Source organism: Rhizobium sp. BR 314 (assembly GCF_047445805.1).
In the GTDB taxonomy this organism is placed as follows: Bacteria; Pseudomonadota; Alphaproteobacteria; order Rhizobiales; family Rhizobiaceae; genus Rhizobium; species Rhizobium lusitanum_B.
On record NZ_JARWLA010000016.1, the window covers coordinates 1 to 57,671 of the forward strand.

Consider the following 57,671-nt stretch of genomic DNA (forward strand, 5'->3'; position numbering starts at 1 on the left):
CATGAGGTCGAAGCCCTTGTTGATGTCTTCGAGCGGCATGGTGTGGGTGATCATCGGATCGATCTGGATCTTGCCTTCCATGTACCAGTCGACGATCTTTGGAACATCGGTGCGGCCACGGGCGCCGCCRAAGGCCGTGCCCATCCACGAGCGGCCCGTCACCARCTGGAACGGACGCGTCGARATCTCCTGGCCGGCGCCGGCAACGCCGATGACSACMGACTTGCCCCAGCCGCGATGGCTGGCTTCCAGCGCCTGGCGCATCACCTTGGTGTTGCCGGTGCAGTCGAAAGTGTAGTCGGCGCCGCCGATCTGGTCGGCKCCGCGCTTGGTCATGTTGACGAGGTAGGGCACGATGTCGTCGCCGACWTCCTTCGGATTGACGAAATGCGTCATGCCGAAGCGYTCRCCCCAGGCCTTCTTGTCATTGTTGAGGTCGACACCGATGATCATGTCGGCGCCGGCAAGCTTGAGGCCCTGGATGACATTGAGGCCGATACCGCCGAGACCGAAGACGATCGCGGTTGCGCCCATCTCCACCTTGGCGGTGTTGATGACCGCACCGATGCCGGTGGTCACGCCGCAGCCGATATAGCAGATCTTGTCGAAGGGAGCRTCGGGATTGACCTTGGCRACGGCAATCTCCGGCAGCACGGTATAATTGGCGAAGGTCGAGCAGCCCATATAGTGATGGATCTTGTCCTTGCCGATCGAGAAGCGCGAGGTGCCATCCGGCATCAGGCCCTGGCCCTGGGTCGAGCGGATTGCCGTGCAGAGGTTGGTCTTGCGGGAAAGGCATGAGGGGCATTCGCGGCATTCGGGCGTATAGAGCGGAATGACGTGGTCGCCCTTCCTGACCGAGGTCACGCCCGGACCGACATCGACGACGATGCCTGCACCTTCATGACCGAGGATGGCGGGAAACAGACCTTCCGGATCGGCACCCGATAGGGTGAAATCATCGGTGTGGCAGATACCGGTCGCCTTGACCTCGATCAGCACTTCGCCGGCGCGCGGTCCCTCAAGCTGAACCGTCATCACCTCAAGCGGCTTACCGGCCTGCACCGCGACTGCTGCTCTTACGTCCATGGAAACTCCTCCAGAATCAATAGTCTATCCGTGATATCTCGTTTGATTTGTTAGCTGGCAGTTCTTGCCCACAAATCAAGTATTTCCTGCCTCATGAGGAGGGACTCCTCCCAACGGTCGGTGCTGTCTTCACCGTCCCTTCCGGTGATGGCATAGGGCTTCGGTCCCAGCTCACAGGTGAAGGCAAGCGTTGCGTCCCTATCGGCCCGCTTGCGCCAGCTCCTGAAACCATAGTCCCACCAGCCAAGGAAAAGATCGAGCCAGGGTCTGTGATGCGGGAAAGAGATTTCGATCTGAACCTGTTCGCGTGAGGCAACGCGGCCATGAAAGGCCCAGGAACTATCCAGGATCCGATGAATAAGCGCATGGTTCTCCTCGGATACAGGCCAGGAAAACTCCCGCCCGACGAGGAAATGCGAGATATCGCCGAGTAGCCGCAGGTTCGGCAGCCGGTCGAGCAGATCGAGCGTGAAGAACAGGTCGGTCGTCATCCGGTCGCGGTGGGTCTCGATCCAGACATCGATGCCGGCCTCTTCCGCCAGCCGCTGCCATCCGTCCAGCAGGGGGATGCAATCTTCCAGCCGACGCAGTCGCACGTCAGGCTGCAGGCAGATGTGATGAACATTGAATTCAGCAGCGACTTCCAGCGCCGGCTTCAGATCGTCAACGGTCTTGGGGAAACACTGCCCCTCCGCCTGCAAACCGTGCTGTTTCAGCAGGCCTGCAATACGGGCAACGACATCGCGGTCATACCAATGGGTGCTGATCCCATCGAATCCGGCAGTAGCAATCTTTTCGATACTCTCCTCCAGAGAGAGCTCTGGATAACGCGCGCTGCGTCGCTCCATGGACCAAAGCGACTGGAATATGAGCAAATTCTGCATAATTCCTCCCGTAGCAGTAGGCTGCTCAGATCACGAATTCCAAGTGTTTGCCAGCCGATGCGGTGATGGGTTTTGATCATCGGTGCGTTTCATTGCAAAGCGGATGTATTCGCCCGATCACGGGCCGCCGGCATGATGGTTTTTCATCAAAATACTCTCGGACGCCGACCAGCTCCATCGGTAACTCTTTCCTAGCGGTCACTCGGGCCGTCGTTTCCTGGGAGGAGAACATGTTGAAGTTTTTGAGCGCCAGCGCGCTCGCGCTCGTGCTGTCATCGCAAGCCCAAGCCGCCGATCGGATCGGTGTCTCGATGGGCTACCTGACAACCAATTTCCAAACCTTGATCGCCAATGGGATGCAGGACTACGGCAAGACCAAGGGCCTCGACCTGCAGGTGGTCGACGCCGCCAACGACGTCAACAAGCAGCTAGATCAGGTGCGCAATTTCGCGGCCGGCGGTGTGTCGGCCATCATTGTCGATCCGGTGGATTCTGACGGAACGCTGGCGATGAGCAAGATTGCGGCGGATGCCGGAATTCCGCTGATCTACGTCAACATCCAACCGACGGACCTGACGACGCTTGCACAGAAGCAGGCCTTCGTCGGATCGAATGAAACCGAATCCGGCACTCTGCAGACGAAGGAAGTCTGTCGCATGCTCGGCGGCAAGGGTGACGTCGTCGTCATGGTCGGCGATCTCAGCAGTCAGGCGGCACGCCAGCGGACGCAGGACGTTCATGACGTCCTGAAATCGAGCGACTGCAGCGGCATCAAGGTCGTGCGCGAGCAGGTGGGCAATTGGAGCCGGGTCGATGGCGCAGATCTGGTCTCGAACTGGCTGACGTCAGGGCTGACCTTCGATGCGGTTATAGCCAACAATGAGGAAATGGCGCTCGGCGCGATCTCCGCGATCAAGAATGCAGGTGGCTCCACCGACAAGACCATCGTTGCAGGCATCGACGCGACGCCCGACGCGCTACAGGCGATGAAATCAGGCGACCTCAAAGTCACGGTGTTCCAGGACGCGAAGGCACAGGGCCGCGGTGCCGTCGATACCGCACTCAAGGCGATCAAGGGCGAGCAGATCGACCGGGAAGTGTGGATCCCCTTCAACCTGGTCACAAAGGAAAACATGGTTCAATTCGAGAGCCTGAACTGACGAGACGAGCATCGGCAACGAGGAGCGCAGCTGCCGGTGCCAGGGAAGGAGGAGCCATGGGGTTCCCCTTCCCATCCCCATTGAGGCGCTTCGAACTTCTCATCGCCGTGAGCAAATTTCATCAAATCAATGCTGTCGTTTCCAGTCGACACCGCTGACACTGACTGCATCGTTTCATTCACCGGGAGGCACATTATGGACGACACGCTCTACGGCACGCGCGACAAACGCGGTGACTGGAAGCCAAAGAAGCTTTTGCAATACCCGCCCGTCTTCATCTGGCCAGCCAAACCGATCGCATTCCTGAAATGGTTCTTCGGATACCCCGGTTATCTGATGCCATGGAATGTCATCTATGCCGTCGTCGCAACGCTACTGTGGCTTTATGCGACCCCCTCCATGGAAACCATGAGGTCGCTGGCGCCGGGCTGGATCGCCTATCTGCTCGCGCGCAATGCCGCTCTGGTCTTCGTGTTTTTCGGCGCCTTCCACCTGCGTCTCTACATGCAGAAGAAGCAAGGCACGAGCTTCAAATACAATAGCAAATGGCCATCGAAGGATAATTCGGCGTTTCTGTTCGGCAACCAGACCACCGACAATGTGATCTGGACCTTTGCAAGCGCCGTGCCTTTCTGGACGACCTTCGAGGTGCTGACCCTCTGGACCTTTGCCAATGGCATCATTCCCTATGTGGATTTTGCCGAACACCCGATCTATTGCGCGATCATCATGCTGCTGATCCCGGCCTTCCGCGATCTGCACTTCTACCTCGTGCATCGTCTGATCCACTGGCCGCCGCTCTACCATGCGGTCCACAAGCTGCATCATAACAACGTCAATCCAGGTCCATGGTCAGGTCTGGCCATGCACCCGGTCGAGCATCTCCTGTATTTCTCGGGCGTTCTCATTCATTGGATCGTGCCGTCCAATCCGATCCATGCGCTGTTCCATCTGACCCATGCCGCGCTGGCGCCGGCGCCGGGCCATGCCGGCTTCGATAAGATCGTCATCGGTGAAGAAGCCGGGATCGATACCTATGCGTATGACCACTATCTCCATCACAAGTTCTTCGAATGCAACTATGCAGACGGTGTCATTCCGCTCGACCAGTGGTTCGGCACCTTTCACGATGGTTCGAAGGAAGCGGAGGATCGGATGAACAAGCGCTTCATGGAGCGCGCCAAGAAATATGCCGAGAAACAAGCGCGCCGCTCCGGCACGGCGGGCTAGAGCAGAGCAAGATCAGAGCCGGCCGGATCACGCCGCCGGCATAATGATCTCACGCGCTTGCCGAAGTCATATTGCGCTCCATATGCGCCATTTTAGCTCTCCCCCGCAACCGGCCTCACCGGCCGTCGATGGCGGGAAATGCCGGGGCCTGCGGCCCTCCTTCGCAGGCTCCGGCCTTGTCATTTCCGCTTTATCACCGAAGGGTGACAATCTACGTTCCTATATTCTCCGCCGTATATGTCAGGAACGGCACCGGATCCTGGCTGACCGGCACATCAATGATCCCCATTCGCGACAGAATAGTATCCAGCGCCCGCCTTGCCTGTGTCTCGGGTGCTTGATCGAGCACGAGCGTCATGAGCCCCGACGATATGAAGCGGCGGGTTTCATCATTGAGCTCATGCCCTATCCACACGCATTCACCCCTTCTCTGCTCGTGAAAGCGTTGAAGTACCGAGCCGACACCGAGATTGGCCCCGCCGGCGTTGTAGACGCCGACAATATCGGGGCAACGTCGCAGCGCCTGTGCCAGCAACTCGGCGGATTGCACGTCATCATCACGACCGAACACCACCTCTGAAAACATCAATTTTGAGCGGCCCTCGGCGCCGAGATAATCGGAAAAGCCGCGGATACGCTCCCTGTGGATCTGATAGGCCCAACTATGGCAGACGGCGATGATGCTACCGGTAACGTGTTGGAGCATGCGCGAGATATAGAATCCAGCGGTTCGGCCCGCGGCATAATTGTCTATACCGACGAACACGTCGTCCCTGCCGGTGAGATAGGACACGATCTGCACCACTTCGACACCGGCTGCCCGAGCCTTGCGCAGGCTCTCGCGAATTGCCGGGTGATCGACGGCGGCAACAATCAGACCATGCCGGCGAATGCTGCTGTTGGCCACATGCGCCGCAAACTTCTCGGGATCGTTCTCTTCCACGAAGGTCCGGTTGACGGTGATCGAGCTGTCCAGCGAGGCGGCAATCCGCTCGAAGGCCCGATTGAGCCTGCTGAAGAATGGCGACTCCGGCCTGACCAGGATGACCTCAATGCGGATCGTGCCGCGATAGAGACTTGGAATGTTCCCCTTGTAGCCCAGCCGCTTGGCGGCCAGCACCACTTTCTCCGCCGTCTGCGGCTTCACGCTGCCGCGTTCATTCAGAACGCGTTCCACGGTCGCAAGGCCGACACCTGCGGCTGCAGCAATGTCAACGAGACGTGCCTTCTTCATTCCGCTCCTCCTTGAGGAAAAATGATCATAATCAGCGTGGAATGTGAAGGGCAATCTCGCGCATGCTTGAAAACCAGTCGGGGAGAGAAAACGAAGCGCGATCAAGGCGCAACGTCGATTTTTTCAACATCTGACAATGGCTTTGACGGCTTTGGCCAAATGTAGTGGGAGGAAGAAATGACCAACTGGGTTGACGCGTGCAGTGCCGATGAAATCGATCAGGAAGATGTCGTCCGCTTCGACCACGCCGGGCGAACTTTTGCGATTTATCGTAGCCCTGACGACGAGTATTTCGCCACCGATGGCCTTTGCACCCACGAAAAGATCCATTTAGCCGATGGGCTCGTCATGGATGACACCATCGAATGTCCAAAGCACAATGGTCGCTTCAGCTACAAGACGGGCGAGGCGCGGGGCGCGCCGGTCTGCATCAATCTGAAAACTTATCCGGTCAAGGTGGAGGGCGATCGCGTCATGATCGGGATCGGAGCATGAGTAGCGAGCCCGGGATCATCATCGTCGGCGCCGGCGAGTGCGGCGCACGCGCGGCTTTAAGCCTGCGCGAAGGAAGCTACCTGCATCCCGTCACCATCATCGGCGAGGAGGTTCACCTGCCCTATGAGCGACCGCCACTTTCCAAAAAGATCCTGCTTGATGAAGCAGAACCTCAATCTCCAGCCGTGCTCGACGAGCTCGCGCTCCAGGAGCGGAATATCCGACATATTAGCGGAGCAACGGCGACGGCTGTCGACACTTCTGCAAAGCAACTGATCCTTTCGGATGGCCGGGCATTGCTTTACAGCAAATTGCTGCTGACGACGGGCGCAACGCCAAGGCGATTGCCGAACGTTCCAACCAGCAGCCGGATCGTTTACCTGCGGACGATCGACGACGCGCTTGCGCTGCGTCCCTGGATCCGCGCCGATATGCATGTCGCCGTGCTCGGCGGCGGCTTCATCGGGCTGGAGGTCGCCGCTTCGGCGCGCAGTCGCGGTGCCAAGGCAACGATCATCGAGGCGCAGGAGCGCATTCTCAAACGCGGTGTACCCGAGCCGATCGCCGAAACAATGGCGTCTCTGCATCGCCGCAACGGCGTCACGATCCAATGCGGCGTGAGCGTCCTCGATATTGAAGCGGACGAGCAACGCGTCGCCATTTCTCTGTCCGACAGAGAAATGATCACGGCAGATGTACTGGTCGTGGGGATCGGCGCGCAGCCCCGCATCGAGCTCGCCGTTCAGGCAGGGATTGCCGTCGATAATGGCATTACCGTCAACGAACGCCTGGAGACGTCGGTTGCAGATATCTATGCCGCCGGCGACTGCTGCTCCTTTCCACATCCCCTTTATGGCGGCCGTCGGCTGCGTCTGGAGGCGTGGCGCAACGCGCAGGATCAAGGCATTCTTGCCGCCGCCAATCTCTTAGGCGCCAACCGCACCCACGAGGCCGTCCCCTATTTCTGGTCGGATCAGTTCGATCATACGCTCCAGATCGCCGGCCTAGCCGATGAGGGCAGCTCCGTTGTTCGTAGAGATCTTGGCGAGGGCGCCTTCATCCTGTTTCATCTCGACGGCGAGCAACGGCTGGTCGCAGCAAGTGGCGTCGGGCCTGGCAACAGGGTCGCCAAGGATATCAAGTTGAGCGAGATGCTGATTGCCAAGCGCCTCATTTTGCCTATCGAGGCGTTGGCTGGGGGCGCGAACCTCAAGTCCTTGCTGCCGCGAGCAGCATAGGGCATCCAGCGATAAGGTCAGCGCCCTACCCTTGCGTCATGCAGAACCGCTTCTTTTTCCGCGCTGCGACCGCTGATCGCCCACCCTATATAGAAGCGCTCTTCGACGATTACTCCGGCGGCAGAAACTGTCGCTGCGCCTACTGGTATCTTCCGATACGCCGACTACAAGGCGGGATCGGGCAAGGGAAATCACGACTGGTTCCGAAATCTACTCCATCAACCGCGCCCGCCGGGTGTTGTCGCCTATCAGGAGGGCGAACCGGCTGGATGGTGCGATGTCGCGTCACGTGCAGCATTCGAACGTCTGCGCCGTTCCAAGCCTTTTGCTCCCATCGATGACAGAGTGGTGTGGTCGATCAATTGCTTCATCGTGCGCAAATCATTCCGACGGCAGGGGCTCTCGCGCCTGCTGCTGAAACATGCCGTCGAGTTTGCAATAGCTCAGGGGGCCGAATGTTTCGAGACATAACCCGTCGATCCGTCCATTGCATCAAAATCAAGCGAACTTTATCAGGGGACGCTATAGATGTTCCCCGATGCCGGCTTCGTAGAAGTTGCAAGGCGGCTGCCTTCAAGGCCAGTTGTACGCTTAGAATACCGCTGAACACGTCGACTGGAGATCTGAGGCAGTAGCTCTGCGACGAAGCATTGTAAACCGGCGGCTGGGTTGGAGCCCGATAGGGCCGCATGCGTGAACGATCTGTCCGCAGACAATGTTGCATCGAGCACCAGATAAACCTGGCACTCGATGCCGTGGAAGCCGTTCAATTGGCAGGCGATTTGGTCAGTGACGACAGCTTTGCCACCATTCGCGAAGCGGCGCTCAGTTGGCCAGAAGCACTTCAGCTATCAAAAGTCCTCCCAGGCCGGGCTTGCTGCTGCCGAGGTTTTTCCGAAGGCAGAGCGAAGTCTCTCGCCTAATGCCCTTTGGCCGGAAAGCTCTGACCCCGGATGTGGGATCGCGGCTGGTCGAGCCGTGCCGGCGGTCATGTCGGCTGTTCTGCGTGGCGAACCGCTTATCGAAACCACTCTTCCCGCGTCCAGTTTGAATTGCCCAAGCCTTGCCGACAGCGAGGAAACTTCGCTGGCGAGCGTGTGCGTTGCCGCATTGGATTCCTCGACCATTGCAGCATTCTTCTGCGTCGCCTGATCCATCTGGTTGACCGCCGTATTGATCTCCTGAAGGCCCGTCGACTGTTCCCGGGCCGATTGCACGATCGCCTGAACGTTGCGATCGATCAGTTGAACCTCCTGAACCATAGCCCGCAGCGCCTCTCCGGTCTGGCCAACCAAGCTGACGCCTCTCTTGACCTGATCTCCGGACGAATGAATGAGAGCCTTGATTTCCTTGGCAGCGGTTGCGGAGCGCTGCGCCAACTCGCGGACCTCTTGGGCGACGACCGCAAAACCCTTGCCGGCCTCCCCCGCGCGGGCCGCTTCAACACCGGCATTGAGAGCGAGCAGGTTCGTCTGAAACGCGATATCGTCGATCACACCGATGATGTTGGAAATCGACTGGGAAGACTGTTCGATGCCGTTCATGGCTTCGACGGCACTGTGAACGATCTCGCCCGACTGCTCGGCATTGCCTTTCGTACGGCTGACCAACGCTGCCGCCTCTTCTGCGCGTGTCGTCGAATCCTTGATGGAGGTGGTGATCTGCTCAAGTGCTGCCGCCGTTTCCTCGACGGAGGCGGCCTGCTGCTCGGTACGTCTCGCAAGATCGTCCGCGCCGGTGCGGATTTCCTCCGAGCCGGATTGGATGACGGACGCATTCTCCGAGAAGGAGACCAAGGCAGCTTGAAGTTTTTCAACGGAGGTATTGAAATTACCGCGTATTTCGTCGAGAGCCGAAGTGAATGGTTGGTCGAGCCGCACCGTCATATTTCCATCTGAAAGCTGGACCAGCCCTGCAGCAAGCTCGCTGACGGCGAACTTCACTTCCGCTTCCTGAGCATTGTTGATGCGGGCACGCTCGGCACGCTCGGCTTCCTGCGTGGCACGGCTTGCTTCCGCCTCGGTCTCCAGGCGCACCTTGTCGCGGTTGCTTTCCAGCAGGATGTACAGCGAGCGCGACAAGTCGCCGATTTCGTCGCGTCTCTCTCGGTCCTTGAGTACAACGTCGAGATCCCCATTGGCGATACGATCTGTTTCGCCGATGACGTTCTCTATCCTGCGAACGAACCTGCGAGCGATCAGCCAGCCAGCAAGTCCCAGAAGAATGGCCGCGATCGAGGTAACTGCGATCGCATTCCTCACGACGCTATTGACCTGGGCGAAGACCGTGGCTTTAGGAACGACCACGATCGCGTACCACGAGGTGGTGTCGGTTAGTTTTACCGGTTCGGCGATGGCGAAATAAGTCCCGCCGTCAGCGCCGGTGATTTCGCGCTCAGTGCCGGGATTGGCAATCAGTTGATCCCAACCCGCGGTCTCTGCACCCCCATCCTTGATGTTCTTTCCGATAAGTGCCGCGTCAGGATGGCTGATCATCCCGCCTGCGCCGGTAACAAGGCTCATGAAGCCCGTTCCCATCGGTCGAATGGCGGAAATGGCTTTCTGGGCATCGTCCAGAGCCATATCCAGACCGGTGACCCCCACCGGCTTCCCATCGATCATGATCGGCTTGGCGATCGAGGTCATCAGCACTTGCTTACCGTCGATCGCATAGGAATAAGGCTCGATAATCACGGTCTTCCGCTGATTGAACGGAAGCTGGTAATAGTCGCCGGCGCCCGCGACGGTGTAGTCGACAAGCGGGACGTTGGTGACTTTGCCGCCGCTGCGGACCCAATAAGGAATGTAGCGGCCGGTGGCATCATTGCCGTCCTTGCCCGCGAAGTCCTTGTCCTTGCCATCGAAGGCATTCGGCTCCCAGCCCGTCCAGACGCCGAGAGCGCCCGGATTGCCGTCAAGCAAGCTCTTCAGGATTGCGTCCGCAGTCGTCCGGCTCGCATCATTGGAGATCCGCATGGTGGACAGCACCGTCTCAAGCGAATTGACGACGGCGATTGCGGCTCCAAGCGTCTTTTCCGATCCCGCTGCGGTCGTGCTGGCGATCTGCTGCATCTGGCTGAGGCTGGACTGGCGAATATTGGTGTAAGCGGAATCAATTAGGATCGCGGAAGCTGCCACCGTTGCGACCACGCCGCATGCAGCGACTGAAAAAATATTGCGGCTAGTTGCAGATTTCAAAATCATATCACCACCTTATCGGGTGGCGTTGCGATCACTCGGCGCGCCCCCACGTGCCTTTGAAAGTAACAATATTCCGCAAGCGGAAGACAACAACCAGAACCGCTCGCTCATGGGAAAACTAGATGTTCTTGATTAAAAATGCGTGTATCGAAATATCTCCCAAGCCGCGCGCCTCACCATAACTTCTGGTCCCCAAGAAATTCCGGCAATCATTTGCGGAGAATTCATGTTTTGAAGGGATAGAAGCTAAAACGGCATGTATTGCACCGCACAATTTGCGAAAAACATTGCAATTCAAGCGCCGGGGTCGAACCTGCCGGCGCACGTCGCATGGCGCCAACTATCAAGCCATCTGCAATGGAATGTCGCGCGACGGGATGATCATGCACGGGATCAGCAAGCCGCCGGCAAAAGACCTCCGGATCAAGCAAATTTGTCTTGAGTATCAAAGCGTCTCCATGGCAGTGAGCGGCGGCAAATTTCGGGAGTATCCATTTTATGAAACTGTTCTACAAAGCCGGCGCCTGCTCGCTCGCACCGCATATCGTCGCGCGGGAAGCCGCCATCGATCTTGACGTTATCCAAGTCGATCTCGCCACCAAGAAGACGGAGCAAGGCGAAGACTATCTCGCCACCAATCCGAACGGCTACGTGCCGGCTCTTGTGCTGGACGGAGGCGAGTTGCTGACTGAGTCGCAGATACTCGTGCAGTATCTGGCCGACCTGAAACCCGAGAGTGGCCTGATGCCGAAAGCCGGTGAGATGGACCGCTACCGGGCGCAGCGCTGGCTGGCTTTCATTTCGAGTGAACTCCACAAGACATACGGCCCGCTCTTCCGGCCCGATACGCCCGACGCGACCAAGGACACAAACCGCGCACATCTCGCAAAGCGCCTCGGCTATGTCGATGCCAGCCTCGAAGGAAAGCCCTACCTGCTCGGCGATCACTTCACCGCCCCCGACGCCTATTTGTGGACGGTGCTGGGCTGGTCCGGCCGCGTTGGCGTAGACCTGTCCGCCTACAAGAACATCAATCGCTTTATCGAAACGGTCGCAAGCCGTCCGGGAGTGCAGGCCGCCCTGAAAGCCGAGGGGCTGATCTGACGAACCGTGGAAGCTTGTTTGTCAGGCTTCCCTTCAGGCTCGGCACCTAACACACAAGGAAGCCCGCCTCCAAAGGCGGGCTTCACGTCAGCTCCTATCCCGCAGGCGTCCGGGTTTTCCCGCAGCAATCCGCGCTCAATATCTGCGCAGCGATCACTTCTATCGTCATTACAACTGCTTGCGAACTTTGCCCACGGTCAGCCGGCCGGCGCTGCCATCGGACAGCTTTACAATTCCCCAGGCAGACATCAGATCTGCTGCCCTTGTGACCTCGACCCGCCCGGTGCGGCCGTCTGAACATTTAACCGGAAGAGTGATCTTTGGGCGCCGGTCCCTTAGATCGTAGCTGCCGGAGCATTTCACTGAACGCCGCGACGACTGGACCGAAAAACGCCCGTCGCTGCCGGATGCGATGGTCGTTCCCTTGAATATCTCCCCTGAGTCCATTTTGGCGCTCGCGGGAAGAACGATGTCACCGCTTTTCTCGCTTTGTGGCCTCACTGGGCTAGAACCCACAGTTCGCAGCGCCCGCGCAATGCTCGGCGCCAACCCGCCCCCGCCCATGAACCTTGCATAGTCATCATAGGAAATGGCGCCTCGCGCATAGGCGGTCAGTATTCGGCGGCAAAATTCACGACGAACACTCGCCTCGGGCACGCGCAAAAGCTTCGCCAGCTTCTCCTGCACATCCGGCTTGATAGCCCCGTGACTGCATTCTTCTATGTTCCAGTTGAGGGCCGCCGGGTCGCTCAAACTGTTTCTGTCATAGTCGTAGGTGCTCTTGCTGGCGACTACCGATTGAGCTTTTACGGCCAAAGGAAGAGCCATCATTGCAATGGCCGCCGCGATTATAAGTCTCTTCATTCCACCCCCCCGCTTGTCATCCCGAGATGGTGAACTGCTCCGTGCGGATTGGGAAGCACGCTCGCCGAAAAGTTGAAAGAGAGACGGGGATATCCACCGCTTATGGAACTTAGCCTTTAACGTTGTCGCCCGGCCCGGCGACAGGAGCGCCTGCTCAGCCGTCCAACTAGACAGAGCTTCAAAATCCGAGCGTGCGGAACCAACCGCACTTTTTGACGTGCGCGCATGAAAAGTGCCGTATATCCAGACGGGCAATGGCTTACGCAATGCCGCCCTATACGCTTCGCCGAGGAGGTTATAAAAGTACCTCCGCGCAACGGCTGAAGCCGACAAGAGCCCCTGGAAAGGCCAAAAGATGATCGATCTCTTTGCTGTTCGGGCCGATACGCCCGGCGTCGAACATGGCATCCACCTGAATAACGCGGGCGCCGCGTTGATGCCGCGGCCCGTCCTGGACGCCATGACAGGCCATTTGCGGCGCGAAGCCGAAATCGGCGGATACGAGGCAGCGGGCGAAGCGCAGCAGGCCCTGGATGGCGTCTATGCGAGCGTTGCGAATTTGCTCGGCGCTCGACCGGAGGAGATCGCCCTGACGGAAAATGCCACGGTGGCATGGCAAATGGCGTTCTACTCCTTCACCTTCAAGCCGGGAGATCGGATCCTCACGGCGCGTGCGGAATATGCGGCCAACTATGTGGCATTCCTGCATGCAGCAAAAACGCACGGCGTGACGATCGACGTCGTGCCAAACGACCATAACGGCGTTCTTGATCCCGAAGCACTGGAAAGCATGATCGATGATCGTGTTCGTCTGATCGCGCTGACCTGGGTTCCGACGAATGGCGGCCTGATCAATCCAGCTGCGGAAGTCGGCGACATCGCACGCCGCCATGGTGTGCCCTATCTGCTCGACGCCTGCCAGGCGGTGGGGCAAATGCCGGTTAATGTCCAGCAACTCGGCTGTGACATGCTGACGGCTCCAGGTCGCAAATTTCTTCGCGGACCGCGCGGCACCGGATTCCTTTATGTCAGGCAATCATTGCTCGAGCACCTGCATCCGCCGGTGATCGACCACTTTGCCGCGCCCTGGGTCGAACCCGACCGGTACGAGCTACGCGCCGACGCAAGGCGTTTCGAGACCTGGGAGAACAACTATGCGGCGCGACTGGGCCTCGGCGTTGCGATCGACTATGCACTTTCCCTGGGGCTGGAACAGATAGAGGCGCGTTGCCAGTCGCTCGGCACGCTCTTGCGCGCAGAATTGAGTCGATTGCCGGGGGTTCACCTATATGACCTCGGGCCAACACCCGCGGCGATCATATCTCTTTCCATAGACGGCCATGAGGCCGAAACCGTCAGGAACATTCTTGCCGAGGCTGGAATTCATGTCAGCATATCAAAGGCTTCAAGCACATTGTTGGATGCGAGGGCTCGCGCCCTGCCGACGTTGATCCGGGCTTCACCCCACTATTACAACACCGAGGAGGAGATCCTCGCGCTTGTCGAACGTTGCCGCCGGCTAACCATTTAGACCAAGCATCAGCGTTTCAGTTGGCATGCAAAAACGGCAATTTGAGGTGGCTTCGGGCCTTCCGGATTTCACTTTCCGTCCGGCGAATTCAAAAACACAACCTTCACGCCATCAGTTGGCGATAAAAACACCGCCTAGCGTGTGAAAATGGGACAAATCGTAAGATTCTCCATCCATTTAAATCACTCACACTTCAACAATCATTGCTAAATGAACGTCTCGTAATATATTCGTTTAAAGCGGTTGCCACGTTCTGGTAATTTGCGACCGCGCCCGTACGCTGAATGAGGTTGCGTTGTCGACGCGTAAGCTCCTATGCGAGCGGGCCGGTTCAAACTGGACAGCGGCCAGATTTTGCTGGGCCGGCTTGGGAGGGCGAGGCCATATGCCGGAAAACCGAGTGGACCGGTCGCAGCGAATTCCACACGAATCTAAATCTGCCAACCGTTTCGAGGCGGCGGTTTCACTTTGGGATCTCGATCTCAGACTACTCGACTCCTCCAAGGGGTTTCACGATCATACCGCTCTCGCGTCAAAAAAAGACCTGACCTTGTGGGAAGCCTATCCCGAGCTTGCCAAGCCAGTTCTTGCCGCAATGATCAGGCAGGTGATCGACACCGGCGAACCCCACACGATCCAGATCGACACGCCGAAACAGGGGAAATGCAGCCTCCTTGTCTCCCTTATCCATACAGGGCTCCTTGTCATCCAAACCAAGGCGGCAGGCATCGGCCCACCATCCGAAGACAGTGAAAAAGCGCAACTCATCCATCAAGCAACGCATGACGTGCTGACAGGTTTGCCGAACCGTCGTCAGTTCAGCGCGGAACTCGCGCAATTGCTTCCGGCAAGCGGCAAGATCGGGCCTGCCCTCATGCAGCTCGATCTCGACGACTTCAAGCCCGTCAATGACACTCTCGGCCATGGAGCCGGCGATATCGTCCTGAAGCTCGCCGCCGAAAGGATCAAGGAAACGCTTGGCCAGGGCGGCACGGTATATCGCCTCGCCGGCGATGAGTTTGCCATCATTCAGGTCAGACCGCAGCAAGCCTTCGAAGCCGAGCAGTTGGCCGACGCGCTGGTCGCAGCCTTCAAGAAGCCGTTCATCGTCAACGGTATCTCCCTGTTCGTCGGCGTCAGCGTCGGGGTGGCGATCGCGCCGCGCGACGGCAATGAGGACGAGCAATTGATGAAAGCGGCTGACGTTGCCCTTTATGCCGCCAAGAAGGAGGGGCGCCGGCGGGCACGGACCTTCGACCCGACCATGCTGATCGTTGTCGAGCAAAGGGAGTTGCTGCGGCGCAGTCTTCGCGTGGCCCTTCAGCGCGATGAGTTTTTCATCGAGTATCAGCCTCTGGTCGAACCGCCATCCACTGTCGTGGGTTTCGAGGCATTGTTGCGCTGGCGGCATCCCACCTTGGGGATCATCCCACCGGCAGCATTCATTCCCATGGCGGAAGCCGATGGCCTCATGCGCGAGATCGGCCAGTGGATGTTAGAAGAAGCCTGCCGCGAGGCGCTTTCATGGCCGGAGCACTACACGCTTGCAGTCAACCTTTCGCCGGCTGAATTCTTGACTCCTGGACTTACCGATCGCGTATCGCAGACGCTCGACATCGTCGGCTTTCCCGCCGAGCGTCTGGAGTTGGAGATCACCGAAGGCGTGCTGCTGGAGCGAACCATCAACAATCTCGATACGCTGAACACGCTGAACGTGCTCGGCATACAGATTTCGCTCGACGACTTCGGTACCGAATATTCCTCTCTTAGCTACCTGAAGAATTTCCCCTTCGATACGATCAAGATCGATCGCTATTTCATCAAGGATCTTATGCAGGACACCAAAAGCCAAACGATCGTACGTTCCGTCATCAGCCTCGCGCACGGCCTGGATATGCGGGTCACGGCAGAAGGCGTTGAAACGCCGCAACAGGCTGGATGGCTGTTGCAGGAAGGCTGCGACCGCCTCCAAGGCTATTGCATCAGCCCACCGATGCGGGCCGAACGGCTCGAAGAATTCATAAGACAAGGCGGACGCTCTCAATCGACGGCGACAACCTTCGATGAGATTCACGTCAGGCCATAATCCTCGAAACGCTTTCCATCCAGGAGCCTCTCAAGTGGACACCGCGGAAATGCAAACGGATAACGCGTCTCAGCCATTGCTCGAGCTCGAAATGGACATGGCATCCTTTTCGGCGGACTGGCGGCATTGCGATCAATGCGCCGCCTATGTAGCGCGCATGGTCAGCCATGATCGCCACGATCCCACCCGCCATGCCAATTTGCTTTCTTCCGCGTTGAACGAACTCTTCGAAATGTCGTTCCATACGCGCGAGTGCAGGGGGGCGCTGACCTGCCGTTTCTATAGGAATGGCTCGTTCGAACGGATCGAGTTGACATTTCCCTGCTCGGACGAGCAACGCGGCTCCTACGAGACAATCATCGAACGCGCCAGGGTCGGCCAGGCACTCGCACATTATCTCGATGTCATTACCGATGATGCCGCACGCGCAGAGCATGCGATCCTTCTCGGTTTGCTGGTCAACTACGATGCCAGCGTCAGACTGCAGAAGCAAAATAGGGGCATGCTGACCCTCGTGGTGGACCTTGCGCTTGAAAGGCTCCTCAATTGAGCAACCATTTTCCCAACCGTTTCACCGCACAATTCGACGCCAACAATCAGGAGTTCTCTCTTTCCGGAGTGCTGAGACCACATTCGGTCGCCGAACTTGCCGATGATCTCGCTCTCCTGCGCACCGGCATCGAGACCGTAAACGGCATCTGCTACATCAATCTGAAGCGCGTTACGCATATGAACAACACGGCGTTTCGCGCGCTGACGCATGTCCTGCTCGATGCAACTCGCTCGAGGCCGGATCTCAAGTTGACGGTCGTTGCCTCGAGCGTCGTGACATGGGCGTCTCGGCTCTTCCGTCATTTGAGCGATCTCTCGCCGAATATCACAGTCGACATCTACGACTCCGCCTTCTATCCGGGCCAGACTTTCGTCGAAAACCAGAGCTTCATACCCATCCTCAGAACACAGACGAAGATGACATGGCGACACGAGCGCGAGATGCTGCCGCGCCACGGCCTTCGCGAGGGCATGAACATCGCCGATATCTGTTGCGGCATCGGTGATTTCGCGATGTTGCTGAGAAAGGACTTCAAACCGGCCCGGATTGTCGCCCTCGATCACTCCATCCCAAGCCTGGACTATGCCCGCAAGGTGGCGGAGGACTTCGACGTCCAGGATATCGAATACACCTATGGCGACGCTTCACAGATGCTGTTCGAGAGCGACCAGTTCGATTTCGTGACTTGCAGGCATTCGCTGCAGATCTTCGATCGCCCCGACGTCCTGCTTCGGGAGCTCTATCGCATATGCAAGCCTGGCGGCCGGGTCTACATCACCAACGAGAAGAACTCCCACTGCCTCGGCGAGCCGAGAGCCGAGAGTATCCAATGGACCTACACCGAAGTGGCCAAGCTATTCGCGCACTTCGATATGGATGTCGAGATGGGCCCGAAAGGCCGCCGCATGCTGCTGGATGCGGGCTTTACGGATGTAAGGATGGAAAGCTTCATGGTGACTAATCTCGATGGCGATCCGCAGGACTTCGCCGACATCATTACGGCATGGCAGAATGTCTACGCCGACGAGATGGCGATTCGACGTGGCGACGCACCCGAATTCATAGAGAAGTTCAAGCAGGGCTTTGCCGACCACATCTTCGCCGCTCTTCACCCCCGAGGCTATGCGGGCTGGCCGATCTGGGCCACATCGGGACAGAAACCGCTATGATGGAAACTTCCTTGGCCAAGAGAAAGCTGGGACTGCGCTCGTTTCGCGCCAAGTTTCTGATCGTTGTCGGCGGCGCCGTTCTCTTCGACTTGATGGTCAGTGGCGGCCTTGCGCTCTGGAACGTTCAGCGTCTCTCACGCAATGCGACAACCGAAGTTGGCCAAGGCCTCGAGAAGGCAAGCCAGGATTACATCCGCTCCTATGCGGATTCCACCGCCACGCAGGTCGGCCTCCTCGTCGATCAGGTCCACTCCGACGTAAAGGCGCTCGCAGGGGTATTGCAGGGCCAGATCGACAACCCCACGAGGAGCGGAGCGATCGGCTCCGCCATGGACAAGGCCTCTCCCGGCGCCGTAACGGTCACCTATGATCCGACTGGTCAGTGGGCTCAAAATGCTCCTGGGACACCATCGGTCATCAGCGTATGGGGCTATCTGCTGGACAAGGATCATCGCCCCCTGCCCCAGGTCCAGGCCGACATCGAATGGAGCGCCGTGCTCAATCTCGTTGCGCCTTCCCTGCTGCACAACGGCGCATCGAAGCTGCAAATGTACTACATCGGGCCGCGAGAGCGCCCAATCTTCCGAACGGCTCCTTACACGACCCAGGCGCAGACATTTGACCGGCTCTACCCAGGCCACAACACGTCGGACTTTTGGACTTTCTTTTTTCCGGGTCTTTATGAATCCTGGCAGCAATGGGCCGCAACTCCATCATCGCGACCAGTCGCTGACTATATTACCCAAACCGCTCCCTACACCGACGCGATTACGGGCAAGCTCATCGTCAGCTTCTTTCACCCGCTATGGACACCGGATCGGCATGGCATCGCCGGCGCTGCCGGGGCAGATATCACTCTCACCCAGTTGGCGGAGATCGTCGAGAATGTCAAAGTGGCCCAAAGTGGCTTTGGCTTCCTGACAATGTCGAACGGAAATGTCGTCGCGATCAACCCGGTTGGTGAAAAGATCATCGGCCTGCGCGCCTCGAACGATGCGGCCACCAAGGGTGTGACCGGCCTCGATCGATCATTGCGCAACAGCGTGCAAAAGGCGATCACGACGCTGCCGCTCGATGCAGACGGCGCAATACAGCATATTTCCCTCGACGAACAGGGTGAGAAGGTTCCCTATCTTGTCGTCGTCAAGCAACTGCATCCGACCAATCTCTGGGTGGAAGGGCCTGTGCAGCGTGAAGTCATGTCGCTTGGGATCGTAGTGCCCGAACGCGAAATCTACGCCTCGCTCATAGCAGCCAAAGAGGAGATATCGCGCGCCACCAATCGCATCCTACTCTACCAAATCATGGCGGTTCTGGTCTCTCTAATGATTGTCACGGCGGCGGTCTTTGCCGCTTCGAAACGTGTCACCGGCGGGATCAGCGCGCTGGCGAGCGCCGCAAAGCGCATACAGGCGAAGGATTACTCAGTCAGGGTCGACATCTCGACCAAGGATGAAGTGGGGGAGGCCGGTATCGCCTTCAACCGCATGGCCGAGGATATCAGCTTCCATACCGAAAATCTCGAGAAGCTCGTATCCGATCGAACCCAGGAAATAGAAGCGGCGAAGGAAGAGATTTCAACCCTGAACGGCCAGCTGAAAAGCGAAAACCTGAGGCTGGGCGCAGAGCTCAATGTTGCGCGACAAATACAGCTCATGGTGCTGCCGCGCGCCAAGGAACTCACCGCCAACAAGAACCTGGAAATCGCGGCTTACATGCGCCCGGCCGATGAAGTCGGTGGCGACTATTATGACGTTCTGCAGAGTGGAAACAATCTGAAGATCGGCATCGGCGACGTCACCGGTCACGGGCTTGAGAGCGGCGTACTCATGCTGATGGTGCAATCGATCGCGCGCGCCCTACAGGAGGCCGGTGAAATGGATCCGGCAAAATTCCTGACCGACCTCAACCGCGCAATTTTCAAGAATATCGAGCGGACCAATACGGACAAGCACCTGACCTTGTCGTTCCTCGACTATGATGGCAAGCGGCTGACAATCTCCGGCCAGCACGAAGACATGATCATCGTTCGTCAGAACGGCAAGGTTGAACGGATCGAGACCGGGGATCTCGGTCTTCCCGTCGGTCTCGAACCCGACATAGCCCCCTTTATCGATACACGCGAGATCCCCTTCGAAAGGGGCGATATGGTTGTCCTCCACACGGATGGCGTCACCGAAGCGGAGAATTCAAAAGGCGAATTGTTCGGCTTCGAGCGGCTTCTGGAGGATGCCCGTCGCCTGCATGGCGGCACGGCCGAAGAAGTGGTTAAGGGCATACTCGACGACCTCATGACCTATATCGGAACTCAGAAGATCCATGATGATATTACTCTTGTCGTGATGCGACATAGGTGAGAGATGACAACTGCAACCTTCGGCCAACAACATCTGGTTTCGTTCAATACGGCCAATGCCTTGCGAATCTGCCTGTTTGACGGGCCGCTGCATTTGGCCTGGCGCCACTCCGCCATGACTTCAGACTTCATCGCCGAAACCATGTCGCTCGGCTTCCGCTCCTCAGAGCGGCAATACAAGACGATCCGGCACGACATCGGCTATCTGACAAACGAGCTCATCGAAAACTCGATCAAGTTTCGCGCTGCAGGCGAGATCATGATTGAGGCGCTGACGGACGCTCATAGTTTCAGGATGCGCATCGCAAACCTAATCGACCGCGACGCAACGGACCGCTTCCAGGAATTGTTGCAGAAGGTTACGAATGGCGATCCCGGCGACCTCCTTATAGAACAGATCGAGGCTAGTGTTCTTGCGGGCGACAATGCGTCCGGGTTAGGACTGTTGACTTTGATGAGTGACTACCAGGTTCAACTGGCCTGGCGCTTCGACGAAGACGGTCCGCATAAGAGGACAAAACTTCAAACCTATGCCGCGATGGCAATATCATCATCGTGAACCCGCGAGAGGCCGTTTATGGAAATCAAAGAAGAAGCGTTCCGCGTCTGGTCCGAAGGCAACACTCTATATTTCGACGGGACCATGCGTTTGGCCGGTCCAGACGCCTATGCGCCGGTCTATGATCTCGCCAGGCGGGTTCTTCACGGGAACGGCGGCAAGGCAACCTTCGATTTGACCGGTTTGCAGTTCCTGAATTCATCAGGGATCAATTTGCTTGCCAAGCTGACGATCGAAGCCCGAAAGCACGCCGACGTCCATCTTACGATATGTGGATCGTCGCAAATCCCGTGGCAAATGAAGTCCCTGCCGAACCTGAAGAAGCTTCACCCACGACTTGACCTACGCTTGACCTAGGGTCGACTGTTTGAAAGCCAAGCGAGAAATCGGCTTGCGAACCCGAGCGTCTCACGCAGCGGAAAGCACTTAAAGGGCCATATCGTCTGGCGCCGACTGTGGCACAGCCAAAACTCTCCGGGGATCCCAGCCCGACTTTGCCATTTATCACAGCTTTGCGGCGCAGCCGTTGCTACGTCTGCGGGACTGAGCGTGCGCTCATTTTTCAACGTCACCCGGATTTTGCGCCACATCGGACATATACCAACCAAGAAATGGAAATAATAGATCGATCTAGTTTAAATTGAAAAGAAAATACCACAATTACTATGAATACCAAAGAACAAATATGCAACTCAGGTTAGTTTACTTAAAATATATCAGTCCATTTATTAGATATAAAAATGGACAGAATGCAAAGTTTCCGCATTCTCTGCTAACGACAGCATAGTTAAATATTAGTAAACTATAATCTCAAGTTGCAGCAATGACCTATAATTGTAATCGCATCTAACAAGGACAGAAATTCTGTTTTCCTTGAACACTCGGCTTTGTGTCTAATTTCCGGGAGGGTTTGATGGGCATAGCGTTCAAATCTGCGAGTATATCTCCAACAAATACGCAAAAGCGGACAATTCTTGTTGCCGGCGGCGCCGGATTCCTTGGTTCACATCTGTGCGACCGGCTTCTGCAGAGTGGTCATGAGGTCATCTGCGTGGATGATTTCTCAACTGGGCGGATAGATAACATCAGACATCTGCTTCGTTTTGATACATTTAGCTTCGTCCGCCACGACGTGATTGCATCGCTCGATATACCGGTCAATGAAATCTACAATCTAGCCTGTCCGGCATCGCCGCCACACTATCAAGCGGACCCCATTCATACGATGAAGACATGTGTCTTCGGCTCGCTCAATCTTCTGGAGCTCGCCACACGTCACCAGGCACGTATCTTCCAGGCCTCTACCTCGGAAATCTATGGAGACCCGCAGGTACATCCGCAACCGGAGAACTACTGGGGCAACGTCAACTCCTTCGGTCCCCGCTCCTGCTATGATGAAGGCAAGCGCTCCGCCGAAACGCTCTTCCGGGATTTTCACGCCCAGTACGGCGTCGACATCAGAATTGCGCGAATATTCAACACCTATGGCCCACGCATGCGTCCCGATGACGGCCGAGTCGTTTCCAACTTTATCGTGCAAGCCCTCAAGGGCCAGGATATCACCGTCTATGGTGATGGATCCCAAACGCGATCCTTCTGCTACGTTGCCGATCTGATCGAAGGCTTCATCCGCCTGATGGGCAACGAAACGACCATTCACACGCCCGTCAATCTCGGCAATCCGGCGGAATTCACCGTACGCGAGCTCGCCGAAAAGGTCATCACCATGACTGGCTCGTCGTCGCATGTCGTCTACCAGCCTCTGCCGATCGACGACCCGCGCCAGCGGCGGCCTGATATTACCATCGCCAAACGCGAACTTGGATGGGAACCATCCGTCGCTCTGGCAGATGGTCTGGAATCCACCATTGCCTACTTCGAGCGCCAGCTTGTGCGTCCTAACAGCGAGCTTTTCGAGGTTGCGTGATGTCCAGGCAAACAATACTCGTCGTGGGTGGCGCCGGCTTCATCGGCAGCCATACCGCCAAGCACCTCCATAACCAGGGCTTCCAGCCGGTCGTCTATGACAATCTGTCGACCGGCCACCCCTCCTCGGTGCGTTGGGGGCCTTTGGTGGAGGGAGATATCCTCAACATGTGGCGGCTGGCGGAAACAATCCTCCAGTACAAGCCCGCAGCGATCATCCATTTCGCCGCATCGGCCTATGTCGGCGAATCCGTAGAAAATCCCGCAAAGTACTATGCGAACAATGTGAACGGCACGCTGTCGGTGCTGGAGGCATGCCGCCGTGCGAATGCGGACAAGCTGATTTTTTCGTCAAGCTGCGCAATCTACGGAATTCCGGATCAGCTGCCGATCCGGGAGACCGAGACACCGCGCCCCATCAATCCCTATGGCAGAACGAAACTGATCGCCGAACATATGCTCGCCGACTATTCGTCTGCCTATGGGCTCAACTATGTGGCCCTGCGCTACTTCAACGCCTCAGGCGCCGATCCGGAGCGCGAACTCGGTGAGTGGCACAATCCGGAAACGCATCTCATTCCCCGCGCCTTGCTGGCAACAGGCGGAGCGCTTGAGAAACTGGATGTTTTTGGTAGCGACTATGATACGCCCGATGGCACATGCGTCCGCGACTACATCCATGTGACCGACCTTGCCAGGGCGCATGTCCTGGCGGTTGAATATCTCCTGTCGGGCGGAAACAATCTTGCCGTCAATCTCGGAACCGGACGCGGCACCTCGATCAAAGAAATCATCCGTGCGATCGAACGCATCTGCGGCCGTCCGGTTCCGGTCGCCATGCGCATGCGCCGTGCGGGTGATCCGCCTGCCCTTTACGCAGCTTCGGATCTTGCTGCCGAAAAACTCGGCTTCCGCGCTCTTCATTCGGACATTGAAACGATCATTCGTACAGCAGCCCCCTTCTTTGGATTGGAGGTGCGGGCATGACCTCGATCCGGACACGTGCTCTTGCCACTCAAGACCAGCGATTGATGACCCGAATTCTGCAAGGTCCTCAGCGCGTGGAGTATATTGCTTGCGCGACGTTGTGGCTCGCCGCGCTCGGATATTTCTGGAGCTGGTGGCTTATACCGGCTCACCATGTCGACGCGATAGGGTCTGTTCTGCTTACCCTGGTGCTAGCCTGGGTGACGATCATTCCGACCTACTTCATAGCCGTCTTCTTTCGCGCCAAGAAGCCTATGGGGCAATTGCAATTGCCTGCAGGGAGCCGTGTCGCAATGGTCGTTACGAAGGCGCCCTCGGAGCCGTTTACCGTCGTCGCACGGACGCTGAACGCGATGCTGATCCAGGACGTCCCTCACGATACCTGGCTTGCTGACGAGGACCCATCGCCGTCGACGCTTGACTGGTGCCGCAAACACGGCGTCCAGGTTTCCACTCGCAGAGGGCGCGAGGACTACCATCGCAAGAGCTGGCCGCGGCGGACCCGCTGCAAGGAAGGCAACCTTGCCTTCTTCTATGATCAATACGGCTACGAGCGATATGACTTCGTGGCACAACTCGATGCCGATCACGTTCCGGAGCAAGGCTATCTCTTCCAGATGCTTCGCCCCTTTGCGGATCCAGCGATCGGCTATGTGTCCGCACCAAGTATCTGCGATCAGAATGCTCAGGAAAGCTGGTCAGCCCGTGGCCGCCTCTACGCTGAAGCCAGCATGCACGGATCGCTTCAGGCCGGGTTCAATTGCGGTCTTGCGCCGCTCTGCATCGGCTCGCACTATGCCGTTCGCACCAAGGCCCTCCGCAGCATCGGTGGGCTGGGGCCAGAACTGGCGGAGGATCACTCCACCACGCTGATGATGAATGCGCACGGCTGGCGGGGCGTCCATGCACTCGACGCCATTGCCCATGGCGACGGGCCGCGGACGTTTGCCGATCTCATCACCCAGGAGTTTCAATGGTCGCGCAGCCTGATGATGATCCTGCTGCAATATTCGCCAAGCTTGCTCGGGCGGCTGCCGCTGCGCCTCAAGATCCAGTTCCTGTTTTCGCAGCTCTGGTATCCGCTGTTCTCGCTCTTCATGGCGCTGATGTTCGTCTTGCCAGTGATCGCGCTCGCTCGAGGGAAGACTTTCGTCGCGGTCTCCTACCCCGATTTCCTGCTGCATTTCGCACCGCAATCACTTCTGCTGATCCTGTTTGCTTATCGCTGGCGCAGCACGGGCACGTTCCGATCGATCGACGCCAAGATACTGAGCTGGGAGATGACGCTGTTCCTGTTCGCCCGCTGGCCGTGGGCGCTGGCGGGAACCCTTGCCGCCATCCGTGATTGCGCGACGGGATCTTTCGTGGATTTCCGCGTTACGCCGAAAGGCACCTCCGAGGTAGACCCGATACCTTTCAGGGTTCTTGCGCCTTACTGCATCCTGGCTCTGGTCTCTGTCCTGCCTGTACTGCTTGTTGGCACGGCAGGCGAAGCCGGCGGCTTCTACATCTTCGCGAGCTTGAACGCCGCCATCTACACGCTGTTGCTGGTGGTTATCGTCCGTCAACACGACCGCGAAAACTCTGTCAGCACGGCACACAGGCACTTCTATCGTCCCGCACTCGCCAGCGGCTTGCTTGCGTTGACTGCGCTACCGTTCGTCGGTCTCGTTGAGCGCGGCCACGACGGAGTGCAATCGCTGGCCTGGAACGCTGATGGCTACACTCTGTTCGAAGAGCGTTCTTCCGTGGCAGGCGCAGGGGTCGGAGGACGCGGACTACACCGGTTGGTGTTCAATCCGCACTGGCAAGTGAGCAACGCGGATAACTGAGGTTCAAGACGGGAAGGACGCCTTCGGCGGGAGGCCCAGATGAAAATAGTTGTCGATGGTACCGGACATGTTGGCTTGATCGGCGGCCGGCCGCTCGGACAGCAACGACAAAGCCGCATTCCAATCAGACCACGGGAGAAATGATATGAAGCCATTGAAAAATATAGTCTCTCTCATCCCCGCGACATCGCTCGCATTTGCGATCGTTCTTGGGGTCGCCGCGGAGAGCAGCAGTGTTAAAGCCGCGGCAACAATGACATTGCCGGACGGTGCAAGGCCGATGACGGCAGTCGAACTATACACGCTTTATCACGACAAGAGCTGGCGCTGGCCCGACGGCGCGGGCCGAATGGAGAACATCGACAGGCGGTTTTCCGCCTGGGTCGACGGAACGGGAGGGCAATCCTGGGCCGAGGGTCGATGGGCCGTGACGGATAACGGCCGCCTATGTCTTGACGCAACCTGGCATGCCGCAAATGGCCAGTTTCCCGCCAAGACCTGCTTCGTTCATCGCATACTCGATGGAACGATCTATCAAAAGAGAGAGACTGGCGGAACATGGTTCGTGTTTCGCCATCCCGTCACCAAACAAACCGATGAGGCGACAAAGTTGATCGCCGATGATCTGGTCTCACAGCGACTGGAAGCCATGAAAGCCGCCCTGACCGTTCACAAAACCGACTGAGGGAAGGAGGCAATGACATGAAAACCTTATCGAAACTGACAACTGCTTTGCTTGCGACCGGCGTCCTTTGCGGAGGGGTATACGCCGCCAGCGGAGGCCTTGAGGCAAGAGCCGATACCCGGCCGCTGTTCAACGACAAGAGGCCGATTCTCACACCGCAATCGCTACCAGGAGGTGCCTACGATCCGAACGGCGACTTCTCCAATGATCCGAACCCGAAGATCGAGCATCTCTTTCTGCCTTGGGAAGATGTCGATCTGTCGACCTTGAAGACGGCGGATGACTATGCGCACAAACGCGGCCGTTCGTTGCTGATTACCATCGAGCCATGGTCTTGGGCGCGCAATTGGCGTGTCACACCGACCGATCTGCTCAATGGGATTCTGGCCGGTCACTACGATGCCAACATGACGGCGATCTGCTCGGAGGCCGCCAAGCTCAAGACGCCTGTTACCATCCGCTGGGCCCACGAAATGGACGAGAAGAATGGGCAATTCACCTGGGCGTACTGGAAAGCGGAGGACTATGTAAAGGCTTACAGGCACGCTGTAACCGTGTGCCGCAAGAGCCTACCGACGGCGAAATACATGTGGTCTCCGATGGGTAAAGAAGGGCTCGAAGCCTATTATCCGGGCGATTCATTCGTGGATGTCGTCGGCTTGTCGGTCTTCGGCTACCAACCGTTCGATCAGCGCACGCTGGGCCGGGATTCGACCTTCGTTGAGGCAACCAAACCCGGATACGATCGCGTCAAGCGTTTCAAGAAGCCCATCGTCATCGCCGAACTGGGCTATCAGGGGAATGAGGCCTACACGCGCGGTTGGGCCGAAGAAGCGAACAAACCCCATAGCCAGTTCCCTGACCTGCAAGCTGTCGTCTACTTCAACGACCGCGAAGTCTATCCCTGGCCCTATGGCCTTGGCCGACCGGACTGGCGCGTTGCCAGCCCGCTGTTAAACTGATCGTTGCGATGAAAGGTTGAGGAGAAGCAAATGTCTTCAGTCCGCTTCACCATCATCAATGTGTTGCTGTCGGTGCTGGTTTCCGCCGGCACCGCGGATGCCGCAACGCAGCGACAGGTCGACAGAATGACGACGCGAGCGGCTATTAAGGCCGCTCCGATGAGCGCCGCGGAACTTAGAAAGCTCTACTCAGGGCGCTCCTGGATATGGAAGGAAGGTGCTGGTTATTTCTCTCGTCACCATAGCCGCTTTACGGCTTGGTCACACACCGGCTCCCGAAGATCTTACGCAAAAGGTACTTGGTATGCGACAGATCGTGGAAGGCTCTGCATGAGTGCGGTCTGGTACAGCAAGACAAGCGCTGCACCCAATGTTTCCTGCTTCCTGCATCGCGAGAAAGCCGGGATCATCTATCAGAAGCGAGCATCAGACGGAAAATGGTACGTGTTCCGTCATAACCCAACAAAACATGATGACGAGGTTCTGAAACTGCGGTTGGGCGATTATGTCCGCAAACATCTGCCCAATTGAAGTCTAATGTCTGATAGGGGCTATTGCATCCGATAGCGGTGCGGCCTGCGTCTCACCTGTTCAGTCGAGCCGCCATCCGTGCAATGCCCCTATTCTTTTTCAGGAATAATGCGCGACATAACCCTGCTCATCTCAGAACAGGCTGCGGTTGCGGCAATGCGAGGTCTGTCCGAAACCGCTTGGCGTGCAAATGTAAGGAGAGCCCTTGAAGTAATCCTCCGAAGAAACCGTAGTCGTCTTGGAAATCGAATTTCCACTATAGAAGACGACATTGTTCTTCTCATACTTCTTCATATACAGCTGAACAGTCTTGTTCTTTGCATGAGTGGCTTCAGCAGAATTTGCACTCATGGGAGAAGATATTGAAGCCACAACTGCAAATATTGCAGATGCAACAAATCCAATTCGGTGATTTTTAAGGCAAATTTTCCGGGATTTTTGGGTAAAACCCATAAGACTAGTCTCCTTGATGACTTTGTGTTGCGGAGTCTGGAAGAAAATGTTTAAGCGCTTTCTATAAATATCTTGAAAATATTAACGAAAGCGGCATAATTTCCCCTCCAGAATACTGGCGGGGACCTGCAACAATGCTGTCTGCAGTGCTGTTAGTTTGTCGCGATATTAAAGAATTGCCTAGAGCCCTCGGCCAGGCATCCACAGACTTCTTTGGCTTATTCGCTAACCCACCCCTCAAACAGGAATTCGCTTTTCAAGATACGATACAGTGGCTTCCTTTACGCCTATCCACCAGTCTCCGGGCGGTCGGATGGACGCAAAATCGGGCTGTTTTGCGACTTTTCGCGTATATGCGCGATATTAGAGACCGACATTATCCGTTCGAGGTAGGTTTTCGAGCGTCTTTGCCCGAGCTCAGGGAGCCCGCACCGGGAGAGATTTCGTCAGGCATTTGCGCCGCACGAGCATCTCGTCAACCATCGACTCTGAATGCCCCGTCGAAAGGCCAACGCGATGACGCGGACTAAAATCGAGTCTGCTTCCGAACAGTCAAACTTTGTCGAAAGACGCCGATGGCCGAGAACGGTGCAGGCCCCATTCTATGAAACAATCGCGGACAGAGAGGAGTTGGCCTCGCTGTCGTTTTGCACCTCCCATGCAGCGCCAGCCCATCAATTTTCTGCCTGGCGAGACCATATAGCGCCGCTGGTGGATGCGCGTCTGCCCGAGACGGCCCGACCAGGTGATGGCTTTACAGCAAAGCAAACCATATGGAATCTTGAGGGGGTCCTGCTCATACAGCAGGAAGCAGCTCCTTTCCGCTATGAACGCTCAGCCGGTAAAGTGCGCTTCAGCGCCATAGATCATTGGCAAGTCACGTTCCTGCGAACGGGCAAGACATGGACCAGCGTCAACGGGTATGTCGTCGAAAACGAACCCGGCATGATGGAGATCCGCGCGCTTGGCTGCCCTTTCTATGGTCGAACCCTAGGCGCGAAATCGGTCACGCTCATAATGCCCTGCGATCTTTTTGCCGACCATGGCGGCTTGCCCGGCACCAGCAACAACATTGTGCTCGGCGGTGCGCGCGTCAAGCTCGTCTCCAACTACGTTTCATTTCTTGAAGCCAATCTCAGCCGGTTGAAGAAAGATGATTTGCATGGCGTGCGCCAACAGCTTGAAGAAATGATCTTCCATAGCGTGGCGCCGCTGGTGAACGGCAACATGAACGGCGATCGCAGCTCCGAAATCGGCCTGATGGCCAAGGCTCGCCGCTTCATCCAGAGCAGCATTGGATCGTCGGACCTCACTCCCGAGGCAGTAAGCCGTGAATTGGCAATCTCTCGAACCAAGCTCTACGAGCTGTTCCAAGCATCGGGCGGCGTCTTGAACTATATACGCAGGAGACGGCTCCTGGCGGCGCGCGCCGCACTTGCCGACATGAGCAACGGCCACAAGATTGCGGATATCGCCAAAGACCTCGGTTTCGAATCCGCAGCCAATTTCAGCAGAGCTTTCACCCATGAATTCGGTTACAGCCCCAGTGAGGTCCGCAGACACTCCGGAGAGCGCAAGACGGAACATCTAAGATCGATGACGGAGACGCCCACCTTTGACGGCTGGCTCAACACGCTTGGCCTTTGACGCACGCCACGACCTGCTCCGTGTCGCAAGGCCATGCATCCTGCCGCGATAAGAGAGTGGATCTGACTGGACCATAGCCGTTAGTCGCCTGTTTCTACGCTCCAGAGAGAGCTCTCCGCGCATCCATCCATCGGCGGTACTGCCTTGTGCGGCATTTCGCCTTCGCTTGCGACAGAACAAGCGCCCAACCCGGCAAAACGCCGGGGGCTGTACGGCGCTGTCGGCTGAGACGCACGAGTTGATATTTGACCGCGGCCATATGTGCCGAGGCGGCAAGAGGCTTGTTCTTCCAGGTGATCGGCCTGAGTTGCGGAACCCCTTGCAGGCCACGCTGCCAATTGCGAGGCAGATCGGGCTCGATTGCAAGCGCTGTAGCAATGCCCGCCATTGCAATGCCGCTGTCGACGACATGCTCGGCCACCTCACGTCGCCTTATGCCACCTGTCACCATCAGCGGCATGGCGGCAACGTTCAGGATATCGCGCGCAAATTCGAGGAAATACGCCTCCCTGGCAAGCGTCCGCTCGTCTCGTGCCGACCCCATCATTGCCGGCGCTTCATAGCTGCCGCCGGAAAGCTCGACCATGTCGACACCAAGAGCGCCAAGCATCGCGACAACGGACCGCGCATCATCTGGCGAAAAGCCTCCACGCTGGAAATCGGCGGAGTTGAGCTTAACCGCCACGACAAATCCCGGCGCAACCGCGGCCCGCACCGCGCTGACAATATCGAGCAGCAGCCGCGCTCGGTTCTCCAGGCTCCCGCCCCATCGATCCGTGCGACGATTGGTCAGTGGCGAGAGAAATTGGCTGACGAGATATCCATGCGCGGCATGTATCTCGACCCCGGTAAAGCCGGCCCGCTCCGCCAAAAGAGCCGTCCGGACGAAACGATCTTCCACGTCGGCTATATCGGCAACCGTCATGGCGCGCGGCATCGGAAATTGCCTCGACAGGGCGCCGATATCCAGGGAGATCGCCGAGGGTGCCAAGGTCTCCTGTCCGAGCGCCGCCGGCATCTGTCGCCCCGGATGATTGATCTGCATCCACATCTGTGCGCTACGGGAGCGTCCTACCGCGGCCCAGGCCTTGAAGCGATCGAGATACCGATCGTCTTCAAGCACGACACCACCGGGTCCGGTCATCGCCCGAGCATCGACCATAACGTTTCCGGTAATGATCAATCCGGCGCCTCCTTTCGCCCATGCCCGATAAAGGCGCAGCAGTTCTGCGGAGGGCGCATGGTCGTCGTCGGCCATGTTCTCCTCCATGGCAGCCTTCGCGATACGGTTTGGGACAATGGCGCCATTGGGCAGCGCCAGCGGTGAAAACAGGGACATGAGTGTGCTCCTAAAACCATTTGCGCACACCATAACCTTTGAGTTAACTTTAAGGTCAATGCCAAATTTCACGAGGATTTGTATGAATATTGGAGAACTGGCGAAACGTACCGGTCTTACTGCGTCGCGGATCCGCTTCTACGAAAGTGCCGGCCTGCTGAAGGTTGTCGAACGCAGACCGAATGGCTACCGGAGTTATCCGCCGGAAGCGGCTTTGATGCTTGAGTTGATCACGACGGCGCAGAGGGCGGGTTTCAGCCTTGATGAAATCCGGCTGCTTCTGCCACCGGATCTCAAGCAGTGGAATCACGAGGCTCTTCTGGAGGCGCTTCAGCGTAAGATAACTGATATCGAGGCGCTCGAAGTGAAGCTCGCCCAAACCAAGACGCAGCTCGTTGCGCTCATCGGCGATATCAAAGCGAAACCGGGAGACATCGACTGTGCCACCAACGCGCAAAGGGTCTTGTCGGGTGTTCTCGGCCGAGAGGTCGAGGTGCCGATCGCAATCACCCACGGCACCAAGCGCTTCGGCAAGACCAGTCAGCGACCGTCAACCAAAGAACGCTAGACGCGCATTTGCGCACGTCTTTGGACGGCGCAACCACTCAATCCTCTCGATTATCGTGTTTCCCCGCAAACTTCGGACAGAGAGCCGATAGGCCTCCCCGGGGAAGGCCTCCACCACACCGTTTCAACGTCGCCCACTACCTGGCGACACCTTCATCGCTCGGAATGCGGACACGACGGGAGTGATGTACTTCGAGGGATGCAAGACACTCACGCTTCATTTTGATATTGACAGCATGCTGTCAATTAGGCACTTTGACGTCACGCTTTTCAAGGAGGCCGCCATGCATGCTAACGCTTTGATATCGAGAGAAAAGATTGCAGGTCCGCAGGGAGAACTTGCAGTTTACCTATCTGGCGCGGGCCCTCGCGTCCTTTTTCTCCATGCGGATTGCGGCCGCTCCGATCAATGGCGCGAAGTCATCGATCTGATTTCCCCAGAATTCGAAACATGCGCACTCGATTTTCGGGGGCATGGCCATTCGGCACCGGCTGCAGACCGGGATTATAGTTTCCCAGCGCGCGCCGAGGATGCGCTTGCAGTCGTCAACACGCTCGAATGGGATCGCTTCCTCGTCGTCGCGCATAGCGGCGGTGGTGCCGCAGCGTTGGCCTTGGCCGGCTCTCATCCGGAGCGCGTGCGAGGGCTACTCCTCATCGATCCCGTAACGGACCCAAGTGGCGTCCCTCAAGAGGTAATGGCGGCAATAGTCGCGGGGCTAAGCGGCCCGGACAGCCTTGCGTTCCTCAAACAATACTATTCAACCATAACAGGTCCCGATGAAGCAGTTCGAGCGCGAGTTCTTGTTGATGCCGAAGCAACGACACCGGAATCACGAGCAGGCGTTGGCAAGGCGGTGGCCGAATGGCGTGCCGGAGAGGCACTTGATACCTATCAGGGGCCGTTGTTCATCGTGGGTGCCGATGCGACCGATGGTCCGAGCGCGCTCTATGCGCTCCGCCCGCGCATTCCCCATGTGGTAGCCCACGACACAGGCCATTGGCTCCAGATTGAAAGGCCCGAGTTGATCGCCGAGAACCTCAGGAAATTGGCGAAGCGGTCGGAAGCTTGAGAGGGCGAAATGCGAACACCTGAAGGCGACGCGCTTACGGAACTGGTTCTGGCCGTCTTCCGCCTTAACGGAAATTTCCTGAAAGCGGCGGAAGGTATCGCTGTCCCGGTAGGGCTGACAGTGGCTCGATGGCAGGTCATCGGCGCCGTGATCGAGGGACCAGGCACGGTCGCAGACATTGCCCGGAAAATGGGCTTGGCACGTCAAAGCGTGCAGCGACTGGCCGATGTTCTCGTCGCCGATGGAATGTTGGAGTACCGCAACAATCCGGCTCACAAACGCGCGAAATTGATCGAGATCACCGAACGGGGACGATCCGCAATCACACGCATCGCTCCCCGACAGCATCGATGGGCCGATGAGACAAGCGAGGGCCTTTCACGAGAGCGGCTGCTTGACGCGCTGGAGTTGATGCGCAATGTGTCCGAGCGCATCGAAGCTAAGGACTCAGACGAGCCCTAATCTTCGCGGTACAATCCTGGAGGGCATCCGCGCTTGTGTATTCCGCGCCAATCCCGTCGACCATCTCGCGATGCTTAAAACCAGCCGGCCGCTTGCCGATAATGATACCCGAATTCTCGACGGCCGACACGCCGGCGTGAAGTCAAAAGATTATGATACTCCACTTGTTCCACCCTCACTGATCATTGGTCGAAATGAATTATCTGATTGAACTGACTTCCATAAATGCCGCCGCAGCCCGGCTTGGCAGAGCGATCATTCGAACCGCCACCATTCTGAGCCCCGGCCTGTCTGCCAAAATCCAGCGGCCGATCTATCTGAAACTGGAGAACACCCAGATCGGCGGCTCATTCAAGGCACGTGGAGTCCTGAACAAGTTCGCGAGCCTCCAGGCAGAGTTGTCTTTGAAGCGCTTTGTTGCGGTCAGCGGCGGCAATTTCGGGATCGCGGTCGCAGAGGCCTCCAGCAAGCTCGGCGCCGATGTTACGATCGTCATGCCCCAGTCGGCGCCTGCCTCGTCGATTGCAAAAATTCGCTCGCTTGGCGTTTCGGTCATCGTGGCAAGCAATGTAAACGAAGCGTTTGCACAAGCGGAAGACTTGGCAAGGCAGGGATATGTGGTGCTCGACGACTGCGCCGACACCACGATCGCAGAAGGGCACGGCACCCTCGCACTGGAATTTATCGAAGACTGCCCGCAACTGACCGATGTGTTCGTTGCCGTCGGCGGCGGTGCGATGCTGGCGGGAGTTGCTACTGCTTTGAAAAAACAAAAGCCGCATATTCGCATCTGGGGCGTGGAGACCGCCGGAGCAAATTCAATGGATCAAGCCCTGCGGCTTGGAAAGCCGATGGAGATCGAAGTCAGTTCCATTATCTCTACTCTCGGAGTTCCGATGGTGAGCGAGCTGATGCTTCGCCACGCGCAAGCCTATGTCGAAGAAATGGTTGTTGTCTCCGATCGCGACGCTGTCGAAGGGATGGTTTCATTTGGAGAGGATGGTAAGCAATGGGTCGAGCTCGCTTCGGGCGCCCTTGTCGCCGCAGCCCAGAAAATTGCGCCGCAACTTCCATCGGACGCGACCATCGGGCTGATCGTCTGTGGCGGGAACATTTCCTCTGAAGACAGGCAGAAATGGATCGCTTCCTTGCACAAGCAATGATCACGAAAATTGGGCATGACGGCGAAATGCTTCGTTTGTGACGTTCGACCCGGTCCACGCACGACAACGCTCTGCGAACGCTTTGGGCCGGAGGTGCGCTTGACACGCACAACACGAGGACTAAGGGGCAATATCCAGCTCTGAGGAGATCATCGTGAAAGCGCTCGCATCATTCTCGGCCTTCGTCGGCAAGACGTTTGCCTTATGGGTCATCCTGTTTGCCGTTCTCGGTTTCCTTTTTCCCGACGTCTTCAAGCAGGTCGCGCCCTATATCGTCATCCTGCTCGGCATCATCATGTTCGGAATGGGGCTAACGATCTCGCTTGACGATTTTAGGGAACTCAGCAGGAGGCCGGTGGAAGTCGCCATCGGGGTTGTTGCCCATTTCGTCATCATGCCGGCGCTTGCCCTCTTGCTGACACGCATCATTCCCATGCCGCCGGAAGTCGCCGCCGGTGTCATTCTCGTCGGCTGCTGCCCGGGCGGTACGTCGAGCAATGTCATGACCTATCTCGCCAAGGGAGATGTGGCGCTCAGCGTTGCCTGCACCAGCGTCACCACACTCGCCGCCCCGGTCGTCACCCCCTTTCTCGTCTGGATGTTTGCTAGCCAGTATTTGCCGGTCAATGCATGGGCCATGTTCCTTGGCATCCTGCAGGTCATCATCCTGCCGCTGGCGCTCGGCTTTCTCGCCCAGAAGCTGTTGCCCCGCCTGGTCCGGACCGCGACCCCGATCCTTCCTCTCCTCAGCGTCGTTGGCATCGTTCTGATCGTTGCGGCGGTCGTTGGCGTCAGCAAGGGGGCGATCGCCCAGTCCGGCCTGCTCATCTTCGCAGTCGTCGTCCTGCATAACGGCCTCGGCTATCTCCTCGGCTTTTTTGCCGCAAAGGCGTTCGGCCTCAATCTCTACAAGCGCAAGGCGCTCGCGATCGAGGTCGGGATGCAAAACAGCGGGTTGGGCGCCGCACTTGCGACGACGTATTTTTCGCCGCTCGCAGCTGTCCCGAGCGCAATCTTCAGCGTCTGGCACAATATTTCAGGCGCCTTGATCGCCAACTACTTCTCCGGTCGTGAGGATGACGGCGAGGAGAAGTCCATCGTTATCGAATGACTGAGTTAAGCAGGGCGTAAAGCCTCCATCGCTTTTGGAAGCTCATTCCCTTTCGGTCTGAGACGAGGCGACGATTGCTCCTCGCCCGGGCGCGCGCAATGTCATTTCAATCTACATCCACGCGATAAGAGGAGGCTTGCCCTTCGACGGAAGCCGAGAACTACTCGCCACATGCTGTCGAATTTGCCGGTTTCGATCACATGAGACCGGTATGGCCCGTTCGCGGCTTCACAAATCCGCCGCCAAAATTTTCTGCATGAAACCTCGAAGTTGATCACAATCGAGTCATTCCAAAACGTCAAGATGTCTGACGAAACCGTCGATACTGGTCCGCAGATGCGGGCGCTAACGTCGGCGGTATTGTCATTGGGGAATGAAACTAATGTTAAACGATCCGCGCTCCCACGGCCTTTGGGAACTTACGGCGCCCGCCGCCCCCGAAACTGGTCAACTTGCCGGTGACTTGACCGCCGACGTCGTGGTTGTCGGCGCAGGCTTTTGTGGTCTGTCCACCGCACTCCATCTTGCCGAGCGCGGCGTCGATGTGGCGGTGATGGAGGCGACCGAAGTCGGCTTCGGAGCTGCGGGGCGGAATGTCGGTCTGGTCAATGGCGGCATGTGGGTCATGCCTGACGACATTCCGAAGGTCTTGGGTGCACAACATGGAGAGCGCGCATTGCGGCTTCTCGGCGATGCGCCCCTCCTCGTTCGGGACGTCGTCGACAAATATGAGATCGACTGCGAACTGGAAAGGAACGGGACCCTTCATCTGGCGGTCGGCGATGCAGGCGTCAGCGAACTTCGCGAACGCCATCGCCAATGGACGGCACGCGGTGCTCCTTTGGAGCTGCTCGACATCAAGGAGACGCAGCGGCGCGTCGGCTCCCCGGCCTATGCAGCCTCATTGTTCGATCCAAGGGCAGGCACCATCCAGCCACTTGCCTATGTGAGAGGCCTGGCAAAGGCTGCCATCCAAAACCACGTGCGCATCTTCACCAACAGCCCCGCTCTTCGGACCGAACGGAGGGGCGCGAGCTGGAAGATCTCATCCAAACGCGGCTCCTTGAGCGGAAAATGGGTCATTGTTGCAACTGACGCCTACTCGGTCGGCCCGTGGGCGTCCGTCCGGCGAGAGCAAGTCCACTTGCCCTATTTCAACCTTGCAACTCCGCCATTGCCTGCCAATCTTCGGGCATCGATCCTGCCGGGTCTGGAAGGATGCTGGGATACCAAGGAAATCCTGTCGTCGTTCCGCATGGACCGAAAGGGTCGGCTGGTTTTTGGAAGCGTCGGTGCACTGCGCAATGGCGGCCATGCCGTCCACACCGCATGGGCCAAGCGCGCGATGTCGCGCATTTTCCCGCAGCTTGCCAATATCGAGTTCGAGGCAGCATGGTTTGGCAAGATCGGCATGACTTCGGACGCCGTGCCCCGCTTTCACGAATTCGACGAGAACATCGTTGGCTTTTCGGGCTTCAACGGTCGCGGCATTGCACCTGGAACAACCTTTGGAAAGACGCTGGCAGCCTTTGTTTCCGGCGATATCGGCCTGGAGAACATGCCGCTTCCGTCGTCGAAGCTGGAAACGCCCCGCATCAGAGTGCTACAAGAATCCTACTACGAAGCCGGGGCGCAGATTGCGCATCTTGCCACGGAACGGTTCTGACAACGGCGGAGTCGGTCCGGCAACGTCTTTTTGAAGGAACCACAGCCCATGCAAGTGCCGCGCCGCTTTCTTCCCTCGCTGTCACTCCTCGCGGCATTCGAGGCTGCAGCAAGGACCGGAAGTGTGACCGCAGCGGCCAAGGAGCTGGACCTTACGCAGAGCGCCGTCAGCCGCCAGATCAAGGCTCTCGAGGAGCAACTCGGCGTCGAGTTGTTCCATCGGGAGCGCCAGACCATCCGCCTCACCGTCGGCGGCGACGCCTATGTTCGCGAAATCCGCGATGCGCTGCGCAAGATAAGCACGGCATCGCTCAATCTGCGGGCAAACCCGCATGGAGGAATGCTGACGCTAGCCATTCTGCCGACCTTCGGAACACGCTGGCTCGCGCCGCGGCTGCCGCGTTTCCTTTCGACCAACCCGGGAATTACCGTCAATCTCGTAACCCGGTTCAGCATTTTCGACTTCCGACTGGAACCGGTCGACGCAGCGATCCACTTCGGAGCAGCCCACTGGCCGGGCGGCGAATTGGCCCTGCTGCGAGACGAGACGGTTATTCCGGCTTGCAGTCCGCAGATACGCGACGAATATCGCTTCGGCGAAGCCGCCGATATCCGCAAGGCACCCCTGCTCCACCTCACCACCCGCCCCGACGCCTGGGAGAGATGGATGGAACTTAACGGTGTTCCCTCGGATGCCGTCCACGGCATGCTCTTCGATCAGTTCGCCACTGCCGCACAGGCGGCAATGGTTGGCCTGGGTGTCGCCCTGCTGCCGGAGTTCCTCATCGAAGAAGAGCTCGCGACAGGTCGCCTTGTCGCCGCAATGGACCTCCCGATGAAAAGCTCGGAATCCTACTACCTCGCATGGCCGAAGGATCGCGAAACCCATCCTCCGCTCGCCGCCTTCCGCCAATGGTTGCTCAAAGAATGCGGGCGCTGAACTAACCTTGTCTAATCAATCTGCTGAACGGCAGATGGCGAATGAACGAGCGCTCCGTCTATATGCTTGGTATCGACATACGTGCTGGCATGACGCGAAGGCCGGCAATAACCGTGATTGACACTCTACCGCGTAATCAAGCACGGCATCATCGCCTCCTATGTCATCAGTAGACGCATGGAAAACGACATCCCCACGAACGGGACAAAAGGCCAGAATCGCCTGCCATTTCCTGGCTGAAAACGCGTCTCGGATCACCACATTGGATGGGTAGCAACGATGGATCGGTTAGATGGGACGCAGCGCGAAACCTCACCGAAACCATGATCGACCTGAGCATGTCCGGCTCTCCATCAAAACGGCCCTGGATATATCAGGACCGAGGATAGAGACGCCCCAAAGCGCCTCCACATTACAAAAATGTTAGGGTGCTATTCATTTTCGATTAAGCCGGATTCAGGCATCAAAGTCATGCGCAAACACGCAGCATCACCCCCAATGTTTACGAGGCTCAACATGAAAAACCTATTTCTCGCTTCCGCCATCGCTCTAGCTTCGATCGTCGCCGTCAGCACGCCGTCTCAGGCGGCTCCGTTCCATCGCCATCACCATCACCATCACCGCAACGACTGCGTCGTGAAGACGGTAAAACACAAGGTTCACGGCCATTGGGTCGTCCGCAAGGAGCGCGTCTGCCGCTAACACCCCATCCGCATTCTTTCCGTTGATCGCATTTTTGACGGGGCGGCACGGCCATAGCTGAGATGATCGGCTGTGGCCGTACCGCTTTTCCGTCGCAGATCCGCTTCGCCCCAGGCTCTCAGCCAAGGCGCTTCGCAAGCATCGATTTGGCGACGGGTTATGGCCGAGCGGCAGTCTTCCCAGTCGAGCAAACTGCCCAATCCGGCAAATCAGCCCAACATCTGCATCGTGCCCAAGCCTAAAATATCGTTCAGCAAAGCAACCCCGACCCCTGCGGCAACGAAGACAAGACCGATCAGAAACAACCGCCGCGAGCGGTCGTATTTTGCTGCGATAAGGGAATCGCGCGCAAGCAGATCAGCCATCACCTTGACCTGGATGGAGATACCGACCGTCAGCAATATCATCGGGACAATGTCGATGCGGCTCCAATCGTTTGGGTTGGATAGCCAGCGGCCGATGAAGTTTAGCGAGAAGCCGAGAATGATCCCGGCGGCCGTCAACGAGCCATTGCGGAAGGTCGAGTCGATCTTCTCCTCTAGGTCGGGGTCGAGTTCACTCATCGTCTTTCTCCGGATGGCATCCTGCAAAGAAAGGCAGAAGTGACAGAAACAGGCAAGGTCCCCGCCTTCTAGTTTCCTGCGGGATTGCGTCGGAGGGCTCCCTCTATGAAAAGCCTGCAATCACCATCTTTGCCGCCGGTAAGGTGTTAGCTTTCGAAGACAAAATACCGATGCCGGAGGTCGGGGAGAAGAGCGGTGCCTGTCTCCCCGACGCATTGCTCCACACCCGAAGTCACTGAGACTTCAGGGGCAGGAAGCCTCGTCGTTCATGTCGCGGCGCCGACGGCCGAGCCCCGAGCGCTGGCGCGGAGCACAAAATAAACCGCCCCGCCGATGCCGACGCCGAAGAACCAGCCATAGGTTGCCCACCAACTCGGCAGGATCGAGGTGAATGTCGGCAGGATCGAGGAAAACAGCGCTCCAATGATGAGCGCGATGAAAGCATTTCTATGCCAGCCGTTCTGGAACCGAAACTCGCCATTTTCCTGGTAGAGCGCCGCGACATTTAGCTCGCCCCTCCGGATCAGATAGTAATCGACCATCATGATCCCGAAGATCGGCCCCATGCTCGAGCCGATGAAATTGACGAAATGCGCAGCACTCGTCTCCCATGGTGCAAAGGGGTAGAGTACCAACGCAATCAGGGCCGCAATGTAGCCACCTCGCTTGAAGCTAATCTGCCGGGGAAAGACATTCGAGAAATCGAATGCCGGCGAGACGAAATTTGCGACCACGTTGATACCAAGTGTTGCGACCGCGAAAGTCAACGCTGCCAGAAGCGCCAAGAACCAGCTGTCGAATTTCGCCGAAATCGCCTCCGGATGTAGGAGTACCTCGCCATAGACGGTGAAGGCAGCCGTTGTCGTCACGCCCGCAACTAGGCAGAAGGCCAGCAGGTTGATCGGCAATCCCCAGAGATTGCCTTTTCGCAAGGTCTTGGTGTCCTTGGCGTAACGCGAGAAGTCGCAGAAATTCAGGTAGAGCGCTGCGAAATATGTAATCCACGTCGCAGCCACGGCTGCGAGCGCCGGAAAGGTTCCTGGCTCACCGGGGACACCCGCATCCTTGGTCTTTTCCAACAGCACATCGCGCGGGATTTCGCTGCCGAAGGAGAAGCTGCCTGCCTTTACCACCAGATAGATGGCAAGCACCAGCATCATGATCCACACGGCAGGACCGGCCAGATCCTGAAACTTGCGCACCGTCTCCATACCGCGCTGGATGATCAGGAGCTGCAGCGCCCAGACAACGACGTAGCAAATAACCTCAAGCGTCGAATGGCCGAGCATATGGCTGTTCTGATGGAAGGCGAGAATGCTCTCATTGCGGATGAGTAAGGCAACGATCGCGCCCGAAGCCGCCGCGGTCTGTGCGCCGTACCAGAAGCAGGCGACGACGGCGCGTACCAGCGCGGGAACATTCGCGCCGAAGGTGCCGAAAGAGGCGCGGGCAAGAACGGGGAATGGCACACCCGTTTTCACGCCGGCATTGCCGACCAAACTCATGAGAACGAATATAACCAGCGAGCCGATACCGATCGCGATTACGAAGTTGATGAAGCTGCCGCATAGCAGGAACAGACTGGCGGCAAGGTAATAGCCCCACAAACTATGAACGTCGGATGTCCACACATTGAAAATACTGAACGCGCCCCACTTCCTCTCCTCCGCGGGTGCCAGATCTTCATTGTGCAATGAAGGCGATGGATTTTGTATTGTCATTTCCCCTCTCCCCATTTGCGCGAGTCTACCGGACTCGTTCATCAGCATGCTCCCAAACTACCCATGTAGCAATTGCAATATGGTGCAGCCCGGCGCCCGCCTCGCTAGCAATCAAGCAGAGGGGTTTTCTCTTTATTGAAAGCAGTTTGCGCGGAAACCCGCAGAAAGGACTTCCGGTGGGATTTGAGCCTGAGCTCTCTGCGATGGAACACATAGCGCCAGGAACGGTCGTCTTGTTTCGATCAACCTCGGCAGACGCAAATCGATAACGAATAATCGCATGGGCGTAACGGCAGGACCGTCCCGCCCATGCGATGTAACGGCCAAAATCCGCCTAGCGTTTTGCCGCCGTAAGCGCGTGTTCCAGATCGGCAATGATGTCGCCTGCCGCATGCAAGCCGACATTCAGGCGGATCGTACGGTCGCTGACGCCGAAGCGCGCAAAGACATTGGTCTCCGGTGAAATGCTGAGCGCTGCCTTCGCCGGGACCACGAGGCTTTCGGGGCCGCCCCAGCTGACGCCGATGCGGATGAGGCGTAACGCGTCCACGAAACCGGCCACCTCGATGCGATCGGAAACCTCGAAGGAAAACAGACCGCCAAAGCCGCTGAAGCTGCGCTTTCCGGGATGATCGCCGAATGCGGGATGCATGACTCTGCCCACATCCTCATGTCTCTGCAGCCAGGAGGCAACCTCAAGACCGGCCTCATGATGATGGCGCATGCGGAACGGCAGGGTCTCCAGATTGCGAAGGACGAGCCATGCCTCGAAAGGCGCGAGCTTGGCACCGGTATAGGGATAGATTTCACTATTGATGCGATCGATATGCACCTTCGAACTGGCGACGAGACCCGCCACCGTATCGCTCTGCCCACCAAGATATTTAGAGGCGGCATGGATGACGATATCGATGCCGAGGGCAAGCGGGCTTTGAAAGAGCGGTGTCGCCCAGGAATTGTCGACCACCGTCACGACGCCATGACGGCGCGCAGCGTCCGCGATGGCGCTCAGATCTTGCACCTCGAACACCATGGAGGTGGGGTTTTCGAGATAGACGAGCTTGGCGCCGGGAAGTGCCGCTATCATCGCCTCCGTATTGGCACCGTCCACGTAGTCGACGGCAACGCCAAAACGCTTCAGCACCTTTTCGAAGAAGCGGAAGGCGTCGCTATAGACGTGCCTGACGGTAACGATGCGGTCGCCCGGTCCCACGAAGGCCAGGACAGCTGCCGCAATCGCACCCATGCCGCTCGAAAAGGCGCGCGCCGCGTCTGCACCTTCCATCTCGGCGACCTTGCGCTCCAGAATGCGAACGGTCGGATTGTCGCCGCGCGAATAGATCGGCTTCTTCGATCTACCGGCAAAAACATCCTCCAGCTCCCTGTAGCTGTCGAACAGAAATAGCGATGTTTGGTAGATAGGCGGTACTGCTGCATCGAAAGGGTCATCACGATGCGGCATTTGCGCATCGGGGATGGCAGCTCGGCAGGCATAGAATCTCGGTGTCTCGTTCATGGCATACCTCAATGTTCAGGGGTGAATGGTCGATTGGCGAGCGAGCTGGCACGGTGCATCAACGGATCCGTTTCGCCACGCCGCGAAACAGCCGAGGGTGGCAACAAAATCGTCTGCGATGCGCGGATCGTTCCCAGCGACGGCTGCTTTCGTCACGCGCCGAATCGAGGCAGCGAGCCGAGGACAGGCTGGTCATTTTCATCAGAAAGGCCCGTCAGATCGGGCGACAGCAGCCGGTCCATGAAGAAGCGCTCGCGCAGCAGCATGACCAGAAGCGCCTTCTTGTGCGGAAACTGGATATGCTTGACCTTGGCAAAGCCGGAACGGTCGAGATTGCGGATCTGCTGGGCGTGATGATGGATTGGCTCGCCGACGATCCGGCGTGTACGCGCATCCGCCAGGAACATGTAATGCATCAACGACGGCAGCCAAGCGCTGACAAACGTCTTGCCGCGGAAACCGTCCTCGCCGATCGCCACATGCCAGCCGCGATCGAAGCAATCGGCTTCGTAGTGCGGTCCGATCCGGTCTTCCTTCGCCCAATAGAGCTCGAAATAGCCAAAGGGCACACCACCGAATGTTCCGATCAGCGGGAGTGTGCGCGGGTCTGCCAGACGGCTCGCAACGAAGTCGCGGTGATAGGAAATATCGCCGCTATCCTCCCATATGGCCGCCACACGCGGGTCGTTCATCCAGCGATGCAAGTGCTCGAGATCGGTATCGAGATCGGCGACATGGAAGCCTAGCTGCGTATTCAGCCAGGGAATGAAGCGGCTATAAACGCGGCCAACGGGTTTCGGCGGCCTCTGCGGATGATGGATGCCGTTGGTCAGGACCGGCACCTCGGGATATGAGGGGCGCGTGCTTCCAAGCCAAAACTTCGGCTGCTGGAAAAGGAACTCTGGGCGCACGATCAAGCGGTCTTCGCGCCGCTCGATGGCACCTGCTTCCAAAAGGCGTCTTGCCAGATCGTCTTCAGCAAGCTCGACCTCGAAGGAGGCCAGTTGCGGATTGCATACCAGAACAGCTTCCGACACAGCGTTGACGATATCCTCGTCCGCAGCTGGAGAGACAGATGTCGATATATCATTTAACACCAGCAGCTTATTTGTCGATCCTAAGAAATTACCTGAGGCTACCTCAACCCCGCGATAGGAGACACGAAAGCTGCCTGCTGCCTGTCCTGAAAATACGATAAGCGGTTGCCCAAAGACGAGAGCATGGCTCGCAAAGCCCGAAACCGGCAAGCGCAGATCAGACACTCGCGCCACCGTCGCCTCGCTCTTCAACGCCAAGGAAACATCCATCTTCTTCTCCCTATCTTGAAAGTCGCGTAATTCCGGGACCAGAGGACGTACCCGGCGCTAATTCCGCAGTGACGAATGGCATCCTGCGAAATTCAAAATATTTCCGGGAATTCTTTCTTAATTTTTGGCTGAATTTCCGATGCCTCCGTTCGTCATGCAAACAAATCGACGATATATCCGGGGAATTCGGATACATTTATAGCTGAATGCGGGAATATTCGACCAGTTTAAATCAATATCCATCGCGGATGTTGATATGTATACATTATTGTATTTACAACAACTGGCGATTTCCCGACGAATTCTGGGGAGATTTGCAAAACAATGACTGTTCACGATTCGAACGCCAAGGCAGCAAATCAGTCCAACTACATCGGCAAATGCTCGCTATCGCCTACTCAATCGCGAATCTGGCTCTTGTCGGAGACCGGCAATGAGATCGTCTATGGGCGACAAATACTTGCTGTTACCTTTCCTTCAATCTCCACCGCTGTCGCGCGTGAGGCTCTTGCTGCCCTTTCACGGCAACACCCGCTCATCACATCGCAATTCGAGGCGCGAGCCGGTGGTGCGGTCCAACAAATCCTGAAGAGCGATGAAGCGGTCGAGATCATAGAGACGGAGCTGGCAACCAGCGACAGTCTTGAAGATGCATTGGCCGCAGCCGCAGCGGCAGAACGGGCTCGCGCGGTCGATCTGACGAACGGCAATCCGGCCCGCTTTACCCTGTTGACGCAGAGCGGACAGGCGATCGGCGCGATATTTTCCGCGCATGCCATACTTGCCGACGCCGCAACGCTCGATCTGCTGGCAACAGACTTCTTCCGCAATCTCGATGACGGCGGGCCAGCAACCCCCACCGAGACAGCGCTGGCCGATGCCGCCGTGTGGATGGCCGGCAACGGCGCACCGCGGGGCCAGGCGCCCGAGTTAGTCGACTTCTGGTTCAATCGGCTGATCGCACAGGACAATATCGCATCCCTGCTACTGCAGACATCGACAGGTAGGAGCATTGTCGACGAAGGCTGGCAGGAGCATATACTTGAAGTTTTCATGCCTGATCAATTGATCTCCATGGCATCGACCCTGGACGCTTCGCGCGACCTTCTCGCCGCTCTTGCGATCGTCCTGCGCCGCCATTCAGGCCATGGCACGCAGAGGATCGGATTGGTCACGCGGCCGAAGACACAAACAATTGCTGCACGCAGCGAGGATGTTTTGGTCCTGACGGCCAAGCTCGACGGCGCCATGACATTGGATGATGTCCGCCAAGCCTTCGTTGAGGAAGTCGAAGTCGCCGGACGACGTGCCCTGCCCTTCGAAGCACTTGCCGATGCACTTCTCCGACGCGACGAGTCTTTCGACACGACCGGTCTCGTCAAGACGCTGCTCGATGTACGCCCGCCCCTGCGCCTCCTGGAGGCTGCCTCCAACATACACGGCGTACACACCCCCATAGAGACGCAGGCTCGCCGCGACGCCGAGCTGGTCATTACCGTTTTCCCGGCATTCGGCGACAAGCTTCGTCTGAGCTTCGGCTTCGACCCGCAAAAATATGAACCTGGACAGATTGTCCGCCTGGCCAATGATTTCGCTGTCGCGCTTGCAAGACTCGGCAGCAATCCAAGTGAGCAGATCAAACATATTCCATTCGTTTCGGCGGAAGAACTCGACAGGCTTTCCGCACCCTATCCCGATGCGCCGGAGCCCGATGACGGCACGCCCATCCACAAGGTCATCTCCGCGCAGGCGACACGACGGCCCAATGCCTTTGCTGTGGCGCAGGGCGAGAATTCGATCACACATGGCGAACTGGAAGCCGCCGCCAACAAACTCTCACATCGTCTAATCGCCCTTGGGATCGGCCCGGAAAAGCGGGTTGCGATAGCGCTTGAAAAGTCGATCGATGCGATCATTGCCATTCTGGCGGTGCTGAAGTCCGGCGGTGCCTTTACCCCGGTCGAGCCGGATCATCCGGAAGCGCGCAATCGCCATATCCTCACGGCTCCCGATCTCTCGCTCGTCATTTCCAAGACAATGCACATCGCGAACCTGCCGAGCGATATTGCAACGCCCTTCCTCAACCTCGACAAGGTCGACCTTTCGACGGAAAGCAGCCAGGCGCCCGCAATCGCCATCGCCTTGCAGCAGCTGGCCTATGTGATCTATACCTCTGGCTCAACAGGCGTTCCAAAGGGCGTGGTGGTGGAACATGGTCCGCTTGCCCATCACTGCAAGGCAACGCTGCGCATCTATGAGATGAGCGATCAGTCCTGCGAATATCCAGTTCTCCCCTTCACCTCAGATGGCGGCCATGAACGCTGGATAGTGCCGCTGATGGCCGGCGGCGGCGTGGTGCTGACGCAGGACAAGCTCGCAACGCCCGAAGACGCCTTCGCAATGATGAAGCGCCATGGCGTCAACAATGCGAGCCTGCCCACCAGCTACGTGCGCGGCCTCGCCGAGTATGCGGGCGAGAACGGCGACATACCGCGGCTGCGGCTCTATTCCTTCGGCGGCGAGGCCTTGTCGCAGGCAGTATTCGACATAATCACCGAAAACCTGAAGGCGCGGCTGCTGATCAACGGCTACGGGCCGACCGAGACCATCATGACGCCGATGATCTGGAAGATCCCGGCCGGAACCCGTTTTGAGGGGACAGTGGCACCGATCGGCCGCGGCGTGGGCGACCGGCGCATCTATGTCCTCGACGCCGACCTTGCGCCTGTTCCGGTGGGCGTGATCGGCGAAATCCATATCGGCGGCAGCGGCCTCGCCCGGGGCTATCTTGGCCAGCCGGAGCTAACGGCAGATCGCTTCATTCCGGATCCTTTCACGCCGGGAGGCCGACTGTATAAGTCCGGCGACCTCGGCCGCTGGAGGGAAGACGGCATCGTCGAATTTGCCGGCCGCGTCGATCATCAGATCAAGCTGCGCGGCTTCCGCATAGAGCCGGGTGAGATCGAGGCTGTGCTGCGATCGGACCAGCGCGTCGCCGAAGCGGTTGTCCTACTGCACAATGAAGGCGGTCGCAGTTCTCTGGTCGCCTATGTGGTGCCGCGGGAGGGGGAAAGCCTTGGTATCACCGAGTTGCGCCGTGCAGCCATAACCGCCCTGCCCGATTACATGGTGCCGCAGACGATCATGCTGATCGACAGGCTACCAATGGGACCGAACAGCAAGCTTGACCGCGCCGCGCTGCCGGCTCCGCGCGTGCAGCGGGAGATGATCGCTCCTGCTGATGACAACGAGAGAGCGATCCTCCAAACCTGGAAAGAGATCCTCGACATCGGCGATATCGGGGTCACCGAGAATTTCTTCGATATTGGCGGGCAGTCGTTGGCGGCGGTGCGCATTGTATCCCGTCTGAAGATGCGTCATCCCGAATGGCCGCTCTCCATCGCCGACATGTTCAATCATCCCACAGTGCGGGATCTCGCGCTCGCCATCAGCGGCAAGCGCGACGAGGCCGGGGTCGACGTCGTCTATCTCCGCCGCAACGGCGATCGGCCGGTGCTCTATTGCTTCCCCGGCCTCCTCGTCAGCACGCGCGAATATATGCGGCTCGTCGATTATCTCGGGCCGGAACAGCCGGCGACAGGTTTCATCTGCTATTCCCTGACGGAAACCAAGACGCTCAGCACCCGCGTTGAAGACATCACCGCGCGCTATGCCGAGACGGTGCGCAGACAAGCCAAGGGGCGGCCCTGCGCCTTCCTCGGCTGGTCTTGGGGCGGATTGCTGGCCTATGAGGCCGCACGGCAAATCGGCAACGACATCGACTTGCGCATGATCGGCATGGTCGACGTTTGCGACATGGACGAGGAATTCACGGTTGGCGTAACACCACGCTTCTACGACGGCATCCGGGACAGCACCCATGCCGCCGTCCAAAACTGGCTCGCCCACACGCCAATGCGCGAGGACTGGAAAAGGCTTCTTACTGCCATGGATGCGGAAGTATACGAGCAGTTCCTGCATCATATCGTCAAACACAATGTCAAACTGCCGACGGACGGTCCGGATATCGGCTCGGAAGAGCACACATTCTGGATCCTCATCGACAATGGGATGATCTTCCGCAACTACCGTCTGGAAAGATCCGATTTCCGCATCCACTCCTTTGCGGCCGAGGATTCTCTGACCCGTTCCCTCAACGTCATCGACTGGCGCCGATATTCGCCGAATGCCACAGCATCGGAAATCGTTACGGGCACCAACCATCTGACGATCATCGGCAAGACGCCCTTCCATCAGCGTTTCGCGCGGCGGCTCGATCACGCTTTTGCGCCGGGCTCACTGTCCGCGGGCACCGTCAAGTAACCCCCTCTTACGACATCATTCTGGAGCTGCATCATGACATCGCACGTGCTCGACCTCGCCGGGGCCGGAATCGGTCCGTTCAACCTCAGCCTTGCCGCCCAGCTCGATTCCGTACCGCAGCTTTCCGTCCGCTTCTTCGAACGCCGCCCATCTTTCGCCTGGCACCCTGGAATGATGCTGCCGGGAGCCGAGATGCAGACCTCCATCCTCAAGGATCTGGTGACGGCCACGAATCCGACAAGTCGTTGGAGCTTTCTCTCCTATCTTGTTGCTCATAAACGCTTTTACCAATTCATTAATGCGGAATACGAGGCAGTGCCGCGCAAAGAGTTCGCCGATTACCTTGGCTGGGTTGCCAGCGGCCTGGCATCGCTCTGCTTCGGGTCGCGTGTACGCGAGATCCATGCCAATGGCGGCTCCTTCTCCGTGACAACCGATCACGGCGCGATCGGCGCCCTTAATCTCTCCGTCGGCATCGGTAAGGCCCCGGCTCGCCCAGCCTGGAGCGAACAGCTGGCGAAATCCATGACCTTCCACAGCAGCGAGGCTGCGCAGCGGCTTGGAGACGTCAAAGCCCCGCGCATAGCCGTCATCGGTGGCGGGCAAAGCGGCGCGGAGATCGTCGATGCACTTCTGGACCGGAACAGTACCTCGACCATCCATTGGATCAGCCGCCGTCCGAATTTCGAGCCGCTTGATGCCTCGCCCTTTACCAATGAACTTTTTACGCCAAGCTACATGGAGCGCTTCCACGGGTTGCCCGAAGAGTTGCGGCTTACCCATACACGTCGGCAGGTCCTTGCCAGCGACGGCGTCTCCGCCTCGACCTTGAAGAAGCTTTACCGTCGTCTCTATGAGCGCAAGCTTGAAACGCCGAGCGCGGCGGACCATGGCGTATCGCTCCGGCCCTTCCGCAACGTCGTCGCATCCGTTCAAGACGGCCAAGAGGTCACCCTGACGATGCGCAATGGTTTCGACGACAGCATGGAAGCGCTTACCGTCGACTTGATCGTTCTTGCTACCGGCTATCGTTTTGTTCTTCCCGATTTCCTGCATTCGCTGGAAAACCGCATCGAACTAGACTCCGTCGGCGAGCCGGTGCTGAGAAGCGACTTCTCACTGGTATGGGACGGCCCAGATGAGAACCGCATCTTCGTCCTGAATGCCGGCCGGCACAGCCATGGTATTGCCGAACCGCAGCTCAGCCTCACTGCCTGGCGAAGCGCCGTCATCGCCAACTCGCTGCTCGGTCACGAGCACTTCGACCTAGGTCAACTTGATCCCATCATTCGCTGGGAGACACAGACTTCACCCTCGAATTATTCTTCGTCCGTGGGGCTGGCGGCGGAATAAAGTGAGCGCTTTGGAGGCGGGAGATGTGATGGCGCAGGTCGAGCTTCATTGCCTGCGTGTGCGCAACGGATTTCGTGTGGTTGACCTGCTGTTGAGCGAGCCCGAGCGGCACCGGGCAGCGGCGTTTCGCTCGATCGAAGCGCGGCGGCTCTTTGTGGCGGGACGGTTTCTGTGCCGTCACATCCTCGGGAGCAGGCTAGGTTGCGCCCCGCAGGCTTTGTCGATCGCGACGACGCCGTCGGGCAGACCCTACCTGCCCGACCATCCAGATATCGACTTCAATATCTCTCATACTAGGGATCTAGTCGCGCTAGCAATCAACCATGGCGGCCGTATCGGCATCGATATCGAGCGGCACGACGCGTTTTCGGAAACGGAAGCGTTCGAAATCATGCCGATGATCCTTTCCGAACATGAGCTCGATCAAGTTCGTCAATTGGAGCCGCGACATCGCCGCGATGCATTTCTGGCCTGCTGGGTCAGGAAGGAGGCTGCGCTCAAATGTCTTGGTCTCGGCTTCCGCATCGACCCGCAGACGGTGACCGTCGCGCCGAATGGTACAACTCCCAGCACAGGAGACCGGGAGCCGGGCGCGTCGATATTCGTTCATTCCGGCCGGCTCGGCGACACAGAAGCAGGTGTTTTTGAATGGGCGGTCGCGACATCAAAGCCAATCTCGCAACCGACCTGGCGCCACCATGAGGCGTGCGATTCACTTCGCGGAATTCTTTGGAATCTGGAATAAAATCATATTGATAGATCATGAATTAGAAGACGTGATGCTTTTCCACTTCACTATCTTGACTCATATAATCATGTTTTATAGGGTCTCCTTCCAAAAAGAGGGGCAAACCGGAATGCAACTTTGGATTTCAGCGAGAGCCCGACATGATTACCAACCATTCGCCGTCGACGTCCAATGAGCAACTCCAAGCGGCACTCCATGCCTATCCGAAACTTCTCTCCGTCGCGCGCAGGGTCACCGGCTGCGTGACCTTGGCTGAGGATGTCGTGCAGGAGGTTCTGCTCCAACTGGTCTCCAAGCCGTTACGGGAAGGCATAGAGGCACCCACGCCCTATGTGATGCGCATGGTGCGCAATCTTGCGACCGACCAAATGCGGCGCCTTCGATATGAACGCGGTTTGTTCGTCGGTGAGGAGGTCGGCGGCAATGCCTCCGCCTATGGGAGTCCTGAAGAACACCTCCACGAGGCGGAGGCCTACAAGGCCTTCCGCTGCACAGTCGAAGCCATGCCCGCCAGAACCCGGAAGTTCTACGAGGAGCATTATTTCGACGACATCCCTCAAAACATCATCGCTAAGGAGGCCGGTGTGTCCTGCGCGCTCGTTTGCGGTCTTCTTCGGGAAGCCCATTCGCGCTGCCTTGCCGCCATCTCGCTCGAAGCGGGTCAGGATTGTGCCGGCGCTCGCAGGCAGAGACGCAGCCGGCCAGCACGTGTCCGGGAGATGCAGGCGTGAAGAACGCACTCTGTGCCCGGGATCCCGCCACCCAGGCGACAGCCAGCATGTCAGAAAGCCACAGCGCTGCAGCAGGAACGAAAATGAAAGATGAAATGCCCGCAGGGAACAATCGACAACAAACCGCGGTTTTTACGACCGAAGCCATACGCTTTGAGGTGGACGGCAAGACCATTCTCCATCCGCTCGATATCAGCTTCAATGCCGGCGAGATTTCCGGCCTGATCGGCCATAACGGCTCCGGAAAATCCACGCTGATCAAGTTGCTGGCCCGACAAATTCAGCCGACCGGCGGGCGTATCCTATTCGACGGCATTGCAGCCGCTTCCTATGACATGCGCGCTTTCGCGCGCGCCGTGGCCTACCTGCCGCAGGACACTTCGTCGGCCGGGGGCATGACGGCCGAAGAGCTTGTCGCCTGCGGGCGCTATCCCTGGCACGGAGCGCTCGGTCGCTTCACCGATCTCGATCGGGAAAAGGTGGAGACGGCAATGAAGCTCACCCATGTTGATACCCTGGCGGGCCGGATGGTGGAGACGCTGTCCGGCGGCGAGCGTCAGAGGGTCTGGATCGCCATGCTGGTTGCCCAGGACAGCCGTTGCCTGCTCCTCGATGAACCGACATCGGCACTCGATATTGCGCACCAGATGGAAATCCTGGGGCTCGTGCGTGAGCTTTGCCGGACGAAGGGCTTGAGCGTCATTCTCGTCTTGCACGACATCAATATCGCAGCGCATTTCTGCGACCATCTGCATGCGCTGAAGCAAGGGCATCTGATTGCAAAGGGAGCTTCGCAAAGCCTTATGAAGGGAGAGACGTTACAGATGATCTACGGCGCCAATATGGGCGTCACCGCGCATCCTGTGCATGGAACACCGCTTGCCTATGTCATCTGAACGCATCCTCGACAATCTTAAGCTATCGCGCCGTACGCTTCTGGCAGCTGCGGCACTTTTCGCGGCTCCTCGTGTCGGAACAGCCGCCGAGCCCATATCCGGCCCCATCGTCTCGCTCGATTACGGCTTGGCTTCGACACTGCTTGCGCTTGGTGTTACCCCCGCGGCGATCGCTTCGCTTGCCGATTGGGACTTATGGGTCATCGAGCCGAAAATGCCGCCTGGTGTCGTCGATCTCGGCACCACCAGCGAAATCAATCTCGAGCTTCTGGCGAGCATCAAGCCGGCATTGATCCTGACCACGCCCTATCTCGCTCCAATGAAGCCTCAGCTCGAAGCGATTTCACCGGTCTTGGAGCTGACCGTCTATGCCGAAGGCGGCAATGCGCTGCCGCGCTCCATCGAGGCGACGCGGCTGCTCGCCGAAGCGATCGGCCGACGACCACAGGCCGATGATTTCCTTACACGGTCCGAGCACTTCTTCAACGACTGCGCGGACAGGGTAAGAAAGCTCAAGCCGCCGCCGCTCGCATTGATCAATTTCGTCGATCAACGCCACGCGCGCATCTACTGCGGCGCAGGCCTCTACCAGAATGTCATGACCAGGATCGGCCTCGAAAATGCCTGGACCGGCACCGGCGACTATTGGGGTTTCGAAACGATCGGCCTTGAGCAATTGGCGACGCTCGACCAGAGTCTCCGGTTGATTGCCTTCGAGCCGCTTCTGCCACCCAATGTCCTCGACAATCTGCAGGACAGCCCCCTTTGGACCAGCCTCCCCTTCGTTCAGGCCGGACGGGTCTCCGTGCTCCCCGGCACATTGATGTTCGGCATGGTGCAGGAAGCGGAGCGCTTCGCGCATATCCTGCTCGATCACCTGGAAAAATTGGCATGACCCGCGTCGAAACAAGCAAGAGCTACGGCGCTCCTGTCGTGGCGCTGACGTTGCTGGCGCTCGCCGGCCTGCTCGCATGGCACCAGCTGGCCCCTGATTGGTCACGATTGCTTCAACAGCAAGCCGGTTACGATCCGCAGCGCCTGTTGCTGCTTTATTCAACCCTGCCCAGGATCGCGACTGCATTGCTGGCCGGTGCCGCCCTTTCGCTATCGGGAAGCCTGCTGCAGCAGGTACTGCGCAATCCGCTGGCCTCGCCGTCGACGCTCGGTATTTCCGCCGGCGCCAACTTGACGCTGGTTGCCGTCATGCTTGCCTTTCCCGCCCTTCAGGGGCTAAGCCGCGATGTGGTCGCCCTGTTCGGCAGCGCGGCAGCGGCAAGCGTCGTCTTCCTCATCGGCGCAAGGCGCGGCTTCTCACCACTAGCGCTCGTCCTTGCCGGGTTGATTGTCGGTGTCTGGTGCGGCGCACTTGCCGCCATTCTCGTCCTCATGAACGAACGCTATCTGTCCGGACTGTTCATCTGGGGCGCCGGATCGCTGGCTCAGCAAAGCTGGACCATTCCCCTTTCTCTTCTGCCGAAAGTCACCATTCTAGCCGTCGCGGCCTTGCTGATGGCGCGGCCGTTGTCGCTCATCGAACTTGGCGAAAGCGGCGCGAGCGGACTTGGTCTTTCGGTCAAGCGCACCCGTATCGCCGCCGTCTGCGTTGCGATTGCACTTGCAGCAATCGTCACCAGCGCGGTCGGCATCATCGGCTTCATCGGCCTGATCGCTCCTCGCATCGCTCAGCTTGCCGGCGCCCGACACATGAAAAGCCAGCTCATCTGGTCGCCGCTTATCGGTGCAGGCCTCCTGCTGCTGACGGACGAGGCGCTCCTGCTCCTTTCCGGAGCGTCTTCCACATTCCTACCGACAGGAGCCATTACCGCTCTGATCGGAGCCCCGCTGCTCTTATTGATGCTGCCGCGTCTGAAAGCGATGCGAGGCAACGCTCCGAACTCGATGCAGAATGCGGCCCACGCCGTGCACATTTCGAGGACACTGCTACATGCATCGATCCCCGTGCTCGTTCTTCTCCTGATCGGTGCGGTCTTCTTCGGCCGCGCACCCGAGGGCGCATGGACGTTGCTGAGCCTTCGGCACTGGCCCGACGTACTGCCCTATCGCCTGCCGCGCATCGTCGGTGCCTTCGCTGCCGGTACGATGCTCGGGGTTGTCGGCACAATCTTGCAACGCCTCTCCGGCAACGAGATGGCAAGCCCCGAAGTGCTGGGGATTTCGGCTGGCGCCACCCTCGGCGTCACCGCCGCACTATTCATCCTGCCCGCCCCTGGCATGGCCGCACAGCTCGGTTTCGGCGGCCTGGGCGCATTTGCAGTTCTCATCGCCATGTTCCTATACGGCATCCGATCCGGTTTTGCGCCGGAGCGCGTGCTTCTGACGGGCATCGCGCTCGGCGCCATGCTGGATGCATTCATCAGCGTGCTCGCCGCGGGAGGCGATCCGCGCGCGATGATCGTCATGCAATGGATGAGTGGTTCGACCTATCTCGTCGACGCACCCAAGGCAATCGCGGCAACGACTGCCGCGGCGATAGGCCTTGCGCTTGCCTTTCTGGCGCATCGCTGGCTCGACCTGCTGCCGCTCGGCCCACAGGCTGCCCAGGCGATCGGCATCCGCGTCAATCAGGCCCGCGCCAGCCTCTTTGCTCTTGCCGCAGCCATGACAGCCGCCGCGACCCTGGTCGTCGGCCCCCTGAGCTTCATCGGCCTCATGGGTCCACATCTTGCCCGGGAACTCGGATTGCGCCGCGCTGCGCCGCAGCTTACCGGTTCAGCGCTTGCCGGCGGCGGCCTGATGGTCCTAGCTGACTGGTTCGGCAGGATGATCGCCTTTCCCTACCAGATGCCCGCAGGCCTGGTGTCCGCTCTCGTCGGTGCGCCGTTGCTGTTGCTCCTACTGATGAAGCGACGCAAAGCGACCTAGGGCGCGGACTGATTAGCACGCAGCCAAATTCGAATTGATGCAAGTTTGACGAACGCCAGATAGTTGGCTGCGAGCTTGTTATATCGGGTTGCAGCGCGCCGACATTGCTTGATCTTGTTGGAGAACAGCTTAATCAAGTTGCGTGCGCGGTACAGATACACGCTAAAGCAGATCGGGTCTTTGCGATTTCGTTTTGGCGGAATGTTCGCCCATGCTCCTTGTGGCAGGCAAGTTCCCTAATCGAATCCGCCTCGTATCCGCGATCCGCGAGTAACATCGTTTATGGAAGCAAGGCGCCCAGGAGAACCGAACACAACAGATTATCGTACGCCTCACCAGGCTTGAGCGCGAGATGGACCGGCAAGCCATTGGCGTCCACCATCGCGTGGGTCTTGGTCGTCGGGGCCCCTCATGAGCGATCCATATCTTGATGACTGTTGTCGGCGATGCAAGCTCCGTGCTGGAGCAAGCGGACGACCGAGGTATCGATCATTCGCATCGCCGCGTCGCGACTGGCGGCCAGGGCATCCATGATCCAGTCCCAGACGCCAGCCCGCCGCCACCGAACGAAGCGACTATAACAAGTGGTGCGGGGACCGTAGTTCTTCGGCAGGCGCGCCAAGGCGCACCAGAACGCAGTACCCAAAAAAATGCCATCGAGCACGCGACGATCATTTACGCGCCGAGCGCCGCGCGCCCTGTTCGGCAGCATCGGTTCGATGGGGGTCCATTCGTGATCGCTGAGTTCGTAGCGCATAATTCGTGACTCCGGTTTCAGAGTTTAAATCACGTCTCCGGCAGCGCCATCAACCGGCCGCGCCCTAAAGCTGTGCCACTAATGCTCTGAATTTACTTTCGCTTTCGGCGACATAGTGGACTTGGCCGCACTTTCAACTGGCGCGACCCGGTCGCGAACGACCCGGCTCCGACATTGGCTGCTTGTTCTTGAGCCAATGTGAGCGTCGCTTCCGCTCGCCAATGTGGTAGACTTTATCCTCGACCTGAGGACGCCTAGCTCGGAAGAGAGTCTCGTGCGGTCGAACGAGGAAAACCGCCCATGCCCACCTTGCAGCCCGTGGATCGGTTGGAATTTCAGATCCTGATCGACAATCTGACCGATAGCTTGTCTACGGCCCCGCCGAATGTCACGCTTGAGTGGACAGCACTTATGCGGGCGGGCATGCGACAATTATCCGGCCGCTGCCAATGTTGTGCGAATCACGGCTTGGCAGTCGTCGTCAAAGCGTTTCGTGGCGCGGCGAGCCGCGTTGTTCTGTTCGATGCCGGTCCAGTGGAGTTCGCGGTCGAATACAATGGGACCCGGTTGGGCATCGACTTCGCCAGCATCGATGCTGTTGTGCTCTCACACGGGCACTGGGACCACGCCGGCGGCCTGCCGATTGCGTTTGACCTCATCACCAAAGCAAATGGCGGCCGCCCGGTTCCCTGCTATTTGCACCCCGGCATGTTCCGCCAGCGCGCCTTGCCGCTCGCGGGCGGCGGATTACTTCCCATCCGTGAGATCCCTTCGCCGAGCGAGCTCGTTGCGAAGGGAGCCGTTCCGGTCGTCACGACTGAGGCGCAAGTCCTGCTCGACGATATGTTTCTAGTCAGCGGCGAGATTCCCCGCATGACGAGCTACGAGAAGGGGTTCCCCGGCCACAAGCGGCGGAGCGAGGACGGCCAATCTTGGGAAGATGATCCGCTCATCATAGACGAGCGCTTTCTGGCCGTTCACGTGGGCGGCAAAGGCATTGTCGTGCTCACGGCCTGCTCGCACGCAGGTATCATCAACGTTCTCAGACATGCGCAGTCCAGTTTCCCGGCGATCCCGCTCTATGCTGTTGCTGGCGGCTTCCACTTGGCGGGCGGCAACGAGAAAATCATTGCCGAATCCGTGCGCGACATCGGAACGTTCGGTCTTACCTTGATCGCGCCGGGCCATTGCACGGGCTGGCGGGCGGTGAATGCCCTCGCGAACGCCTATGGTGATAGCACCGTGGCACCCTTGGCCGTCGGAAAGATATTCGCAATCTGACGCGCGACCATTCCAAACGTGAGGCCCCGACTTCAGTTCCTGGCTCTTCGCGTCATTCAGCTGTGCGGTGCATAGCGGATTCTGGCAAGCAGTCCGCCCGGCAGTTTTATTGGTTCGCGGCCTGGTGCGGCCAAACGTGGCCCGACCACCAAAGGCACTACGGTAATCGATGAGAAGATGATGGAGGCTGGCCATCGGCCGGAGGCGGGCGGGCCACGGCTCGTGGCATTAGACAGAACGTCGCGTGCTCCCATGCCCGGTTTCCAAGCAGGCCCTGACGGAAGACACTGTAGAGCCGATTTGGAAAAGAAGCTGGATGGGAGGTTTAGAGGCAGAGCTTCGCCGCTTGGGAAGTACGCGATGAGGGGACGCAGGCGCCGTGCAGAGACGGCGCCTGCCAGGAACTTACCAGCGATACTTCAAGGAAGCCGTGACGTTCCGGCCCTGCCCGAGATAGCAATAGCCTTCGTTGCAGACCGTGAGGCGGCGGTTGGCGATGTTGCGGACATCGACGGATGCAATAAGCCCCTTGTATTTCCGATCAATCGCGCCGAAGTCGTAAGACATAGCGGCATCGAGATAGAAGCTCGCATCATTCTTGGCTGTGTTTGCCGTGCTGGTATAGGTCTCGCCCGTGTAGCGGATGCCGGCACCGACGGTCAGACCCTTGGCAACCGAATCCTCCTGGAAAGTGTAGTTCGACCATAGGCTGGCGATGTTCTGCGGCGTCACAGACGGAGCATTGCCCGCATTGTCGCCACGCGTGATTTCGGAATGGTTATAGGCATAAGCTGC

At 58.2% G+C, this 57,671-nt stretch carries 48 protein-coding genes and 1 pseudogene (1 of these 49 running past the window's edge); 36 read left to right on the top strand and 13 right to left on the bottom strand.

Translation table 11 applies throughout. The annotated features are described in order from the left end of the window. Together QD461_RS19845 and QD461_RS19850 are read right to left on the bottom strand one after the other, a co-directional pair. A partial coding sequence (locus QD461_RS19845; RefSeq protein WP_414089290.1) for an S-(hydroxymethyl)glutathione dehydrogenase/class III alcohol dehydrogenase occupies nucleotides 1-1,089 on the bottom strand: 1,089 nt, incomplete at its 3' end. A gap of 50 nt (nucleotides 1,090-1,139) precedes the next feature. Beyond that, a complete protein-coding gene (locus tag QD461_RS19850; protein WP_414089291.1) occupies nucleotides 1,140-1,973 on the bottom strand; it encodes a sugar phosphate isomerase/epimerase family protein in 834 nt (277 codons plus the stop codon). Nucleotides 1,974-2,203: 230 nt separating this feature from the next. Here QD461_RS19850 and QD461_RS19855 point away from each other — a divergent pair, with 230 nt between their 5' ends. Together QD461_RS19855 and QD461_RS19860 are read left to right on the top strand one after the other, a co-directional pair. Continuing rightward, nucleotides 2,204-3,133, top strand: coding sequence for a sugar ABC transporter substrate-binding protein (locus QD461_RS19855; RefSeq protein ID WP_414089292.1), 930 nt, complete (start codon nucleotides 2,204-2,206; stop codon nucleotides 3,131-3,133). Between the two features lie 195 nt (nucleotides 3,134-3,328). Next, the gene (locus QD461_RS19860) at nucleotides 3,329-4,363 is read left to right on the top strand and encodes a sterol desaturase family protein (protein ID WP_414089293.1); all 1,035 of its coding nucleotides are present in this window, start codon (nucleotides 3,329-3,331) and stop codon (nucleotides 4,361-4,363) included. Between the two features lie 211 nt (nucleotides 4,364-4,574). Here the strand turns inward: QD461_RS19860 and QD461_RS19865 are convergent, their stop codons facing one another. Further along, a complete protein-coding gene (locus QD461_RS19865; RefSeq protein ID WP_414089294.1) occupies nucleotides 4,575-5,597 on the bottom strand; it encodes a LacI family DNA-binding transcriptional regulator in 1,023 nt (340 codons plus the stop codon). 177 nt (nucleotides 5,598-5,774) lie between these two features. On the opposite strand from QD461_RS19865, the gene QD461_RS19870 reads away from it, so the two are divergent. The 3 genes and pseudogenes from QD461_RS19870 to QD461_RS19880 all read left to right on the top strand — a co-directional run bounded on the left by QD461_RS19870 (nucleotide 5,775) and on the right by QD461_RS19880 (nucleotide 7,936). Beyond that, on the top strand, nucleotides 5,775-6,092 hold the full coding sequence (locus QD461_RS19870) for a MocE family 2Fe-2S type ferredoxin (protein WP_199088172.1): 318 nt from the start codon (nucleotides 5,775-5,777) through the stop codon (nucleotides 6,090-6,092). Continuing rightward, a complete protein-coding gene (locus QD461_RS19875) occupies nucleotides 6,089-7,330 on the top strand; it encodes an NAD(P)/FAD-dependent oxidoreductase (RefSeq protein ID WP_414089295.1) in 1,242 nt (413 codons plus the stop codon). Before QD461_RS19870 ends, QD461_RS19875 begins: the two co-directional genes overlap by 4 nt. A gap of 38 nt (nucleotides 7,331-7,368) precedes the next feature. Then, nucleotides 7,369-7,936 (top strand): annotated as a pseudogene (locus QD461_RS19880) (N-acetyltransferase family protein). Between the two features lie 245 nt (nucleotides 7,937-8,181). Here QD461_RS19880 and QD461_RS19885 read toward each other — a convergent pair. Further along, the gene (locus QD461_RS19885) at nucleotides 8,182-10,533 is read right to left on the bottom strand and encodes a methyl-accepting chemotaxis protein (protein WP_414089296.1); all 2,352 of its coding nucleotides are present in this window, start codon (nucleotides 10,531-10,533) and stop codon (nucleotides 8,182-8,184) included. Between the two features lie 495 nt (nucleotides 10,534-11,028). Here QD461_RS19885 and gstA point away from each other — a divergent pair, with 495 nt between their 5' ends. After that, nucleotides 11,029-11,634: a glutathione transferase GstA gene (gene gstA, locus QD461_RS19890; protein WP_414089297.1), complete on the top strand. Its 606-nt coding sequence runs from the start codon at nucleotides 11,029-11,031 to the stop codon at nucleotides 11,632-11,634. 168 nt (nucleotides 11,635-11,802) lie between these two features. Here gstA and QD461_RS19895 read toward each other — a convergent pair whose 3' ends face one another. Beyond that, on the bottom strand, nucleotides 11,803-12,498 hold the full coding sequence (locus QD461_RS19895; RefSeq protein ID WP_414089298.1) for a hypothetical protein: 696 nt from the start codon (nucleotides 12,496-12,498) through the stop codon (nucleotides 11,803-11,805). A 355-nt stretch (nucleotides 12,499-12,853) separates the two neighbouring features. Here QD461_RS19895 and QD461_RS19900 point away from each other — a divergent pair, with 355 nt between their 5' ends. The 13 genes from QD461_RS19900 (at nucleotide 12,854) to QD461_RS19960 (ending at nucleotide 27,675) form a co-directional block, all read left to right on the top strand. Beyond that, nucleotides 12,854-14,029 carry an aminotransferase class V-fold PLP-dependent enzyme gene (locus QD461_RS19900; RefSeq protein WP_414089299.1) on the top strand — a complete coding sequence of 392 codons (1,176 nt, stop codon included), beginning with the start codon at nucleotides 12,854-12,856 and terminating at the stop codon, nucleotides 14,027-14,029. Between the two features lie 385 nt (nucleotides 14,030-14,414). After that, the gene (locus QD461_RS19905) at nucleotides 14,415-16,115 is read left to right on the top strand and encodes a putative bifunctional diguanylate cyclase/phosphodiesterase (RefSeq protein WP_414089300.1); all 1,701 of its coding nucleotides are present in this window, start codon (nucleotides 14,415-14,417) and stop codon (nucleotides 16,113-16,115) included. A gap of 97 nt (nucleotides 16,116-16,212) precedes the next feature. Further along, nucleotides 16,213-16,665, top strand: coding sequence for a ubiquinone biosynthesis methyltransferase UbiE (locus QD461_RS19910; RefSeq protein WP_414089301.1), 453 nt, complete (start codon nucleotides 16,213-16,215; stop codon nucleotides 16,663-16,665). After that, complete coding sequence (locus QD461_RS19915) at nucleotides 16,662-17,837, top strand: methyltransferase domain-containing protein (protein ID WP_414089302.1); 1,176 nt, start codon at nucleotides 16,662-16,664, stop codon at nucleotides 17,835-17,837. Before QD461_RS19910 ends, QD461_RS19915 begins: the two co-directional genes overlap by 4 nt. Nucleotides 17,838-17,929: 92 nt before the next feature. Continuing rightward, nucleotides 17,930-20,194, top strand: coding sequence for a SpoIIE family protein phosphatase (locus QD461_RS19920; protein ID WP_414089399.1), 2,265 nt, complete (start codon nucleotides 17,930-17,932; stop codon nucleotides 20,192-20,194). 3 nt (nucleotides 20,195-20,197) lie between these two features. Next, nucleotides 20,198-20,752 (top strand): slr1658 superfamily regulator, encoded by a 555-nt coding sequence (locus QD461_RS19925; RefSeq protein ID WP_414089303.1) that lies wholly within the window; start codon nucleotides 20,198-20,200, stop codon nucleotides 20,750-20,752. Nucleotides 20,753-20,770: 18 nt separating this feature from the next. Further along, nucleotides 20,771-21,109 (top strand): slr1659 superfamily regulator, encoded by a 339-nt coding sequence (locus QD461_RS19930; protein WP_414089304.1) that lies wholly within the window; start codon nucleotides 20,771-20,773, stop codon nucleotides 21,107-21,109. Nucleotides 21,110-21,665: 556 nt separating this feature from the next. Continuing rightward, nucleotides 21,666-22,679 (top strand): UDP-glucuronic acid decarboxylase family protein, encoded by a 1,014-nt coding sequence (locus tag QD461_RS19935; RefSeq protein ID WP_414089305.1) that lies wholly within the window; start codon nucleotides 21,666-21,668, stop codon nucleotides 22,677-22,679. After that, complete coding sequence (gene galE, locus QD461_RS19940) at nucleotides 22,679-23,665, top strand: UDP-glucose 4-epimerase GalE (RefSeq protein WP_414089306.1); 987 nt, start codon at nucleotides 22,679-22,681, stop codon at nucleotides 23,663-23,665. Before QD461_RS19935 ends, galE begins: the two co-directional genes overlap by 1 nt. 44 nt (nucleotides 23,666-23,709) lie before the next feature. After that, nucleotides 23,710-25,497 carry a glycosyltransferase family 2 protein gene (locus QD461_RS19945; protein WP_414089400.1) on the top strand — a complete coding sequence of 596 codons (1,788 nt, stop codon included), beginning with the start codon at nucleotides 23,710-23,712 and terminating at the stop codon, nucleotides 25,495-25,497. A gap of 145 nt (nucleotides 25,498-25,642) precedes the next feature. Further along, nucleotides 25,643-26,182: a DUF995 domain-containing protein gene (locus QD461_RS19950; RefSeq protein WP_414089307.1), complete on the top strand. Its 540-nt coding sequence runs from the start codon at nucleotides 25,643-25,645 to the stop codon at nucleotides 26,180-26,182. A gap of 17 nt (nucleotides 26,183-26,199) precedes the next feature. Continuing rightward, nucleotides 26,200-27,144, top strand: coding sequence for a glycoside hydrolase family 26 protein (locus QD461_RS19955; protein WP_414089308.1), 945 nt, complete (start codon nucleotides 26,200-26,202; stop codon nucleotides 27,142-27,144). 30 nt (nucleotides 27,145-27,174) lie between these two features. Next, nucleotides 27,175-27,675 (top strand): DUF995 domain-containing protein, encoded by a 501-nt coding sequence (locus tag QD461_RS19960; RefSeq protein WP_414089309.1) that lies wholly within the window; start codon nucleotides 27,175-27,177, stop codon nucleotides 27,673-27,675. Between the two features lie 132 nt (nucleotides 27,676-27,807). On the opposite strand, the gene QD461_RS19965 is transcribed toward QD461_RS19960, so the two are convergent. Beyond that, nucleotides 27,808-28,128 (bottom strand): hypothetical protein, encoded by a 321-nt coding sequence (locus QD461_RS19965; protein ID WP_184711090.1) that lies wholly within the window; start codon nucleotides 28,126-28,128, stop codon nucleotides 27,808-27,810. A gap of 516 nt (nucleotides 28,129-28,644) precedes the next feature. Here QD461_RS19965 and QD461_RS19970 point away from each other — a divergent pair. Then, a complete protein-coding gene (locus tag QD461_RS19970) occupies nucleotides 28,645-29,775 on the top strand; it encodes a helix-turn-helix domain-containing protein (RefSeq protein ID WP_414089310.1) in 1,131 nt (376 codons plus the stop codon). A 94-nt stretch (nucleotides 29,776-29,869) separates the two neighbouring features. Here the strand turns inward: QD461_RS19970 and QD461_RS19975 are convergent, their stop codons facing one another. Next, a complete protein-coding gene (locus QD461_RS19975; RefSeq protein ID WP_414089311.1) occupies nucleotides 29,870-31,114 on the bottom strand; it encodes an NADH:flavin oxidoreductase/NADH oxidase family protein in 1,245 nt (414 codons plus the stop codon). An 82-nt stretch (nucleotides 31,115-31,196) separates the two neighbouring features. Between QD461_RS19975 and QD461_RS19980 the strand changes: the two genes are divergently transcribed. The 8 genes from QD461_RS19980 (at nucleotide 31,197) to QD461_RS20015 (ending at nucleotide 38,797) form a co-directional block, all read left to right on the top strand. Continuing rightward, complete coding sequence (locus QD461_RS19980; RefSeq protein WP_414089312.1) at nucleotides 31,197-31,682, top strand: MerR family transcriptional regulator; 486 nt, start codon at nucleotides 31,197-31,199, stop codon at nucleotides 31,680-31,682. Between the two features lie 283 nt (nucleotides 31,683-31,965). Next, nucleotides 31,966-32,754: an alpha/beta fold hydrolase gene (locus tag QD461_RS19985; protein ID WP_414089313.1), complete on the top strand. Its 789-nt coding sequence runs from the start codon at nucleotides 31,966-31,968 to the stop codon at nucleotides 32,752-32,754. Between the two features lie 9 nt (nucleotides 32,755-32,763). Next, complete coding sequence (locus tag QD461_RS19990) at nucleotides 32,764-33,216, top strand: MarR family winged helix-turn-helix transcriptional regulator (protein ID WP_414089314.1); 453 nt, start codon at nucleotides 32,764-32,766, stop codon at nucleotides 33,214-33,216. Nucleotides 33,217-33,410: 194 nt separating this feature from the next. Next, on the top strand, nucleotides 33,411-34,379 hold the full coding sequence (locus QD461_RS19995) for a threonine ammonia-lyase (RefSeq protein ID WP_414089315.1): 969 nt from the start codon (nucleotides 33,411-33,413) through the stop codon (nucleotides 34,377-34,379). 154 nt (nucleotides 34,380-34,533) lie between these two features. Further along, nucleotides 34,534-35,490, top strand: coding sequence for a bile acid:sodium symporter family protein (locus QD461_RS20000; RefSeq protein ID WP_414089316.1), 957 nt, complete (start codon nucleotides 34,534-34,536; stop codon nucleotides 35,488-35,490). A 382-nt stretch (nucleotides 35,491-35,872) separates the two neighbouring features. After that, complete coding sequence (locus QD461_RS20005; RefSeq protein ID WP_414089317.1) at nucleotides 35,873-37,156, top strand: NAD(P)/FAD-dependent oxidoreductase; 1,284 nt, start codon at nucleotides 35,873-35,875, stop codon at nucleotides 37,154-37,156. Nucleotides 37,157-37,204: 48 nt separating this feature from the next. Further along, nucleotides 37,205-38,095, top strand: a complete 891-nt coding sequence (locus QD461_RS20010) for a LysR family transcriptional regulator (protein ID WP_414089318.1) — start codon at nucleotides 37,205-37,207, stop codon at nucleotides 38,093-38,095. 516 nt (nucleotides 38,096-38,611) lie between these two features. Then, nucleotides 38,612-38,797: a hypothetical protein gene (locus QD461_RS20015; RefSeq protein WP_414089319.1), complete on the top strand. Its 186-nt coding sequence runs from the start codon at nucleotides 38,612-38,614 to the stop codon at nucleotides 38,795-38,797. A 209-nt stretch (nucleotides 38,798-39,006) separates the two neighbouring features. Here QD461_RS20015 and QD461_RS20020 read toward each other — a convergent pair whose 3' ends face one another. From QD461_RS20020 to QD461_RS20035, 4 genes are all read right to left on the bottom strand, one after another. Further along, nucleotides 39,007-39,360: a hypothetical protein gene (locus tag QD461_RS20020; protein WP_414089320.1), complete on the bottom strand. Its 354-nt coding sequence runs from the start codon at nucleotides 39,358-39,360 to the stop codon at nucleotides 39,007-39,009. A 266-nt stretch (nucleotides 39,361-39,626) separates the two neighbouring features. Then, on the bottom strand, nucleotides 39,627-41,081 hold the full coding sequence (locus tag QD461_RS20025) for an NCS1 family nucleobase:cation symporter-1 (protein ID WP_414089321.1): 1,455 nt from the start codon (nucleotides 41,079-41,081) through the stop codon (nucleotides 39,627-39,629). A gap of 334 nt (nucleotides 41,082-41,415) precedes the next feature. After that, nucleotides 41,416-42,597, bottom strand: coding sequence for a PLP-dependent transferase (locus QD461_RS20030; RefSeq protein ID WP_414089322.1), 1,182 nt, complete (start codon nucleotides 42,595-42,597; stop codon nucleotides 41,416-41,418). Nucleotides 42,598-42,749: 152 nt separating this feature from the next. Further along, on the bottom strand, nucleotides 42,750-43,904 hold the full coding sequence (locus tag QD461_RS20035) for a GNAT family N-acetyltransferase (RefSeq protein WP_414089323.1): 1,155 nt from the start codon (nucleotides 43,902-43,904) through the stop codon (nucleotides 42,750-42,752). A 324-nt stretch (nucleotides 43,905-44,228) separates the two neighbouring features. Here QD461_RS20035 and QD461_RS20040 point away from each other — a divergent pair, with 324 nt between their 5' ends. From QD461_RS20040 to fhuB, 7 genes are all read left to right on the top strand, one after another. Next, entirely contained in the window at nucleotides 44,229-48,227 is a 3,999-nt protein-coding gene (locus tag QD461_RS20040) for an amino acid adenylation domain-containing protein (protein WP_414089324.1), read from the top strand. Nucleotides 48,228-48,260: 33 nt separating this feature from the next. Further along, nucleotides 48,261-49,580: a lysine N(6)-hydroxylase/L-ornithine N(5)-oxygenase family protein gene (locus QD461_RS20045; protein WP_414089325.1), complete on the top strand. Its 1,320-nt coding sequence runs from the start codon at nucleotides 48,261-48,263 to the stop codon at nucleotides 49,578-49,580. A 1-nt stretch (nucleotide 49,581) separates the two neighbouring features. Beyond that, entirely contained in the window at nucleotides 49,582-50,325 is a 744-nt protein-coding gene (locus tag QD461_RS20050; protein WP_414089326.1) for a 4'-phosphopantetheinyl transferase family protein, read from the top strand. 143 nt (nucleotides 50,326-50,468) lie between these two features. Continuing rightward, complete coding sequence (locus QD461_RS20055) at nucleotides 50,469-51,059, top strand: sigma-70 family RNA polymerase sigma factor (RefSeq protein WP_414089327.1); 591 nt, start codon at nucleotides 50,469-50,471, stop codon at nucleotides 51,057-51,059. An 83-nt stretch (nucleotides 51,060-51,142) separates the two neighbouring features. Continuing rightward, nucleotides 51,143-51,955 (top strand): ATP-binding cassette domain-containing protein, encoded by an 813-nt coding sequence (locus QD461_RS20060; RefSeq protein ID WP_414089328.1) that lies wholly within the window; start codon nucleotides 51,143-51,145, stop codon nucleotides 51,953-51,955. Beyond that, nucleotides 51,945-52,850: an iron-siderophore ABC transporter substrate-binding protein gene (locus tag QD461_RS20065; protein ID WP_414089401.1), complete on the top strand. Its 906-nt coding sequence runs from the start codon at nucleotides 51,945-51,947 to the stop codon at nucleotides 52,848-52,850. The genes QD461_RS20060 and QD461_RS20065 overlap by 11 nt, the downstream gene beginning before the upstream one ends. After that, entirely contained in the window at nucleotides 52,847-54,838 is a 1,992-nt protein-coding gene (gene fhuB, locus QD461_RS20070; protein ID WP_414089329.1) for a Fe(3+)-hydroxamate ABC transporter permease FhuB, read from the top strand. Before QD461_RS20065 ends, fhuB begins: the two co-directional genes overlap by 4 nt. A 409-nt stretch (nucleotides 54,839-55,247) precedes the next feature. On the opposite strand, the gene QD461_RS20075 is transcribed toward fhuB, so the two are convergent. Then, nucleotides 55,248-55,595, bottom strand: a complete 348-nt coding sequence (locus QD461_RS20075; RefSeq protein WP_414089330.1) for a transposase — start codon at nucleotides 55,593-55,595, stop codon at nucleotides 55,248-55,250. Between the two features lie 300 nt (nucleotides 55,596-55,895). Here QD461_RS20075 and QD461_RS20080 point away from each other — a divergent pair, with 300 nt between their 5' ends. Then, nucleotides 55,896-56,876, top strand: a complete 981-nt coding sequence (locus tag QD461_RS20080) for an MBL fold metallo-hydrolase (RefSeq protein WP_414089331.1) — start codon at nucleotides 55,896-55,898, stop codon at nucleotides 56,874-56,876. Nucleotides 56,877-57,281: 405 nt separating this feature from the next. Here the strand turns inward: QD461_RS20080 and QD461_RS20085 are convergent, their stop codons facing one another. Continuing rightward, a protein-coding gene (locus tag QD461_RS20085; protein WP_414089332.1) for a TonB-dependent siderophore receptor crosses the window boundary here: on the bottom strand, nucleotides 57,282-57,671 show its 3' portion. 1,800 nt of this gene lie beyond the right edge of the window; the window shows 390 of its 2,190 coding nt (coding positions 1,801-2,190); its start codon lies off the right edge, out of view; its stop codon occupies nucleotides 57,282-57,284.

Coding starts and splice junctions, on each gene's coding strand:
- QD461_RS19850 (WP_414089291.1), bottom strand. CDS start 1,973: ATGCAGAATTTGCTCATATTCCAGTCGCTTTGGTCCATGGAGCGACGC.
- QD461_RS19855 (WP_414089292.1), top strand. CDS start 2,204: ATGTTGAAGTTTTTGAGCGCCAGCGCGCTCGCGCTCGTGCTGTCATCG.
- QD461_RS19860 (WP_414089293.1), top strand. CDS start 3,329: ATGGACGACACGCTCTACGGCACGCGCGACAAACGCGGTGACTGGAAG.
- QD461_RS19865 (WP_414089294.1), bottom strand. CDS start 5,597: ATGAAGAAGGCACGTCTCGTTGACATTGCTGCAGCCGCAGGTGTCGGC.
- QD461_RS19870 (WP_199088172.1), top strand. CDS start 5,775: ATGACCAACTGGGTTGACGCGTGCAGTGCCGATGAAATCGATCAGGAA.
- QD461_RS19875 (WP_414089295.1), top strand. CDS start 6,089: ATGAGTAGCGAGCCCGGGATCATCATCGTCGGCGCCGGCGAGTGCGGC.
- QD461_RS19885 (WP_414089296.1), bottom strand. CDS start 10,533: ATGATTTTGAAATCTGCAACTAGCCGCAATATTTTTTCAGTCGCTGCA.
- gstA (WP_414089297.1), top strand. CDS start 11,029: ATGAAACTGTTCTACAAAGCCGGCGCCTGCTCGCTCGCACCGCATATC.
- QD461_RS19895 (WP_414089298.1), bottom strand. CDS start 12,498: ATGAAGAGACTTATAATCGCGGCGGCCATTGCAATGATGGCTCTTCCT.
- QD461_RS19900 (WP_414089299.1), top strand. CDS start 12,854: ATGATCGATCTCTTTGCTGTTCGGGCCGATACGCCCGGCGTCGAACAT.
- QD461_RS19905 (WP_414089300.1), top strand. CDS start 14,415: ATGCCGGAAAACCGAGTGGACCGGTCGCAGCGAATTCCACACGAATCT.
- QD461_RS19910 (WP_414089301.1), top strand. CDS start 16,213: ATGGCATCCTTTTCGGCGGACTGGCGGCATTGCGATCAATGCGCCGCC.
- QD461_RS19920 (WP_414089399.1), top strand. CDS start 17,930: ATGGTCAGTGGCGGCCTTGCGCTCTGGAACGTTCAGCGTCTCTCACGC.
- QD461_RS19925 (WP_414089303.1), top strand. CDS start 20,198: ATGACAACTGCAACCTTCGGCCAACAACATCTGGTTTCGTTCAATACG.
- QD461_RS19930 (WP_414089304.1), top strand. CDS start 20,771: ATGGAAATCAAAGAAGAAGCGTTCCGCGTCTGGTCCGAAGGCAACACT.
- QD461_RS19935 (WP_414089305.1), top strand. CDS start 21,666: ATGGGCATAGCGTTCAAATCTGCGAGTATATCTCCAACAAATACGCAA.
- galE (WP_414089306.1), top strand. CDS start 22,679: ATGTCCAGGCAAACAATACTCGTCGTGGGTGGCGCCGGCTTCATCGGC.
- QD461_RS19945 (WP_414089400.1), top strand. CDS start 23,710: ATGACCCGAATTCTGCAAGGTCCTCAGCGCGTGGAGTATATTGCTTGC.
- QD461_RS19950 (WP_414089307.1), top strand. CDS start 25,643: ATGAAGCCATTGAAAAATATAGTCTCTCTCATCCCCGCGACATCGCTC.
- QD461_RS19955 (WP_414089308.1), top strand. CDS start 26,200: ATGAAAACCTTATCGAAACTGACAACTGCTTTGCTTGCGACCGGCGTC.
- QD461_RS19960 (WP_414089309.1), top strand. CDS start 27,175: ATGTCTTCAGTCCGCTTCACCATCATCAATGTGTTGCTGTCGGTGCTG.
- QD461_RS19965 (WP_184711090.1), bottom strand. CDS start 28,128: ATGGGTTTTACCCAAAAATCCCGGAAAATTTGCCTTAAAAATCACCGA.
- QD461_RS19970 (WP_414089310.1), top strand. CDS start 28,645: ATGACGCGGACTAAAATCGAGTCTGCTTCCGAACAGTCAAACTTTGTC.
- QD461_RS19975 (WP_414089311.1), bottom strand. CDS start 31,114: ATGTCCCTGTTTTCACCGCTGGCGCTGCCCAATGGCGCCATTGTCCCA.
- QD461_RS19980 (WP_414089312.1), top strand. CDS start 31,197: ATGAATATTGGAGAACTGGCGAAACGTACCGGTCTTACTGCGTCGCGG.
- QD461_RS19985 (WP_414089313.1), top strand. CDS start 31,966: ATGCATGCTAACGCTTTGATATCGAGAGAAAAGATTGCAGGTCCGCAG.
- QD461_RS19990 (WP_414089314.1), top strand. CDS start 32,764: ATGCGAACACCTGAAGGCGACGCGCTTACGGAACTGGTTCTGGCCGTC.
- QD461_RS19995 (WP_414089315.1), top strand. CDS start 33,411: ATGAATTATCTGATTGAACTGACTTCCATAAATGCCGCCGCAGCCCGG.
- QD461_RS20005 (WP_414089317.1), top strand. CDS start 35,873: ATGTTAAACGATCCGCGCTCCCACGGCCTTTGGGAACTTACGGCGCCC.
- QD461_RS20010 (WP_414089318.1), top strand. CDS start 37,205: ATGCAAGTGCCGCGCCGCTTTCTTCCCTCGCTGTCACTCCTCGCGGCA.
- QD461_RS20015 (WP_414089319.1), top strand. CDS start 38,612: ATGAAAAACCTATTTCTCGCTTCCGCCATCGCTCTAGCTTCGATCGTC.
- QD461_RS20020 (WP_414089320.1), bottom strand. CDS start 39,360: ATGAGTGAACTCGACCCCGACCTAGAGGAGAAGATCGACTCGACCTTC.
- QD461_RS20025 (WP_414089321.1), bottom strand. CDS start 41,081: ATGACAATACAAAATCCATCGCCTTCATTGCACAATGAAGATCTGGCA.
- QD461_RS20030 (WP_414089322.1), bottom strand. CDS start 42,597: ATGAACGAGACACCGAGATTCTATGCCTGCCGAGCTGCCATCCCCGAT.
- QD461_RS20035 (WP_414089323.1), bottom strand. CDS start 43,904: ATGGATGTTTCCTTGGCGTTGAAGAGCGAGGCGACGGTGGCGCGAGTG.
- QD461_RS20040 (WP_414089324.1), top strand. CDS start 44,229: ATGACTGTTCACGATTCGAACGCCAAGGCAGCAAATCAGTCCAACTAC.
- QD461_RS20045 (WP_414089325.1), top strand. CDS start 48,261: ATGACATCGCACGTGCTCGACCTCGCCGGGGCCGGAATCGGTCCGTTC.
- QD461_RS20055 (WP_414089327.1), top strand. CDS start 50,469: ATGATTACCAACCATTCGCCGTCGACGTCCAATGAGCAACTCCAAGCG.
- QD461_RS20060 (WP_414089328.1), top strand. CDS start 51,143: ATGAAAGATGAAATGCCCGCAGGGAACAATCGACAACAAACCGCGGTT.
- QD461_RS20065 (WP_414089401.1), top strand. CDS start 51,945: ATGTCATCTGAACGCATCCTCGACAATCTTAAGCTATCGCGCCGTACG.
- fhuB (WP_414089329.1), top strand. CDS start 52,847: ATGACCCGCGTCGAAACAAGCAAGAGCTACGGCGCTCCTGTCGTGGCG.
- QD461_RS20075 (WP_414089330.1), bottom strand. CDS start 55,595: ATGCGCTACGAACTCAGCGATCACGAATGGACCCCCATCGAACCGATG.
- QD461_RS20080 (WP_414089331.1), top strand. CDS start 55,896: ATGCCCACCTTGCAGCCCGTGGATCGGTTGGAATTTCAGATCCTGATC.